Annotated in this window: 36 protein-coding genes and 1 pseudogene (2 of these 37 only partly in view); 18 read left to right on the top strand and 19 right to left on the bottom strand. The window is 67.3% G+C overall.

What is annotated here, in order from left to right:
* From ACFJI2_RS14680 to ACFJI2_RS14670, 3 genes are all read left to right on the top strand, one after another.
* Window positions 1-249, top strand: the final stretch of a protein-coding gene (locus ACFJI2_RS14680; RefSeq protein ID WP_132375434.1) for a hypothetical protein. 249 nt of this gene lie to the left of the window's left edge; 249 of the gene's 498 nt are visible here — the last part of the coding sequence; its start codon lies off the left edge, out of view; its stop codon occupies window positions 247-249.
* Window positions 250-319: 70 nt separating this feature from the next.
* Entirely contained in the window at window positions 320-1,705 is a 1,386-nt protein-coding gene (locus tag ACFJI2_RS14675) for an acetate kinase (protein ID WP_377705683.1), read from the top strand.
* A 78-nt stretch (window positions 1,706-1,783) separates the two neighbouring features.
* Entirely contained in the window at window positions 1,784-2,749 is a 966-nt protein-coding gene (locus ACFJI2_RS14670) for an MBL fold metallo-hydrolase (protein WP_377705682.1), read from the top strand.
* 4 nt (window positions 2,750-2,753) lie between these two features.
* Here ACFJI2_RS14670 and ACFJI2_RS14665 read toward each other — a convergent pair whose 3' ends face one another.
* The gene (locus ACFJI2_RS14665; RefSeq protein WP_377705681.1) at window positions 2,754-3,338 is read right to left on the bottom strand and encodes a chromate transporter; all 585 of its coding nucleotides are present in this window, start codon (window positions 3,336-3,338) and stop codon (window positions 2,754-2,756) included.
* Window positions 3,335-3,928 carry a chromate transporter gene (locus tag ACFJI2_RS14660; RefSeq protein WP_377705679.1) on the bottom strand — a complete coding sequence of 198 codons (594 nt, stop codon included), beginning with the start codon at window positions 3,926-3,928 and terminating at the stop codon, window positions 3,335-3,337. The genes ACFJI2_RS14665 and ACFJI2_RS14660 overlap by 4 nt, the downstream gene beginning before the upstream one ends.
* An 88-nt stretch (window positions 3,929-4,016) precedes the next feature.
* Here ACFJI2_RS14660 and ACFJI2_RS14655 point away from each other — a divergent pair, with 88 nt between their 5' ends.
* Window positions 4,017-4,235 carry a hypothetical protein gene (locus tag ACFJI2_RS14655; RefSeq protein ID WP_377705678.1) on the top strand — a complete coding sequence of 73 codons (219 nt, stop codon included), beginning with the start codon at window positions 4,017-4,019 and terminating at the stop codon, window positions 4,233-4,235.
* Between the two features lie 378 nt (window positions 4,236-4,613).
* On the opposite strand, the gene ACFJI2_RS14650 is transcribed toward ACFJI2_RS14655, so the two are convergent.
* Together ACFJI2_RS14650 and ACFJI2_RS14645 are read right to left on the bottom strand one after the other, a co-directional pair.
* On the bottom strand, window positions 4,614-5,285 hold the full coding sequence (locus ACFJI2_RS14650; protein ID WP_377705677.1) for a PAS domain-containing protein: 672 nt from the start codon (window positions 5,283-5,285) through the stop codon (window positions 4,614-4,616).
* Between the two features lie 322 nt (window positions 5,286-5,607).
* A complete protein-coding gene (locus tag ACFJI2_RS14645; protein ID WP_377705675.1) occupies window positions 5,608-6,204 on the bottom strand; it encodes a phosphohydrolase in 597 nt (198 codons plus the stop codon).
* A gap of 149 nt (window positions 6,205-6,353) precedes the next feature.
* On the opposite strand from ACFJI2_RS14645, the gene ACFJI2_RS14640 reads away from it, so the two are divergent.
* On the top strand, window positions 6,354-9,464 hold the full coding sequence (locus ACFJI2_RS14640; protein ID WP_377705673.1) for an NAD(P)-binding protein: 3,111 nt from the start codon (window positions 6,354-6,356) through the stop codon (window positions 9,462-9,464).
* A gap of 108 nt (window positions 9,465-9,572) precedes the next feature.
* On the opposite strand, the gene ACFJI2_RS14635 is transcribed toward ACFJI2_RS14640, so the two are convergent.
* Together ACFJI2_RS14635 and ACFJI2_RS14630 are read right to left on the bottom strand one after the other, a co-directional pair.
* Entirely contained in the window at window positions 9,573-10,658 is a 1,086-nt protein-coding gene (locus tag ACFJI2_RS14635) for a DNA topoisomerase IB (RefSeq protein ID WP_377705672.1), read from the bottom strand.
* 81 nt (window positions 10,659-10,739) lie between these two features.
* A complete protein-coding gene (locus tag ACFJI2_RS14630; RefSeq protein WP_377705671.1) occupies window positions 10,740-13,763 on the bottom strand; it encodes a 7TM diverse intracellular signaling domain-containing protein in 3,024 nt (1,007 codons plus the stop codon).
* Between the two features lie 85 nt (window positions 13,764-13,848).
* Here ACFJI2_RS14630 and ACFJI2_RS14625 point away from each other — a divergent pair, with 85 nt between their 5' ends.
* Window positions 13,849-14,478, top strand: a complete 630-nt coding sequence (locus ACFJI2_RS14625; RefSeq protein WP_377705670.1) for a LysE family translocator — start codon at window positions 13,849-13,851, stop codon at window positions 14,476-14,478.
* Here ACFJI2_RS14625 and ACFJI2_RS14620 read toward each other — a convergent pair whose 3' ends face one another.
* Window positions 14,479-15,192, bottom strand: a complete 714-nt coding sequence (locus tag ACFJI2_RS14620) for a YceI family protein (protein WP_377705669.1) — start codon at window positions 15,190-15,192, stop codon at window positions 14,479-14,481.
* A 470-nt stretch (window positions 15,193-15,662) separates the two neighbouring features.
* On the opposite strand from ACFJI2_RS14620, the gene ACFJI2_RS14615 reads away from it, so the two are divergent.
* The 3 genes from ACFJI2_RS14615 to ACFJI2_RS14605 are packed head-to-tail and all read left to right on the top strand — an operon-like array spanning window position 15,663 to window position 17,829.
* Window positions 15,663-16,370: a glutathione S-transferase family protein gene (locus ACFJI2_RS14615; RefSeq protein WP_377705668.1), complete on the top strand. Its 708-nt coding sequence runs from the start codon at window positions 15,663-15,665 to the stop codon at window positions 16,368-16,370.
* Between the two features lie 3 nt (window positions 16,371-16,373).
* Window positions 16,374-16,994 (top strand): glutathione S-transferase family protein, encoded by a 621-nt coding sequence (locus tag ACFJI2_RS14610; RefSeq protein ID WP_377705667.1) that lies wholly within the window; start codon window positions 16,374-16,376, stop codon window positions 16,992-16,994.
* 10 nt (window positions 16,995-17,004) lie between these two features.
* On the top strand, window positions 17,005-17,829 hold the full coding sequence (locus ACFJI2_RS14605; protein ID WP_377705666.1) for a substrate-binding periplasmic protein: 825 nt from the start codon (window positions 17,005-17,007) through the stop codon (window positions 17,827-17,829).
* A 29-nt stretch (window positions 17,830-17,858) separates the two neighbouring features.
* Here the strand turns inward: ACFJI2_RS14605 and ACFJI2_RS14600 are convergent, their stop codons facing one another.
* On the bottom strand, window positions 17,859-20,555 hold the full coding sequence (locus ACFJI2_RS14600; protein ID WP_377705665.1) for a M1 family aminopeptidase: 2,697 nt from the start codon (window positions 20,553-20,555) through the stop codon (window positions 17,859-17,861).
* Between the two features lie 72 nt (window positions 20,556-20,627).
* A complete protein-coding gene (locus tag ACFJI2_RS14595; RefSeq protein ID WP_377705664.1) occupies window positions 20,628-21,428 on the bottom strand; it encodes a helix-turn-helix transcriptional regulator in 801 nt (266 codons plus the stop codon).
* Between the two features lie 102 nt (window positions 21,429-21,530).
* Between ACFJI2_RS14595 and ACFJI2_RS14590 the strand changes: the two genes are divergently transcribed.
* Complete coding sequence (locus ACFJI2_RS14590) at window positions 21,531-22,304, top strand: class I SAM-dependent methyltransferase (protein WP_377705663.1); 774 nt, start codon at window positions 21,531-21,533, stop codon at window positions 22,302-22,304.
* A gap of 46 nt (window positions 22,305-22,350) precedes the next feature.
* Here ACFJI2_RS14590 and ACFJI2_RS14585 read toward each other — a convergent pair whose 3' ends face one another.
* From ACFJI2_RS14585 to ACFJI2_RS14570, 4 genes are all read right to left on the bottom strand, one after another.
* Window positions 22,351-23,295 carry a chemotaxis protein gene (locus ACFJI2_RS14585; RefSeq protein WP_377705662.1) on the bottom strand — a complete coding sequence of 315 codons (945 nt, stop codon included), beginning with the start codon at window positions 23,293-23,295 and terminating at the stop codon, window positions 22,351-22,353.
* An 11-nt stretch (window positions 23,296-23,306) separates the two neighbouring features.
* Window positions 23,307-28,187, bottom strand: a complete 4,881-nt coding sequence (locus tag ACFJI2_RS14580) for a HAMP domain-containing protein (RefSeq protein ID WP_377705661.1) — start codon at window positions 28,185-28,187, stop codon at window positions 23,307-23,309.
* Between the two features lie 188 nt (window positions 28,188-28,375).
* A complete protein-coding gene (locus ACFJI2_RS14575) occupies window positions 28,376-30,421 on the bottom strand; it encodes a prolyl oligopeptidase family protein (RefSeq protein WP_377705660.1) in 2,046 nt (681 codons plus the stop codon).
* Between the two features lie 65 nt (window positions 30,422-30,486).
* On the bottom strand, window positions 30,487-32,121 hold the full coding sequence (locus ACFJI2_RS14570; protein ID WP_377705659.1) for a CehA/McbA family metallohydrolase: 1,635 nt from the start codon (window positions 32,119-32,121) through the stop codon (window positions 30,487-30,489).
* 182 nt (window positions 32,122-32,303) lie between these two features.
* On the opposite strand from ACFJI2_RS14570, the gene ACFJI2_RS14565 reads away from it, so the two are divergent.
* Window positions 32,304-35,465, top strand: coding sequence for a CHASE domain-containing protein (locus tag ACFJI2_RS14565; RefSeq protein WP_377705658.1), 3,162 nt, complete (start codon window positions 32,304-32,306; stop codon window positions 35,463-35,465).
* On the opposite strand, the gene ACFJI2_RS14560 is transcribed toward ACFJI2_RS14565, so the two are convergent.
* The 3 genes from ACFJI2_RS14560 to ACFJI2_RS14550 all read right to left on the bottom strand — a co-directional run bounded on the left by ACFJI2_RS14560 (window position 35,462) and on the right by ACFJI2_RS14550 (window position 40,408).
* Window positions 35,462-38,596: an efflux RND transporter permease subunit gene (locus ACFJI2_RS14560; RefSeq protein ID WP_377705657.1), complete on the bottom strand. Its 3,135-nt coding sequence runs from the start codon at window positions 38,594-38,596 to the stop codon at window positions 35,462-35,464. The genes ACFJI2_RS14565 and ACFJI2_RS14560 overlap by 4 nt on opposite strands.
* Complete coding sequence (locus ACFJI2_RS14555) at window positions 38,593-39,693, bottom strand: efflux RND transporter periplasmic adaptor subunit (protein ID WP_377705656.1); 1,101 nt, start codon at window positions 39,691-39,693, stop codon at window positions 38,593-38,595. The genes ACFJI2_RS14560 and ACFJI2_RS14555 overlap by 4 nt, the downstream gene beginning before the upstream one ends.
* Window positions 39,694-39,790: 97 nt before the next feature.
* Window positions 39,791-40,408, bottom strand: coding sequence for a TetR/AcrR family transcriptional regulator (locus ACFJI2_RS14550; protein WP_377705655.1), 618 nt, complete (start codon window positions 40,406-40,408; stop codon window positions 39,791-39,793).
* A 359-nt stretch (window positions 40,409-40,767) separates the two neighbouring features.
* Here ACFJI2_RS14550 and ACFJI2_RS14545 point away from each other — a divergent pair, with 359 nt between their 5' ends.
* From ACFJI2_RS14545 to paoC, 4 genes and pseudogenes are all read left to right on the top strand, one after another.
* Complete coding sequence (locus tag ACFJI2_RS14545; RefSeq protein WP_132375436.1) at window positions 40,768-41,346, top strand: hypothetical protein; 579 nt, start codon at window positions 40,768-40,770, stop codon at window positions 41,344-41,346.
* A 105-nt stretch (window positions 41,347-41,451) separates the two neighbouring features.
* A complete protein-coding gene (gene paoA, locus ACFJI2_RS14540) occupies window positions 41,452-42,111 on the top strand; it encodes an aldehyde dehydrogenase iron-sulfur subunit PaoA (RefSeq protein ID WP_377705654.1) in 660 nt (219 codons plus the stop codon).
* Entirely contained in the window at window positions 42,108-43,061 is a 954-nt protein-coding gene (locus ACFJI2_RS14535) for an FAD binding domain-containing protein (RefSeq protein WP_377705653.1), read from the top strand. Before paoA ends, ACFJI2_RS14535 begins: the two co-directional genes overlap by 4 nt.
* Before the next feature lie 3 nt (window positions 43,062-43,064).
* Window positions 43,065-45,276: pseudogene (gene paoC, locus ACFJI2_RS14530) on the top strand (aldehyde oxidoreductase molybdenum-binding subunit PaoC).
* 19 nt (window positions 45,277-45,295) lie between these two features.
* Here the strand turns inward: paoC and ACFJI2_RS14525 are convergent.
* Window positions 45,296-46,681, bottom strand: coding sequence for an MFS transporter (locus tag ACFJI2_RS14525; protein ID WP_377705652.1), 1,386 nt, complete (start codon window positions 46,679-46,681; stop codon window positions 45,296-45,298).
* Window positions 46,682-46,825: 144 nt separating this feature from the next.
* Between ACFJI2_RS14525 and recC the strand changes: the two genes are divergently transcribed.
* Genes recC through recD form a run of 3 tightly spaced genes read left to right on the top strand, consistent with a single transcriptional unit; the run spans window position 46,826 to window position 56,129 of the window.
* On the top strand, window positions 46,826-50,338 hold the full coding sequence (recC, locus tag ACFJI2_RS14520; protein ID WP_377705651.1) for an exodeoxyribonuclease V subunit gamma: 3,513 nt from the start codon (window positions 46,826-46,828) through the stop codon (window positions 50,336-50,338).
* The gene (gene recB, locus ACFJI2_RS14515; RefSeq protein ID WP_377705650.1) at window positions 50,335-54,093 is read left to right on the top strand and encodes an exodeoxyribonuclease V subunit beta; all 3,759 of its coding nucleotides are present in this window, start codon (window positions 50,335-50,337) and stop codon (window positions 54,091-54,093) included. Before recC ends, recB begins: the two co-directional genes overlap by 4 nt.
* Complete coding sequence (gene recD, locus ACFJI2_RS14510) at window positions 54,090-56,129, top strand: exodeoxyribonuclease V subunit alpha (RefSeq protein ID WP_377705649.1); 2,040 nt, start codon at window positions 54,090-54,092, stop codon at window positions 56,127-56,129. Before recB ends, recD begins: the two co-directional genes overlap by 4 nt.
* 17 nt (window positions 56,130-56,146) lie before the next feature.
* On the opposite strand, the gene ACFJI2_RS14505 is transcribed toward recD, so the two are convergent.
* Both ACFJI2_RS14505 and ACFJI2_RS14500 read right to left on the bottom strand, forming a co-directional pair.
* A complete protein-coding gene (locus ACFJI2_RS14505; protein WP_107868500.1) occupies window positions 56,147-57,022 on the bottom strand; it encodes a serine hydrolase in 876 nt (291 codons plus the stop codon).
* 206 nt (window positions 57,023-57,228) lie between these two features.
* Window positions 57,229-57,671 carry the 3' portion of a sulfate ABC transporter substrate-binding protein gene (locus ACFJI2_RS14500; protein WP_377705648.1) on the bottom strand. 592 nt of this gene lie beyond the right edge of the window, so only the last 443 of its 1,035 coding nucleotides appear in the window; its start codon lies beyond the right edge, outside the window — the gene reads right to left on this strand; it ends in the stop codon at window positions 57,229-57,231.

The following is a 57,671-nucleotide window of genomic DNA, read 5'->3' as shown; positions in this document are numbered from 1 at the left end:
CAGCTGGCGCGCGAGGCCGTGCCGCAGTTCGCCGTGGTGCAGAACGGCGCCGGCAACAGCGCCTTGCTGCCTGCCGGCGGCGCTTCGCCCGCCATGTCGGCCCTGCTGATCCAGAACACCATCAACGACCAGCTGATACGCAGCCAGACCACCATCAATGCGTCGGTCAGCAGCCAGGCGCTGCTGACGGCGATGAATTTTGAAGGCAGCATGCGCGCCGCACTCGCAGGCGCGCTGGCTCCCCGCTGAGCGCACCCGCAGCGCGGGGCGCCGGCCGCAAGCATTCTTGTCTTTCATTGTCTTTGATAAAGGGGGATGTATGCACCTAGCACGAGTGTTGCGCGCCGGCTCGGCCGGCATGTCCATGGTGGTGTGCAGTGCGCTGGCGCAGAGCCAGCCGGAGACGCAAGGCATGGCGGAGCTGGCCGCCGAACTGGCGGCCGTCAAGCGGCAACTGGCGGAACAGCGCGTACTACTCGAAACGCTCAAGCAGCAGATGGCCGAACAGCAGCGCGGCCTGGCGGCCCTGCCCGCGCCGGGCGCCGCGCCGGCCCTGCCGGCGGCGGTGCCGGCGGAGCGCCTGGCCAGCCAGCGCGGCGCGGGGCAGGGCGGCGCAGGGCAGGGCGGCCAGGCGCCGGCCGCGCCGCCGGCCCAGCAGCCGGTCCAGCAGCCGGCCCAGCCAGGACCGCAGCGCCCGGCCGAGAACAACCAGGCTGCGGTCGGCCAGGCGCCGCAGCGCGACGGCCGGCCGCCCGAAGTGGCGCCGCTGTTCGAACAGCCCGGCGTGCTCACGCCCAAGGGCCGCTACGTGTTCGAGCCGTCCTACCAGTTCGGCTATTCGTCCAGCAACCGCGTGGCGCTGGTCGGCTACACCATCATCCCCGCGCTGCTGATCGGCCTGATCGACGTGCGCGAACTCAAGCGCAACACCATGACCGCCACCGCCGCCGGCCGCTACGGCCTGACCTCGCGCACCGAGCTCGAAGTGCGCGTGCCCTATGTCTACCGCAGCGACTCCACCGTCAGCCGCGAGATCTTCACCGGCACGGCGGTCGAGAACGTGTTTTCCACCAGCGGGCGCGGCATCGGCGACGTCGAACTGGCGCTGCGCCACCAGCTCAACGACGGCGGCGTGGACAAGCCGTATTACGTGGCCGGCCTGAAAGTGAAAACCCGCACCGGCAAGGACCCGTTCGAAGTGGTGACCGATTGCGCCAGCCGCTGCGTGGGGCCGAACGCCAGCGGCACCGGCCTGCCGCTGGACTTGCCCACCGGCTCGGGCTTCTACGCCATCCAGCCCAGCGTGACCTGGCTGTTCCCGTCCGACCCGGCCATCTTCTTCGGCAGCTTCAGCTACCTGCGCAACATCAAGCGCAACAACGTGCGCCGCATGATACTGAACGGGGAGTGGGAAGACCTGGGCGCCATCAAGCCGGGCGACGTGATCGGCTTTAACTTCGGCATGGGCCTGGCGCTCAACGAGAAGGCCTCGCTGAGCCTGGGCTACAACCACGACACGGTGGCGCGCACCAAGCAGAACGGCGTGGCGGTGCCGGGTTCGGTGCGTACCCAGCTGGGCACCTTGCTGATGGGCTTCTCCTACCGCTTCAACGACAAGCGCTCGCTCAACGTGTCGGTGGGCGCCGGCCTGACGCGCGACACCCCGGACGTGACCTTGTCGGTGCGCATGCCGTTCAACTTCTGAGGGACGCCGCACGCACATCGTATTTTTACGATATGCTCCGTATTCCTATCCTTTTCGACAACCACAATAAAGGGAAACATGACCTCACGCCGCATTCCAGCCGCCAGCGCGGCCCTCGCCATCGCCATTTCCGCCATGCTGGCGCCCGCCCACGCCCACGCCGCCGCGCCGCTGGTCAAGACCCAGGCGCCCGGCTACTTCCGCATCATGCTGGGCGACTTTGAAGTGACCGCGCTGAACGACGGCACGGTGGACCTGCCGGTCGACAAGCTGCTGCACGACAAGCCCGCCAAGACCAACCAGGCCCTGGGCAAGGCCTTCCTGAAAGCACCGCTGGAAACGTCGGTGAACGGCTACCTGGTCAACACCGGCAGCAAGCTGGTGCTGATCGACACCGGCGCCGCCGGCCTGTTCGGCCCGACGCTGGGCAAGCTGGTGGCCAACCTGAAAGCGTCCGGCTACCAGCCGGAGCAGGTCGATGAAATCTACATCACGCACTTGCACCCGGACCACGTGGGCGGCGCCGCCGCGGCAGGCAAGGCGGCCTTCCCGAACGCCGTGCTGCGCGCCGACAAGCACGACACCGACTTCTGGCTGAGCAAGGTGAACCTGGAGAAGGCGCCGGCCGACAAGAAGGGCTTCTTCCAGGGCGCGATCGCCTCCGTGTCGCCGTACAGCGACGCCGGCAAGCTCAATCCGTTCGAAGGCAACACCGAACTGGTGCCGGGCATCAAGGCCGTCACCAGCTACGGCCATACGCCGGGCCACACCACCTATGTTATTGAAAGCAAAGGCCAGAAGCTGGTGCTGCTGGGCGACCTGCTGCACGTGCAGGCGGTGCAGTTCGACGACCCGTCCGTGACCATCGACTTCGACAGCGACAGCAAAGCCGCGTTGGCGCAGCGCAAGGCCGCTTTCGCGGACGCCGCCAAGCAGGGCTACCTGATCGGCGCGGCCCACCTGCAGTTCCCCGGCCTGGGCCACATCCGCAGCCAGGGCAAGGGCTACCAGTTCGTGCCGGTGAATTACACCATCCCGCGCTGATCGGCTAGACCAGGCCGTACCAGCCCAGCACCGCACCCGCAGCCAGCAGCCACAGCAAATGGATGCGGGTGCGCCAGATGACCACGCCGGCCGCCGCCGACAAGGCCCACAGCGGCCAGTCCTGCGCGGTCTGGGCGTTGGCGGTGGCCAGGATGATGCCGGTTGACACCAGCAATCCCACCACCACCGGCGCCATGCCCTGCTTGAACGCACGCACGCCGCGCCGTTCGCGGTTGCGGTGCAGCCATTGCGACGCCATGTAGGTCAGGGTGGTGCTGGGCACCATGATCCCCACCATCGTCACCAGCACCCCCATCACGGCGGCCAGCCAGCTGCCCGCGTTCAGGCCCACGTTCCAGCCCATCAGCGCCACGAACAGCACGTTCGGCCCGGGCGCCGCCTGCGCGATGGCGATGGCGTCATTGAACTGCGCCGGCGTCAGCCAGTGGTGCTGCTCGACCAGGTAGCGGTGCATCTCGGCGGTGGTGGAAATGGCGCCGCCGACCGACATCAGCGACAACAGCATATAGTGGCCGAACAGGCTGACCCAGTCGCCCACGCTCAGCACGATGTGGATGGGCGGGTTCATGCCTTGATCCTGCGGTAGGTGAGCACGCAGCACAGGCCGCCCAGGCCCAGCAGCACGTAGGCCAGCGGCACGCGCAGCCAGGCCACCAGCACCACCCCCAGCACGGCGGCCGACACGCTCCACGCCAGCGGCAGCGGATGCTTGCGCAGCGCGCTGAGCAGCTTGAGGCCGGTGGCGGCGATCATGCCCGCCGACACCGCCGCCATGCCGCGCAGCGCGCCCTGCACGCCGGGATGGTCCGCATAGTGCGCGTGCAGCAGGGCCAGCATCAGCACCACCAGCATGGGCAGGGTCAGCATGCCGGCCAGCGCCGCCATGGCCCCGCGCAGGCCGAAATAGCGCGCGCCGATCACCAGCGACAGGTTGACCACGTTAGGCCCGGGCATGATTTGCGCGACCGCCCATTCCTCGAGAAATTCCTCCTGCGTCAGCCAGCGCTTGCGCTCGACCATCTCGCGCTGCACCACCGCCAGCACGCCGCCGAAGCCCTGCAGGGCGAGAATAGTGAAAGATAGAAACAGGTCGCCGAGCGACTTCGGACGCGGCCGCTGGCCGTCCAATTCTTGGGGGAACTCGTTGCTGGATATCATGTTGGTATTATCCTTGACTTTGGGATTTATTGTTCGATACTCCTTTCACCGGGCTTTACCGGCCCGCCCGACCTGTGAAGGATGATTGATGGATGCCATGACACTTCCTGCCCAGCCGACACAGCTGGCGCCACCTCAACAGCGCTCGGATGAGCGCTGCAGCGAGATCGTCAACAAGGGCATTGCAGTGCAAAACTGCTTCAGCACCTTGTGCGCGATAGAGTATCTCAAGTCCAACAATGTCCGGCCCGACGTCATCGAACGCGTGCTGCTGCACCCCGATCTGCGCCGAAAAATCTCCCATTAAGCCCTAACTTCCGCAATTTTTGCCCGGTGCCGCAACCCTGCCGCACCGGGCGCAGTTATGCACAAAGATTGGTAATAAGAAAATGCGCAAAAATATTTTTGCCCAGCCGCGCATCTGATGCTAAGTCATTGATTTATCAGGCGATAAAATCTGCCTTTTGAACGGGCAGTTTGTAGAAAAGCCCATAGATACGGGCCGTATGGGCTGTCAAGTAGCCCTTATCCACAAAGATATCCACATTCGCTGTGGATATCGGAAAAAGCGCTTCAGAATCCGCCACTTAGCGTGCGGCGACGGTGGAATGCAGGCGTTTACGCGGCAGGATGCAGGGAGTACAGGGGGAGATAACCACTGTACGGGTGAACAGTGGTTGGGCCGTCAATCCTCGGCCGCGCTCACCACCAGCTTGCGGCCCAGCAGCGCCGCTTCCGGCTCGCCCAGCAGCTCGGCGGCCTTGCCGTTCACTTCCAGGATGCGGTGCTGCTCGTCCAGGACGAAGCTGACGCTGTCGTCGAGCCGGGCTTGCACGTCCGCCAGATGGCGCTCGGCCTCCACCAGGTTGGCGTAGCTGCGCAGCGAGGAAATCACCGTGGTAAACAGCTTGCGCGTGGTCAGGTCGCTCTTGCACCAGAAATCGTTGATGTCGTAATCGAGGATGATGCTGTGCTCCAGCGCCTGGCCGGGCTGGCCGGTGCGCAGCACGATGCGCACCAGTTTGTTGTGCAGCTCGTCGCGGATCTGGCGCGCCACCTTCAGGCCGGCTTCGCTGGTCTCCATGATGACATCGAGCAGCACCAGCGCCACGTCCGGCGTGGTGCGCAGGATGTGCAGGGCCTCGTCGCCACTGTACGCGTGCAGAAAGCTCAGGCGGCGGCCCTGGAAGCAGGCGTTGCTGAGGGAAAACTTGGTGACCACATGAACGTCCACGTCGTCGTCGACGATCAGGACGCGCCAGGGCGCCAGGACGGGTGCCGGGGCGGACTGGTCGCCATTGGCAGGCACATCTTCTTCTATCATCCAGTCGGCGCTGGTATCTTCTTTCACGTCCATGCACAATCCCGTGGGCTATTAAAACTTGTCAGTGCATCTGCTTCCGTCAACACTATTCCTCGCCTGCATTTTTGTCAAAGGATTCTATCGGGCGCTGCGCGCGCCCGAAAATATTTTTTCAACTGGCAAAAAGCCGCCGTTGTCGGCCCTCATATGCCTCTGTAAGTACTTGATTTAATTACCTAAAAAAACTGCCTGCCAAATTGGCATTTTATTGAAACCCGCGCCAGTACTGGCTTTGCGGGCTGTCAAGTGGCACTTTTCCACATCGTTATCCACAGTTGGTGTGGATAAGCTGAAAAAGCGCTTTAAAAACGGCTCCTTACAGCCTGGACTTCAAGTGCGCCAGTTCGGCCATAAAGCGCTCGCACGCCAGCGCCGGCGGCCAGGGCTCCCAGGGTGCGCCGCCGTAGACGGCCTGCAGCGGATCGGTATCGAGTACCTCGGCGCGTATCTTCAACGTCCGCCGCACTTCCTCGCGCGACCAGCCCACCACGTGCACCGCCTCGCTGGCGGCCGCCAGGCGGTCGGCCTTCTTGTGGATGCGGTGCTCGGTGGGCGTCCAGCCCGGCACGCCGTAGCGCAGGAACACCGCATGCTCCAGGCGCGCGCTCAGGGCGCGGAAACTGTCGCCCAGGAAGGGCTTGAGCACCGAGATGCAATCGAAGCCCAGCAAGCCTTCCTCGGCGTCGTGCAGCAGCTCGCGCAGCTCCAGTACCGGGTCGAGCGCCTTGCCGTTGGCGGCCCAGGCGCGCCGCAGCTGCATCACCGTCAGCGAGTGCTGCGCCACCGACAGCGGCAGCGGCCACGCCGAATGTCCGCCCCAGCGGTAAGTGCGCGCCAGTCCCAGCGCCAGGTCGCCATCGTCCCAGTCGAAGGGCGTGGGATCGAGCAAGTCCAGTCTCTTTCCCGATGGCATACGCACCCAGGCGCGGCTGTGTTCATTAACGCGGCTCATCCCGCATTGTAATCTGACCACGCCCATTATGGAAATTCGTATGCTTTAGAGCAATACTGTGCATTTTTGCAATACACTGGCGGCTGTCCTTTTAACAATCCGGAGACACCATGGCGGCACGTCCTTCCTACCTTTATCCCGGCGGCTCGGTGATGATGCATTCCCCGCTGCAACTCAAGCAGTCCGAGATGTACGGCTTCTTCGTCAAGGGCGACCTGGCCAAGCTGCAGCGCACCCTGGACAGCAGCCTGAACGCGGTGGCCAACGGCCGCATGCGCTTCAAGGCGCTGTCGCCCTACGTGATGCTGACCTTCACGCGCGTCAATCATGCGGACTCGGCGGTGAAGGTGGACCAGGCCAAGGGCTGGATCACGGAAATCGACATCGTCACCTGGATCATGACGGGCGCCATGGACGCGAAAGGCAAGCTGGACCACATCTACTGGTACCCCTGCCACATCTTCGTCGACGATGCCATGGCGCTGATCAACGGCCGCGAGCTGTTCGGCTACCCGAAATACCTGTGCGAATACGAAATCCCGGAAGCGGGCACGCCGCCGCTGCGTTGCTCGGTGTCGGCCAAGGGCTTCCACCCGTTCTCGCCCGACACGCGCATCGCCATGCACCCGCTGCTGGAAGTGAATGCCACCGAAAAGACCGGGCTGGACCAGCCCATCGGCAGCATCGCCGACCTGCTGGAAGAAGCCATTGCGCTATTCCTGTCCATGCCCGACTTCTTCAATATGGACCGCGACGGCTGGGACGACGTGCTCTCGCTGCTGCGCAACCCGCGCATCGATCAGATCTTCCTCAAGCAGTTCCCCGACAGCGCCGGCATCAAGGCCGTGTACCAGGCCATCGTGGCCGCCCCGGCCGAGATCGAGAAACTGCACAGCGCGCGCCTGCTCGGCTACGAGTACGAATGCGTGCTGCACGCCTTCGACAGCTTCCCGCTGCACGAAACGCTGGGCCTGCAACTGGGGCCGCAGCAAGCCATCCTGCCGTTCAACGTCAATTTCGACTTCACCGCCATGCCGGGCGAAGAGCTGGTGGACAATTCATCCATCGCGCCGGAAAAGATCGCCATCCTGGGTGGCGGCGTCGGCGCCATGACGGCCGCCTACTACCTGACCGACCAGCCCGGCTGGCAGAACAACTACGACATCACGGTCTACCAGCAAGGCTGGCGCCTGGGCGGCAAGGGCGCCAGCGGGCGCAACCCGGCGCTGGGCGAGCGCATCGAAGAGCACGGCCTGCACATCTGGTTCGGCTTCTATGCCAACGCCTTCCGGATGATCAAGGACGCCTACGCCGACCCCGGCCGCACGCCGGGCCAGGCGCTCGCCACCTGGCAGGACGCCTTCAAGCAGCACGACTATGTGGCCCTGTCCGAGCGCGTGGGCGACGAGTGGCGCAACTGGTCCATCGTCTTCCCGACCTTGCCGGGCGAACCGGGCGAGGGCGGCGAAGACGTCACGCTGTGGCAGATGGCCGTGGCCATGGTGGGCTGGATAGAACAATGGCTGCGCCAGGTGCGCAGCATGACGGCCGGCATCGAACACGAACGCGCGCTGCCGCGCGCGGACGGCCTGCCGGACTGGCTGCACCACATGGCCGACGCCATGCGCACCGAAGCGCTGGAACTGGCCGACGACGTGGTGGCGTCGGCTGGCGCGCTGCTGGCGCTGGTAAGCAACCTGTCGCCGGACGCCGCGCAGCATGAACGGCAGCAGCACCGGCTGCTGTCCAATTCGCTGGGCGGCATCCGCGCCTGGCTGCATGCGCGCTACCGCAAGCTCATCGACGGCAACGACGACCTGCGCCGCCTCTTCATCTGCCTCGACCTGGGCATCACGGTCATGAAGGGCATGTTCGAAGACGACGTGTTCTCCGAAGGCTTCGACGTCATCAACGACATCGACTTCCGCGACTGGCTGCGCAAGCACGGCGGCGACGAAGCATACAGCGTCAACTCGGCCCCGGTGCGCGGCTTCTACGACCTGGTGTTCGCCTACGAAAACGGCGACTTCGACAAGCCCAACGTCGAAGCGGGCACGATCCTGCGCTCGATGGCGCGCATCGGCCTGGCCTACAAGGGCGGCATCATGTTCAAGATGCAGGCCGGCATGGGCGACACCATCTTCACCCCGCTGTACGAAGTGCTCAAGTCGCGCGGCGTGAAATTCGAATTCTTCCACAAGGTCGAAGAGCTGGTGCCGGACGGCGACACGATCGTCAGCATCCGCATGACGCAGCAGGTGAAGCTGGCCGGCGCCGCCTACGACCCGCTGGTGACGGTGAAAAACCTCGGCTGCTGGCCCTCCATGCCCAACTACAAGCAGCTCGACCCCGAGCAGGCCGAACTGCTGCAAGTGAAGGACATCAACCTCGAATCGCACTGGAGCGACTGGCCCGCCGTGTACCGCGAAGCCTTCGGCCGCGAGCTGCCGCAGCGCGTGCTCCGGCGCGGCGTGGACTTCGACAAGGTGGTGTTCGGCATCTCGATCGGCTCGCTGCCGGTAGTGTGCGCCCAGCTGCTCGAACGCAGCCCCAAGCTGCGCCTGGCGCACGAAAAAGTGCAGACCGTGGCCACCCAGGCCTACCAGGTCTGGCTCGACAAAGACCTCGCGCAGATGGGCTGGACCCACCAGCCCGGCGGCCAGCAGCCCGTGCTGAGCGGCTTTACCGAACCGTACGACACCTGGGCGCCGATGGACCAGCTGCTGTGCCGCGAACAATGGCCGGCCGGCAGCGAGCCGAAAAACGTCTCCTACTTCTGCAGCGCGCTGCCGGTGGCCGAGTGCCCGCCGGCCAGCGACCACGGCTTCCCCGCGCGCATGGCCGCCGTGGCCAGGGAAGGCGCGCTGAACCAGGTCGGCAGGAAAATCTGCGCGCTCTGGTCCGCTGCCGGCCCCTCCGGCGCGTTCCCCTGGCAATGGCTGATCGACCCGGCCGGCGGCAGCGGCCCGGCGCGCTTCGACAGCCAATACTGGCGCGCCAACGTCGACCCCTCCGAGCGCTACGTCATGTCCGTCGTCAACAGCACCCGCTACCGCCTCGCCACCGACGAATCCGGCTTCAGCAACCTCTACCTGACCGGCGACTGGATCAAGACCGGCCTCAACGCCGGCTGTGTCGAAGCGGCCGTCATGGCCGGCATGCAAACCTCCCGCGCCATGACCGGCCACCCCGCCACCATCCACGGCGAAACCGATTTCTAACCCGAAAATGGAGCCAGGGTTAATTTTCGAAAATGGAGCCAGGGTTAATTTTCCGGGAAATATTTCCGGATTAATTAACCCTGGCTCCATTTTGGGGGCATTTGGGGGTCAGGGGTGGAGGCGGCGCTGGAGGAGGGCGAGGACGGCGGCTTCTTCGGGGCTGAGGGCGTGCAGGTCGGCGCTGAATTCGCGCTCGGTGCTGGCGCGCAAGGCGTCGAGCTGGCTGCCGTCGAGGTAGGCTTCGATGACGGCGGGGTGGACGTAGCATTTGCGGCAGATCGTCGGCGTGTTGCCGAGCTTTTGCGCCACCGCTTCGATCGCGCGCACGATGTTTTTCTTGGCTTGCGCTTCGCTGTCGAAGCGCTCGAACTCTTGCAGCGCGAGCGCGGCCAGCACCGTGCCGTACCAGGTGCGGAAGTCCTTGGCCGTGTAGTCTTCGCCGCTGATGCTGCGCAGGTAGTCGTTGACGTCGGCGGAGCCTATGCTGTGCGTGCCGCCGTCGTCGTCCACGTACTGGAACAGGTCCTGGCCCGGCAAGTCGCGCGTGCGCTGGATGATGCGCGCCAGGCGCCGGTCGCTCACCGTCACGCGGTGTTCCACGCCGCTCTTGCCGCGGAAATGGAATTCGACCGCGCTGCCGTCTATCCGCACGTGCCGGTTGCGCAAGGTCGTCAGGCCGAAGGACTTGTTTTCGCGCGCGTATTCTTCGTTCCCGACCCGCATCATGGTCGCCTGCAGCAGGTGCACCACGGTGGCCAGCACTTTTTCGCGCGGCAGGCCGGGCAGGCCCAAGGCGGCATCCACCGCCGCGCGGATGCCGGGCAGGGCGCGGCCGAAGGCGAGCATGCGTTCGTATTTGACTTCGTCGCGCACGCTGCGCCAGCGCGCGTGGTAACGGTATTGCTTGCGGCCGCGCGCGTCGCGGCCCGTCGCTTGAAGGTGGCCGTTGGCGTGCGCGCAGATCCAGACGTTCTCCCAGGCCGGCGGGATGGCCAGCTTGCGGATGCGGGCCAGCGTGTCCTCGTCGCGCACCGGCTGGCCGCTGCTATCGACGTAGCGGAAGCCTTTGCTGGCGCGCTTGCGCGCGATGCCGGGCTGGTGGTCGCCCACGTAGCGCAGCCCGGCCGCCTTGGCGGCTGCGGGGGCGTCGGTCGGCGGCACTGGGCTGTTGGCGGAGGGCGTGTCGCGTTTCATCGCTGTCCTTGAGGGTGGATGGCGCGATGGTAGGGCTTTTCCGGCGTACGCTCCGTTCTCTGCCGCACATAGCCGGCCCGCTTATTCTGCGGTGACGCGCGCTTCTTTGGCCTTGCAGCCGTTGGCGCGCAAGTCGCTGCATGCTTGCTCGAGGGCGGCCGCCACTTCGGGCAGGGAGTCGATCACCAGCTGCAGCTCGCCGGCGGCGGAGAGTTTTTCCAGGTCGTGGCACAGGCCGTGCAGGCCGGTGTCGCTGAGGTAGCCGGCACTGCCTTTGAGCGCGTGGAAGGCGGCGGAGGCGGCGTGGCTCTTGCCGCTCAGGGCAGCGCTGCGCGCCACTTCCAGCCTGCGCGGGGCTTCTTCGAGGAAGGCTTGCGTGATGCGTTGCATATGCTTGGGCGACAGGCCGGCCAGCGGCATGATGCTGATCTTGTCTTGCGCCGCAGCGTGGGCCGTGCCGGCGTCGGCGCGGCACGGCGGCTCGACGCCGAATTGCGCGGCCAGCTCGGCTTCGCTGGGCGGCGCCGGCGCCGGCGCCGGGCCGGGCGCGGCGAGCGTGTAGCCGGAGTTCCGGGGGCAGTCTTCCGGCGCGGCGTGCACCGCTTCGGCTGCGGCGGGCAGCGGCGGCAGCGTGCGTCCCCGGCTGAGCAGCTGGGCGATGGTCTTCTCGATCTGGTCGTACAGCAGCCGTTCGTCCACCGGCTTGCTGAGGAAGCCGTCCATGCCGACTGCCAGGTAGCGCGCGCGGTCATGGTCGCTGGCATTGGCGGTCAGCGCGATGATGGGGACGCAGGTGTCGCGCACCCGGTAGTCTTCGCTGCCGCCGCGCCGCACCAGGCGCGCCGCCTGTTCGCCGTCCATGACCGGCATGCGGCCGTCCATCAGCACCAGGTCGTAGTCGGCGCTGCTGAGCGCTTCCAGCGCCTCGATGCCGTTTTCCACCAGCACCACGTCGTGCCCCATGGTTTCCAGCAGCGTGCTGATGATGATCTGGTTGGTGCGCACGTCTTCGGCGCACAGGATGCGCAGCTGGTAGGCGTGGCGCTGCTCGCGCGGCGCCGCCTGCACGTCGGTGTCGGGCGGCACGCCCAGCGTCAGCGGCAGGGTGAAGAAGAAGCTGGAGCCGACGCCGGGCTGGCTGGCCGCGCCGATCTCGCCGCCCATCAGTTCCACCAGCTCCTTGCAGATGGCCAGGCCCAGCCCGGTGCCGCCGTAGCGGCGCGTGGTGGACATGTCGGCCTGTTCGAATTTCTGGAACAGGCGCTCCATCGTGGTCTCGCTGATGCCGGGTCCGGTGTCGCTGATGCTGAAGTGCAGCATGGTGACGCCGCGCTTGTCCTTGCCGGCCGCCGCTTCCAGCCGCACTTCGCCGCGGTCGGTGAACTTGATGGCGTTGCCCAGCAGGTTGAGCAGGATCTGGCGAATGCGGGTCGGGTCGCCCAGCACGTAGCGCGGCAGGTCCAGCGCCAGTTCGCGCCGCAGCAGCAGGCTCTTGGCGTCGGCCTGCGCCTGCAGGATGCCGATGGCTTCGTCGATCAGCGTGCGCAAGTCGACGTTGATGGTTTCGATCGACAGCTTGCCGGCGTCGATCTTGGAAAAGTCCAGGATGTCGTTCAGGATGGCCAGCAGCGCTTCGCTGTTTTGCAGGCCGATGCGCAGGTATTCCTCGGTGCGGCCTTGCACGGTCTGGTCGCGCAGCGCGAACTTGAGCATGCCGATCACGCCGGCCAGCGGGGTGCGGATGTCGTGGCTCATGGCGGACAGGAAGTCGATGCGGTGGCGGCTGACGATCTCCGCATGCTCCTTGGCCTCGGTCAGCTCGGCGGTGCGCTCGTTGACGCGCTGTTCCAGGTGGTTGCGCAGCAGGCGGATCTGGTCGGCCAGCGCGAAGGCCAGCAGCACGCCGTCCAGCGTGCCGCCCAGCAGCGTGAACAGCTGCGCGTTTTCGACGGCGGCCGGGATCAGGCCCACGTTGGCCGGCAGAATCAGCAGGCCGGGCAGCATCAGCGCGACAAAGCCGAGCACGAAGAAGCGCGCCGGCTGGTAGCCCTTGCGCCACACCATGATGCCGGTCACCAGCGCCATCGTCATCCAGATCATGATGACGATGGTGGCCAGCGTGTGCGCCCAGCTCAGCGCCACGAAGCAGCTCGGCAGCAGCACCAGCGGCAGCACGATGTTGACGGTGCTGAGCTTGTACAGCGCGGGCGAGGTGTCGCGCAGCTGCAGGAAGGTGCGGTAGAACAGCGTGCTCAGCACCGGCAGCAGGAAGAAGGGGATGTAGTGCACATGCAGGTTGTGCCAGGCGAACAGGTCGGCCGGCAGGTGGAAGGTCAGGCCCCAGCCGGCCGCGTAGCACAGCACGTACAGCGAGTAGTACAGCGGCGCGCGTTCGCGCGTGTAGCTGTAGATAAAGAAGTTGAACACGGCCAGCGCGAGCAGGGCGCCGATGGAGCCGATGATGAGGAAGTTCTCGCGCGCCACCAGCTCGCGGTAGGCGTCGCGCTGGGTGATGGCGAACACCGGCTTGCGGGCGTAGAAAGGGCTGCTGAAGTGGATCAGCACTTCGTAGCTTTCGCCGGGCTGCAGCTCGACGTCTTTGCCGTAGTGCAGCAAGTACTCGTGCGGCGCGCGGTAGCCGGACACCCGTTGCTGCACGGCGCCGTCAGGTCCGTAGATCCGGGTCTCGACGGCGTCGATCAGCGTGTCGTTGGGATCGACCACCCACGCGGTGTGGCGGGTGTCGTTGCGCAGGCGGGCGTGCAGCCAGTAGCCGCCGCCCAGCAGGTCGACTTCCCTGGCCGGGGACAGCGTGGCGAGGAAGGCGGGCAGGGCGCCGGCGCTGGCCGGAAAGGGGGCGCTGCCGGGGGAGGCCGGCGCGGCGCGGTACAGGCGGGCGCTGCGCATCAGGTCCAGCGAGGCAGTGCCGGTCAGTACGGCCTGGCCCAGGCGGCTGTCGGCGGGCACGGACGGAGAGGCCGTGACAGCGGTGGCAGACGGCGCTTGCGCGCGCGACGGGACGGGCGCGGCCATCAGCGTCATCATCAGCAGGAAGCAGGCGAACAGTGCAGTGTAGCGGACGATAATCTTGCTGGCTGTACTCATGTTGTTTGCCAAAGGCATCGCGCGGAGATAGTAAAATGGCGGAAATCTTGCCTTATTCTAATCGACTATTCAGGGAAACCCTACTTTGCTGATCTCTCCGGAACAAATAGTTGCCTTTCTGGCTGCCGCCGTCGTGATAACCGTTTCTCCCGGTCCCGACAACCTGATGGTGCTCGGCATGGGCATGTCGCGCGGACGCGTCAAGGGCATTGTTTTCGGCCTGGGCTGCGCGCTTGGCTGCCTGAGCCATACGCTGCTGGCCACGCTGGGCGTGAGCGCGCTGATTGCCGCCTCGCCGGTGGCTTTCACGGCCCTGAAGGTGCTGGGCGGCGTGTACCTGATCTGGCTGGGCTGGGGCGCGCTGCGCAGCCCGGGCGGGGCGCGCGTGGACGGCGGCGGCTTGCCGGACGAATCGCTGCTGCGCCTGTTCGGCAAGGGGCTTTTTGCCAACAGTATCAATCCGAAAGTCGTGCTGTTCTTCCTGTCCTTCCTGCCGCAGTTCGTGGTGGCGGGCAACGGCGCGGTGAGCTGGCAGACTGCGCAGCTGGGCTTGCTGTTCACCCTGCAGGCTTGCGTGCTGTTCGGTTTGCTGGGCTATTTCTCGGGCGCCATCGGCAAATGGCTGAACCGCAGCCCGCGCGCCGGACTGTGGATGGACCGGGTTGCCGGCACGATTTTCGTCGCGTTGGGTATCCGCCTTATCGTGGCGCGTTGATCACCTGGTCACGTTCACCGCGTTGATATTGAAGCGCAGCTCCAGTTCATCCTGTACGGCCAGCGCGCCGCCGAACACGGCGAAGGGCGTGATGCCGAAGTCGGTTTGCCTGAGCGTCAGCGTGCCGCTGGCGTTGACGCCGTCCGCGCGCGCCGTCAGCACGGCCGGCACGGCGTAGCGCCGGGTGACGCCGTGCAGCGTGATGGCCGCCTGCATGGGGCCGTCCCGGGTGGTCACGGCCGTTACCTCCACGTAGGGATATTTTTCCGCGTCGAGCACCTTGGTCAGCATATTGTTGCGGGTGCCCGCGATGGCGTCGGCGGCCGGCACGCTGCTCAGTCCCGCTTCGGCGCGCAGCGCGCTTTCATCCACCGTCAATTCATCCAGCCGGAAGCGGAAGCTGGTGCTGCCGGGCTGGCCGTTGGCCGGCGCCACGGCCTGCCCTTCGATATGGCGGCTGGCCACCACGTGGTCGTGCCCCAGTTTGGCCAGCAAGCCGGCGCGCCGCACGGTGACGGCAATCAGCGAGCTGGCGCCGTCGATGCGCAGCGGGCGGGCCGTGGCCGGCGAGGCTGGCTCGGTTACCGGTGCGGCAGGGGCGGCAGGGATGGCAGGCTTGGCTTCGGGCGGCGCAACAGGCGCTGTTGCGCAGGCGCCCAGCGCTGCGGCAAAAATGACGGGCAGTGTGCGAATTATGAGGGGCTTTTTCGTCATTGTGACTTTTCGAGAGTTTTTCCGGCATTTCCTTGGACTAATCTATGCCTGTGAGACTGAGCAACCATAGCACCGATGCCTGCGCGCTGTCATGCTTCTGTCACACGGCTGTGCGATGATGGTTTCGCTCTCAAATCTCTCCCGATTTGAATCCCTTGGCCCGCAATGCAAAACATTGCGGGTTTTTTTTGCCTGTGCCGGGTGCGCTGATTGTCATATTTTCACAGATGTTGATTTAATGAAGTTCTAAGCCTTGCGCGTCCGATTACTGGCAAAGTAACACCTGTAGCGCGCGGCCTCCTCCGCGCGCCAGGTTGCCGTATCCCTCAGACGCGGCACGATATCCCCGCGCTCTAAAAAGCGTTTTGACCGGCTCCCTCCAAAGATCGCCGGTCTTTTTTTGCCTGTCGTACGGGACTGGGCAGTTTCGCCTACACTGGCGTGCACTGCAACCAGAAAAGGGTATCCCGATGATAGACCTGTACACCGCCGCCACACCGAACGGCCACAAGATTTCCATCGCCCTCGAAGAGCTCGCGCTGCCTTATGAAATGCACGTGCTGGACCTGGCCGCCAATGTGCAAAAGGAGCCGTGGTACCTGGCCATCAATCCGAACGGCCGCATCCCCGCCATCGTCGACCGCGCGGTGGACAATTTCGCCGTGTTCGAATCCGGCGCCATCCTGATCTACCTGGCCGAGAAGACCGGCAAGCTGATGCCGTCCGACCCCAAAGGCCGCTCGCAGGTGTTGCAATGGCTGATGTTCCAGATGGGCGGCGTCGGCCCCATGATGGGCCAGGCCAATGTGTTCTACCGCTATTTCCCGGAAAAGCTCCAGCCCGCCATCGACCGCTACCAGGGCGAGAGCAAGCGCCTGTTCCGCGTGCTGGACGGCCATCTGGCGCAGCATGAATACCTGGCCGGCGATTACTCGATTGCCGACATCGCGAACTGGGCCTGGGTGCGCACCCACAGCTGGTCCGGCGTGGACGTGGACGGCTTGCCGCATCTGCAGCGCTGGCTGGCGCTGGTGGGCGGGCGGCCTGCCGTGCAGCGCGGTATCCAGTTGCCGCCGTCCAGGCTGGACCGTGCGGCCAGCGCGGAAAAAGCCGAGCAATTTGCGGCCGAAGCGCGCAAAATGCTGGAGACCGGACAATCACGCGAGAAAGGCGTCTAAAGCATGAAACTGTACACGAGCGCGCGCGCGCCCAATCCCCGCCGGGTGGCGATGTTCATGGCCGAGAAGGGCATCAGCATCGACACGCAGCTGATCGACCTGGCCAAGCTGGAGAACCGCGACCCCGGCTTCCTCGCCAAGAACCCTTTTGGCCGCGTGCCCGCGCTGGAACTGGACGACGGCCGCATCCTGTGCGAAACGCGCGCCATCTGTTCCTACCTGGAGGGCGCCTATCCCGAGCCTAACCTGATGGGCCAGGGCTTCGAGGAGCATGCCTTCATCGAGATGGCGGACCGCCGCGTGGAGTTGCATGTCTTCGCGGGCATCGCCAACTGCGTGCGCCACACGCATCCCGGCCTGGCGGCGCTGGAGCAGCCGCAGTTCCCGGAGTTTGGCGCGGCGCAAGGCGAGAAGATGCGCGAGTCGGCGCGCTGGCTGGACAAGACGCTGGCCAGCCAGCCTTACGTGGCGGGGCAGCGCTTCACTATCGCCGACATCACGGCGTTTTGCGCGATGGAGTTCGCGCGCGGGCTGATGAAGTTCAAGCCGGGCGCGGAGGGCATGCCGCACCTGCAGGCCTGGCGCGACCGCATTGCCGAGCGCCCCAGCGCGGCGGCGGGCTGACCTGCCAGCCATGACTGCCGCGCGCCAGCAGCGCCGGTTCGCTTCGCGGCGGGGCGCGCTGCGCGCCGTGCTGGCCGCCGCCGTGCTCGGACAGCGCGCGGCAGCGGCGCCGGCACTGCCTGCGTCCCCGCCCGGCGCCATGCCGCCACTGATCGCCAAACCGCTCAAGGTGGTCATTTTTGCGCTGGTCCCGTACGGCATGCCGGACGCGGCGGGCCAGCCGTCGGGCGTGCTGGTCGAGCTGCAGAAGCAGCTGGCGCAGGAGAGCGGCTTGCCGATGGAGATGCAACTGGTGCCGTACCCGCGCGCCATGGCCATGGTGGCGGCGGGCGACGCCGACCTGGTGTTCAGCTTCCCGAACCAGCAATTGCAGCAGCATGCCCGCGCGCTGGGCGCTATCGCCAGCGGCGACGTGGTCGTGATAGGCCGCGCCGGCAGCCGCTACGCAACGGCGGCGGACTTGCGCGGCAAGAAGCTGGCCCATATACGCGGCGCGCTTTACGACGCGCAGCTGCAGTCCGACCCCGGCATCGGGCGCTACGAGGCGATTTCCTATGAACAGATGGTGAAGATGCTGCTGGAAGGGCGCTTCGACGCGGTGTTGGGTGCGCGGCTGTCCATCCTGCACACGCTGCGGCTGCTGGGCGTGCCGCGCGAGAAGCTGGGGCCGGAGCTGGCGGTGGGCAAGCGCGACATACTGGTCCACTACGCCGATCAGCGCTACGACCCGCAAGTGGCGGCGCGGCTGGAACGCGCCCTGGCCGCCATGCGCGCGCGCGGCGCTGCGGCCGCGCTGCTCAAGCCTTACGGCGACGGCAGGCTGCCGCCGCCGTAGCACCGCCTTGGGGGCAGCGCCTGTGCCGTTTACAGCGCCTGGCGGTCCAGCCAGGCGTCGATTTCCGGCATGCGGTCGCGGATCACCGCTGCGCGGTACTGCATGCGCGAGACCGCCGTATTGGTCTGGCTGCGCGCGCTGGCCGGCAGGTTGGCTTCGGCGTAGGCCTTCAGCTTGTCCACCATCGCGGGCGAGGACGAGCCGCTGGCCAGGGCCGGGAAGTAGCCGGCGCGCGAGCTGCTTTCCACCAGGCCGTTCACCTTGGGCAGATTGGCGATGGCGAAGTCGAACGCGCGCTCGGCATGCTCGCTTGCGACCGACGCGATGATGCCGGAGCCGATGGTGGCGTCCGGCTCGCCGCTGACGGCCAGCTCAAGCGCGCGCTGCGCCAGCGCCGGGTCGGCGGCCTGGCCCAGCAGCGCGTACAGCTCGGCCTTGACGATGGACGACTGCTCGGCCTTGGCGGCTGCATGCAGTTGCTCCCACACGCGCGCGTCCGCGTTGCGCGCCACCACGCCCAGCACCACGCGGCGCAGTTCGGGCGGCAGCGCCGTCTTGTCGCCGGCCAGCGCAGCGTCGTAGCGGCGGCGCGCTTCCACCATCACTTCATCGTCGCCCAGCGCGCCCAGCGTGTAGATCAGCTGTTCGCGCAGGATGGCGGTCGGCGCGGCCTCGCCGCTGCGCGCTTCCCAGCCCACGCGCGCCATCACCGGCGCCAGGCGCGAGACGGCGAACGCGGACAGCTTGGCGCGCGTGGCCTCGTTGTCGCGCGCATACACGCGCACCTCGTCGAACATGCGGGCGATGCGGCCCCACACTTGCGGCGCCGCGTCCACCGGCGTGGCGCGCGCCAGGCCCAGTGCGTCCGAGGCGGACTGCTTGCCGGCCAGGCCCAGCGCCCAGCTTTCCGTCATCAGCCCGAGCTGGTCCACCGGGGCCAGCTTGCCGAAGCTGCCCGCCAGCGCGGCGTAGGCCTTGGGCGCGTACACCGTGCGGTAGTAGCCGGCCTGGCCGGCGTTCACCAGCACCGGGCCGCAGCCGGGCAGCGTCATGGTGGCCTTGCCGCCGCTGACCAGCGTGCGGCTGGCTTGCGCCGCGTCCACTGTCTTGGCCAGCACCGGCACGCGCCACGACAGCGCCTTCTTGTCCGGATTGTCCTTGCTGTATTCGCCTTGCGTGAGCGTGACGCTGGTCTTGCCGCCATGGCAGCTGTAGTCGGACACGCGTATCAGCGGCACGCCCGGCTGCAAGGTGAAGTCGTGCGCAATCGCCGTGACCGGCTTTTTGGCGGCCTGCTCGATGTGCAGCCACAGCTGGTCGGACACCGCGTTGCCGTAGGCATGGGCCTTGATGTAGCTGCGCACGCCGGTGCGCCAGGCTTCCTCGCCCACGTAGTTTTCCAGCATGTTGATGACGGCGCTGCCCTTGGCGTAGGTGATCTCGTCGAACGCGGCATGGGCTTCTTCCACGGTGGCCACGCGCTGCACGACCGGGTGGGTGGTGGCCAGCGCATCGCGCTCGATGGCCGAATTGCGGCCGGCCACGCGGTTCAGCGAGGTTTGCCATTCCGGGTGCTGGCGCTCGGTGGTGCGGCCCGCCATCCAGGTGGCGAAGCCTTCGTTGAGCCACAGGTCGTCCCACCAGCGCATGGTGACCAGGTCGCCGAACCACTGGTGCGCGGTTTCGTGCGCGGCGATGCTGTAGGCGGCCTGCTTGTCGGCCTGGGTGGACATGGCCGGGTCGAGCAGCATCACGGATTCGAAGCTCATGATGGCGCCCCAGTTTTCCATGGCGCCGAAGAACTGGCTGCGGCCCGGCGCGGCAATGTTGTCCAGCTTGGGCAATGGGTAGGGATGGGCGAAGTAGTCGTTGTACTCGCGCAGCACGGCCTTGGACGAATCGAGCACGAACTGCGCCTGAGGCAGGCGGCCCTTGACGGTGACCACGCCCAGCTCAGTGCCGCCCTCCGTGGCGGTGGCGCGCTCGAAGTCGCCCTGGCCGAAGAACAGCAGGTAGGTGGACATGCGCGGCGTGGTGGCGAAGCGCACCAGCTTGCGGCCGCCTTCAACGGCGGTGCTGCTGGCCACCGGCATATTGGAGACGGCCATCTGGTCGGCCGGCACGGTGGCTTCCAGCGCGAAGGTGGCGCGGAACGCCGGCTCGTCCCACGACGGGAACATGCGCCGCGCGTCGGCCGCTTCGAACTGCGTGTACAGCGCGCGTTTCTTGCCGGCCGGGGTGTCGTAGTCGAGCGAGAACAGGCCGGCGGCCTGGTTGCCGATCTTGCCGCTGTAGTCGATGGCCAGCTGGTAGCTGCCTTTGGCCAGCGGCTGGGCGAAGGTCAGGGTGGCGGTCTGCTTGTCCGCGTTCAGCGCGATGTTGCTCGCTTGCTGCACCGTCTGGCCCGGGCCGGCCGCGATGCTGGCGCTGGCCAGGGCCAGGTCCAGCGCGTGCAGGGTGATGGCGTTGCTTGGCTCCAGCACGTCGATGGCGATGACCACGCGCGCGCTGAAGGTGGACGCTTGCGCGTCCGGCTTGAGCGAGATGGCGTAGTGGCTGGGGCGGACATTGCGCGGCAGCTGGGTGGTGGCCAGGCTCTCGGCAGCGGCACTCGCGGCCGGCTTGGACGGCTTGGCTTTTGCGGCGGCTGGCGCTGCCTGCACCAGCGGGACGGCGGCGAGGGCGGTCAGGGACAGGATGGCTGCGGAAATCAGGCTGCGCTGCATGCAATGCTCCATGGAATTTTTTGTTAAGGGAGCAATGTAGCTGCTATGGCTAGCGCGGTCAATGCGGCTGTGTCAGTCCGGCATGGGCAGCAGCATGGTCAGCTTCAGGTCGGGGCGCCGCGCCAGATGCAGCGTCACTTGCCGGAAGCCCAGCGCGCCCCGGGCAGGATGCTGGAAGCGGCGCACGCCACCTTCGCGTTCCAGCACGTCCTGCAGGGTCCACAGCTGGCGGAACTCGGCGCTTGCGCCGGCCAGTTCCGCGATCAGGCCGGCCAGCGGCTCGTCGCTGGCGTGCTTGCCGGCGTCGGCGCGGAATTCCGCCACCAGGCGCCGCGCGCGGTGCGCCCAGTCCACGATCAGGTTGCGCGCGGCGGGATGGCCGAACATGAAGCGCAGCAGGTTGGGCGCATGGCCAGCCTCGGCCGCGCCAGCGTCGAGCCAGCCGGTGAACAGGGCGGCGGCGTCGGGATTCCAGGCGACGGCGTCCCATTGGCGGTCCAGTACGTAGGCGGGCGCCTGCACCGCGCGCACGACGGCGTCCAGCTCCTGGGCCAGCGCGCTTTCCGTTTCGCCTTGTTCGCCCGGTGCGGCGCGCTGCGGGTCCAGCCGCTCCGCCAGGCTGAACAGATATGCCCGTTCGGCGCCGCTCAAGTGCAGCACCTCCGCCAGCCGCGCCAGCATGGCGGCGGATGCGGACACTTGCCGGCCCTGTTCCAGCCAGGTCAGCCAAGTGGGGCTGACCTGGCACAGCTGGGCCAGCTCTTCGCGCCGCAAGCCGGGCGTGCGGCGCCGTCCGCCGCCGGGCAGGCCGGCGCTTTGTGGGGTGACGCGCTCGCGGTGGCTGCGGATGAATTCCCCGAGTTTGTTGTTCATCGTCGCTTGCATGGAATTTTTTATACCAGGATAAGTTGTGGTCTTGTTACAGGATAAAGTCCAGCCTATTCTGCAATAACTTATCCAATCCGGGAGAAATAAATGAAACAGCAAAGCTATGTGGCCCAGCAGTTCGGCAATACCGCCAGCATCTATCTGAGCAGCACTGTGCACGCGCAGGGGGCGGACCTGGCGGCGCTGCGCGCCGTCGCGCAGGGCATGCAGGCGCCGCGCGTGCTGGACCTGGGCTGCGGCGCCGGCCATGCCAGCTTTGCCGTGGCGCCGGCCGCGCAGTCGGTGGTGGCCTACGATTTGTCGGCGCAGATGCTGGAGGTAGTGGAGGGCGCCAGCCGGGAACGCGGCCTGCACAATATCAGTACGCTTCAGGGCGACGTCGGCAAGCTGCCGTTCGCCGACGGCAGTTTCGACCTGGTGGTGACGCGCTTCTCGGCCCACCATTGGCCGGACGTGCAAGCGGCGCTGCACGAGGTTCGGCGCGTGCTGCGTGCCGGCGGCCGTTTCGTCGCCATCGACATCGTCGCGCCCAAGGCGGCGCTGTACGACAGCACCCTGCAGGCGGTGGAGCTGCTGCGCGACGGTTCGCATGTGCGCGACTACCGGACCTGCGAGTGGGGCGCCAAGCTGAAAAATGCGGGCTTTGCGCACCAGGTGTCCAGCGAGTGGAAGCTGACCATGCGGTTCGGCGAATGGGTGGCGCGCATGCGCACGCCGGAGCTGCGCGTGCAGGCGATCCGCAGCCTGTTCGATTCGGCTCCGGACGAGGCTCGCGCCTACTTCAACGTGCAGGAAGACTATACGTTCGACATCGACGCGGCCATGTTCGACGCTGTGCGCATGGAGCAGGAGATTTACTGAGGCTGCGCGCGCAGACGCAGACGCAGCCTCAGCCTCGGACTCAGGCTCAGGCCACGCGCTTGTACCAGGGCTGCAGCGGCTGCAGGGGGCGGTAGAAGGCGGCCAGCGCGTCGCTTTCGTCGAGCTGGCGGTCCAGGGCCAGCACGCCGAAGGGCGCCAGGCTGGCGTGGAACAGCTGCAGCACGCGCTGGCGCAGCAGCGGGCCGAAGTCGGGCAGGGCGCGGCGGCAGACGATGAGGTTGAATTCGTTGAAGGAAGCGTCCGTCATCAGGTTGTATTGCGCCCAGGTGATGCGGCTGCGCAGCTGCGGCAGCAGCACGGCGCGCTTGCCGGTGATGTGGAAGTAGTCGGCCAGGCGCGTGCTGCGCGGAGCGGCGGCGCTGGCGTCAGCGCCTGCATCCGCGCCTGCACCTGCGCCCGCGCCCGCTGCACCTGCTGCTGCTGCTGCTGCTGCGTCGGTGCTGCGGGCGCGGTCGTAGCTGGCCTGGTACTCGGCCAGGCGTTCCAGCGGAATCGACGCGTCCTGCGCTTCGGCCAGCAGCTCGTCGCTGGCCACGGTGCAGTGCAGTTCCGTGCGCGCCAGCAGGCCTTGCTCGGCCAGCAGCACGGCCAGCGTCCAGGCTTGCTCGGCGCCGGCGCAGTCGGCCAGCCAGACCTTGGGCAGCGCCGCGCCGCGCAGGCAGGCGGCCGAGGCCAGGCGCAGCATGCGCGCCTCTTCCGCGTCGTCGAACATGGTCGCGGGCGGCACATGCAGCGCGCGCAGCACGGCGCTGGCGGCGCCGGCATCGTGCAGCAGCTGGCCCTGCAAGGCCGACAGCGTGCGCAAGCTGCGCTGCTGCATGACGCCGCGCAGCTTGCGCCGCAGCGTTGCCCGTTCGTGGCCGCGAAAGTCGAAGCCGTAGCGCTGGAACAAGGCCTCGGCCAGCAGGTCCAGTTCCAGCTCCTCGACTTCCGGCGGCGCGTCGCGCCGCATGGGCGATACGTTGTTCATCGATGCGCCCGTCAGTGCAGCCAGACCCGCATCAGCGACAGCAGCTGCGCCACGTCCACCGGCTTGGTGATGTAGTCGGACGCGCCGGCGGCGATGCACTTGTCGCGGTCGCCCTTCATGGCTTTCGCGGTCAGCGTGATGATGGGCAGCGACTTGAACTTCGGTATGCGGCGGATGGCGCGCATGGTGTCGTAGCCGTCCATCTCCGGCATCATGATGTCCATCAGGACGATCTCGATGCCCGGATCGCGTTCCAGCACTTCGATGCCGTCGCGTCCATTCTCGGCGAACGACACCTGCATCTGCTGCCGTTCCAGCAGCGAGGACAGCGCGAAGATGTTGCGCAAATCGTCATCGACGATCAGCACCTTGCGCCCGGCCAGGCCGCTGTCCGCCGCGTGGATTTCCTCCAGCATGCGGCGCTGCAGCTCCGGCAGGCTGGCCTGCGAGCGGTGCAGGAATAGCGCCGTTTCATCCAGCAGGCGCTCCGGCGAGCGCGCGTCCTTGATGACGATGGTCTTGGCGTAGCGCTTCAGCTTGGCCACTTCCTTGCGGTCCAGCTCCTTCGCCGTGTTGATGACGATGGGCAGGTCGCGCAGCGAGGAATCCTTGCCGATGATGTCGAGCAGGTCGAAGCCGCTGATATCGGGCAGCGTCAGGTCCAGCACCATGCAGTCGAAATGGTTGTCGCGCAGTGCCTGCAAGGCCTTCTCGCCCGTGTCCACGGCCACGATGCGCAGGTCAGAGTCGCCGATCAGGCTGACGATGGCGTCGCGCTGGTGCTGCTCGTCGTCCACCACCAGCAGGCTGCGTTTGCCGCCCAGCAGGAACTTCTGGATGCGGGTGAATTCCTCGTGCAGCGCGTCCTTGCTGACCGGTTTGTTCAGGTAGGAGATGGCGCCCTGGCGCAGCGCGCGTTCGCGCTCGCGCAGGCTGGACATCACGTGCACCGGGATATGGCGCGTGCTCGGGTCGCGCTTCAGACGGTCCAGCACCGTGAAGCCGTCGATGTCCGGCAGGTCGATATCGAGCAGGATGGCGGACGGCAGGTAGTCGCGCGCCAGCGACAGCGCGGAGTCGCCCTTATGGGTGACGATGCCCTTGAAGTTCTTTTCGCGCGCATAGTCCAGCACCACCTTGGCGAAGCGCTCGTCGTCCTCGATGATGAGCACCGAAGGGTCGCCAGGCGCTACCAGGCCGCGGTCGTCGATGGTGGAGCTGTAGATGGTGAGGTCGGGCTCCGGTTCCGCGATGGTTTCCACGTCCTGCGCCGGGGGCACATACACTACTTTCGGCGGCTGCGTCGGCGCGCGGGTGGGCGGCTGGCGCGACAGGTCGTAGTTGACGAAGCCGGCACGGTTGTAAGGCAGGAACAGCGTGAAGGTGGAGCCGCTGCCGACCACCGATTCCACGCGGATCTCGCCGCCCAGCAGGCGCGCCAGTTCGCGCGAGATCGACAGGCCCAGGCCGGTGCCGCCGTACTTGCGGGCGGTGGAGCCGTCGGCCTGCTGGAACGCTTCGAAGATCAGTTGCAGCTTGTCGGACGCGATGCCGACGCCGGTGTCGGTGACGGCGAAGGCCAGCACCGCGTCGGCGTGCAGCAGGTTGGGGTGGTCGCTGCTGAAGCCGCTGGTGACCAGGCCGATGGCCAGCGACACCTGGCCGTGGTTGGTGAACTTGAAGGCGTTCGACAGCAGGTTTTTCAGCACCTGCTGCAAGCGCGTGGTGTCGGTCATCACGGCGGTTGGCAGGTTGTCCGCCAGTTCCACCGTAAAGCCCAGGTGCTTGGCCTCGGCCATGTGGCGGAAGGTGCGGTCCACGTAGTTGCGCAGGTTGGCGAAGCGGTATTCGGACACGTCCAGCGTGACGGTGCCGGACTCGATCTTCGACAGGTCCAGAATGTCGTTAATCAGCGTCAGCAAGTCCGAGCCGGAGCCGTGGATGGTTTTCGCGAATTCCACCTGCTTGCCGGACAGGTTGCCTTCCGGGTTGTCGCCCAGCTGCTGCGCCAGGATCAGGAGCGAATTCAACGGCGTGCGCAGCTCGTGCGACATATTGGCCAGGAACTCGGACTTGTACTTGGACGACAGCGCCAGCTGGGTGGCCTTTTCTTCCAGCGCCAGCTTGGCCTGCTCCACCTCGCGGTTCTTGCGTTCCACCTCGATGTTCTGCTCGGACAGCAGGCGCGCTTTCTCGGCCAGTTCCTGGTTGGTCTGCTGCAGTTCCTGCGCCAGCGACTGCGACTGCGTCAGCAGCGACTCGGTGCGGCTGTTCGCCTCGATGGTGTTCAGCACCACGCCGATCGATTCCATCAGCTGGTCAAGGAAGGACAAGTGGGTTTCGGTGAAGCGGTCCAGCGAGGCGATCTCGATCACCGCCTTCACCTGCTGCTCGAACAGGATGGGCAGCACCACGATATTGGTCGGCGGCGCCGCGCCCAGGCCGGAGCTGACCACGATGTAGTCGCGCGGCACGTCGGTCAGCCAAATCCTGACCTTCTCAAGTGCGCACTGGCCCACCAGGCCTTCGCCCGGCAGGAAGGAAGTGGGCAGCTTGCGGCTGGAGCGGTAGCCGTAGCTGGCGATCATGCGCAGGCGGGCGTCGCTCTCCTGCGAATCCATCATGTAGAACACGCCGTGGTGGGCCGACACCAGCGGCGCCAGTTCGGACAGGATCAGTTTCGTCACGGCCTGCAAGTCGCGCTGGCCTTGCAGCAGGCGCGTGAAGCGCGCCAGGTTGGTCTTCAGCCAGTCCTGCTGCGCGTTCTTCTGCGTGGTTTCCTTCAGGTTGCGGATCATCTCGTTGATGTTGTCCTTCAGGTAGGACACCTCGCCGCGCGCCTCCACCTGGATGGAACGGGACAAGTCGCCGCGCGTCACGGCGGTCGCCACCTCGGCAATGGCGCGCACCTGGTTGGTCAGGTTCGCCGCCAGCTGGTTCACGTTCTCGGTCAAGTCCTTCCACGTGCCGGCCACGCCGGACACGTTGGCCTGGCCGCCCAGCTTGCCTTCGGTACCCACTTCGCGCGCCACCCGCGTCACCTCGGATGCGAAGGAGGACAGTTGGTCCACCATCACGTTGATGGTGTCTTTCAGCTCCAGGATCTCGCCCTTCACGTCCACCGTAATCTTCTTGGACAGGTCGCCGCGCGCCACGGCGGTGGTCACCGCCGCGATGTTGCGCACCTGGCCGGTCAGGTTGGACGCCATGAAGTTCACGTTGTCGGTCAAGTCCTTCCAGGTGCCGCCAACGCCGGGCACGTAGGCCTGGCCGCCCAGCTTGCCCTCGGTGCCCACCTCGCGCGCCACGCGCGTCACTTCCGATGCGAAGGAGGACAACTGGTCCACCATCACGTTGATGGTGTTCTTCAGTTCGAGGATCTCGCCCTTCACGTCCACCGTGATTTTCTTGGACAGGTCGCCGTTCGCCACGGCGGTGGTCACCTCCGCGATGTTCCTCACCTGGCCGGTCAGGTTACCCGCCATGGAGTTCACGCCGTCGGTCAAGTCCTTCCAGGTGCCGGCCACGCCGGGCACGTTGGCCTGGCCGCCCAGCTTGCCCTCGGTACCCACTTCGCGCGCCACACGGGTCACTTCGGACGCGAAGGAGTTCAATTGGTCCACCATCACGTTGATGGTGTTTTTCAGTTCGAGAATTTCGCCTTTCACGTCCACCGTGATCTTCTTGGACAAGTCGCCGTTCGCCACGGCGGTGGTCACGTCGGCGATGTTCCTCACCTGGCCGGTCAGGTTACCCGCCATGGAGTTCACCGAGTCGGTCAAGTCCTTCCATGTGCCGGCTACGCCCTTCACCTGCGCCTGGCCGCCCAGCTTGCCCTCGGTACCCACTTCGCGCGCCACCCGCGTCACCTCGGATGCGAAGGAGGACAGTTGGTCCACCATCACGTTGATGGTGTTTTTCAGTTCAAGAATTTCGCCCTTTACGTCCACCGTAATCTTCTTGGACAAGTCGCCGTTCGCCACGGCGGTGGTCACCGCCGCGATGTTGCGCACCTGGCCCGTAAGGTTGGACGCCATGAAGTTCACATTGTCGGTCAAGTCCTTCCAGGTGCCGCCCACGCCGGGCACGTAGGCCTGTCCGCCCAGCTTGCCCTCGGTGCCCACCTCGCGCGCCACGCGCGTCACTTCCGATGCGAAGGAGCGCAGCTGGTCCACCATCACGTTGATGGTGTCCTTCAGCTGCAGGATCTCGCCGCGCACGTCCACCGTGATCTTTTTCGACAAGTCGCCATTGGCCACGGCGGTGGTCACTTCGGCGATGTTGCGCACCTGGGAGGTCAGGTTACCCGCCATGGAGTTCACCGAGTCGGTCAAGTCCTTCCACGTGCCCGCCACGCCTTTCACCTGCGCCTGGCCGCCCAGCTTGCCCTCGGTACCCACCTCGCGCGCCACGCGCGTGACTTCGGACGAGAAGGAGGACAGCTGCTCCACCATGGTGTTGGCGGTGGTCGCTGCACGCAGGTACTGGCCTTTCAGCGGATGGCCGTCCACCTCCAGCGCCATGGTCTGCGACAGATCGCCCTTGGCCACGGCGCCGATCACGCGCGCCATTTCAGTGGTGGGGCGCACCAGGTCGTCGATCAGCGTGTTGACGGAACTGATGATGGTTTGCCAGCCGCCGGCCACGTTGGGTACCGACGCGCGCTGCGTCAAGCGGCCTTCGCGGCCGACCACGCGGCTCACTTCCGTGATCACCTTGACCATTTTCTCCTTGGTCTCGATGATCTCATTCAAGGTATCGGCGATCTTGCCCGGCATGCCGGTCCAGTCGGAAGGCATGCGCACCGAAAAATCGCCTTTTTTCAGCGCCATCAAGGTCTGCAGCAGCAGCTTGATGTCCAGTTCCTCGGCAAATTCAGTCATATCGTTCATCGGCGAAAATCCTCGGCAGCAGTGGCGTAATATGGACGTAAAAGATACTCCGCTGAATAGCGGAGTCAAGCACATGTTGCCTGAAGCAACACGCTGCAATAATAGCTAGTTTAACAATAAGGCAATATCAGTGGAAACTATTTTCCACGATAAAACTTTTTGAATTCCCGGCGCGCACGATTGCCCGGCTAGCCCAGCTGTTTCAGCAGGAAGGCGTAGGTCAGCGCCCACATCATGGCTTGCTGGTCGTTGTTGGCGGCGCCGGCGTGGCCGCCTTCGGTGTTTTCCCAGTACAGCACGTCGTGGCCCTGGTCCTGCATCCGGGCCGCCATCTTGCGCGCGTGGCCGGGGTGGACGCGGTCGTCGCGGGTGGAGGTGGTGAACAGGACGCGCGGGTAGCGCTTGCCGGCGTGCACGTTCTGGTAGGGCGAGTAGCGGGCGATGGCGGCCCACTGCGCCGGATCGTCCGGGTCGCCGTATTCGCCCATCCAGGAGGCGCCCGCCAGCAGCTGATGGTAGCGCTTCATGTCCAGCAGCGGTACCTGGCACACCACGGCGTTGAACAGTTCGGGACGCTGCGCCATGACGGCGCCCACCAGCAGCCCGCCGTTGCTGCCGCCCATGATGCCGAGCCGGCGCGGGCTGCTCAGGCCGCGCGCGATCAGGTCTTCGGCCACGGCGATGAAGTCGTCGAAGGCGCGCTGGCGGTGCTCTTTCAGCGCTGCCTGGTGCCAGCGCGGGCCGAACTCGCCGCCGCCGCGGATATTGGCCAGCACGTAGACGCCGCCCTGTTCCAGCCACGCCGAGCCGGTCACCGCGCTGTAGAAGGGCTTGAGCGACACTTCGAAGCCGCCGTAGCCGTACAGCAGGGCGGGCCGTTCGGCGCCGGGCGCCGCGTCCTTGCCGCTGACGACGAAATAGGGCACGGCCGTGCCGTCGGCCGAGCTGGCCTGGAATTGCTGCACGCGGCAAGGGCCGGCGTCGAAGAAGGCCGGCAGGGATTTGAGGCGGACGCGCTCGTCGCTGCCGGCTTGCGCCAGGTAGAGCGTGGTGGGCGTGAGGAAGTCGGTGACGGAAAGGAAGTACTGGTCGCTATCGATGCTGTCGAGCGCGCTCACGTCCAGGGTGCCGAAGGCGGGCGCTGCCACGCTGCGGCGCTGCCAGGCGCCGTCCACGTGGCGCAACTCGGTGATACGGTTCTTCACGTTATCCAGCTCGTTGAGCAGCAGCGCCGAGCGCGTCGCGCTGACGCCGTCCAGCGAGCTGGTGGGCGAGGGCGTGAACAGCACCGCCAGCTCCCGCTCGCCTTGCATATAGCGGCGGAAGTCGGCCGCCAGCAGCGCGCCTTGCGGGTAGGCAGTGCCGTTGACGGTCCATTCCGAGCGCAGTTCGATGATGAGCTGGTCGCGCACGGTGTAGGCGGTGGCGTCGTCCGGCTTGTCCACCTTGGTCAGCGCGGCGCCGTCGCGCAGGTAGAGTTCGTTGGTGTAGAAGCTGATGGAACGCCAGATCAGCTGGAATTCGTAGCCGGGCGTGAAATCCTTGGCCGCGCCCACGGCCAGGTCGTCCGGCGCCCCTTCGAACACGGTGAGGGCTTGTTCCAGCGGCGTGCCGCGCCGCCATTCCTTGATGATGCGCGGATAGCCGGAGCTGGTCATGGAACCGGGGCCGAAGTCGGTCGCAACGAACAAGGTGTCGCGGTCTATCCAGGCGGAGCGGGTTTTGGCTTCGGGCAGGGCGAAGCCGTCCGCCACGAAGGCGCGGCTGGCCACGTCGAACTCGCGTAGCACGGCGGCGTCGCCACCGCCGCGCGACAGCTCCAGCAGGCAGCGTGTGTCGTGGTGCAGGAAATTCGCGCCGGCCCAGACCCAGTTCTCGCCCTCGACGTCGGCCAGCTGGTCGAGGTCGAGCACGGTATCCCAGGCCGGCTCGGCCAGCAGGAACTGTTCCGGCGTGGTGCGGCGCCAGATGCCGCGCACATGGGCGGCGTCGCGCCAGAAATTGTAATAGTAGCCACCGTGCAGGCTGACGTAGGGGATGCGGTCCTGCGAATTGAGGATGGTCTTGATGCGCGCGTGCAAGGCCGCGAATGGCGGTGTGCCTTCCAGTTCGCTGGCGGCCACGGCGTTCTGGCGCTGCACCCACGCCAGTGGCGCCTCGCCCGCCACCTCTTCCAGCCACAGGTGGGGATCGGCGTCGGTGTCCGGCGTGGCGGTGTTCTGTTCTACGTGCATGCAAGTCTCCGTGGCGGCAAATGGGCTCATCCGCCTATTGTGACATGCCTGCGACGGCGCAGGCGTCAGGGAGGCGGGGCTTGCTGGCTGACCCAGACCGGGGCGGACCAGAGCAGCGTGCCGTCGTCCTGGGTGATGCGGGCGTAGAGCAAGTGTTCGCCGGGCGTGGGCGTGATGGTGGTGCTGGCGGCGGCGCCCGGCAGCGGGCTTGCGGAGTTGGGACGGCCGGGCACGCCTTCAATGATGGCCAGCGCGGCCACCTGCTTGCCGCCGGCGCTGGCGTGGCGCACGTCCAGGGTCAGCGGGCCGCTGTTGCTGAAGCGCTCGCCCATCAGGCGGCCGTTGGCGGTGAGGATGATCTGGGCCTGCTTGTCCATGGTGGCGAACACGCGCCGGGCGCGCACCGCGTCCAGGAAGGTGGTGGCGGTCAAGGCGCTCGCTTCCGGTATCAGCACCGCTGTGCGGTTGGTGTAGGACATGCCCCAGTTGGCGCAGTGGTTGTCCTGGTTGCTGGCGAAAGCCACGTGGTAGCCCGCTTCCAGCAGGCGCTGGCAGGCGTCCTCGAAATTGCTGCGGCGGCTTTCCGTTTCGCTGGTGTTGACCGAGAAGGCGTTGCTGTTCATGACCTCGCACAGCGCCATGGCGGCGTCGCCGTCTTCCGTATAGCCCAGGTTGCTGCCGCCGGCGCGGAACTGGTTGTCCTTCGGGTGGTTGAACTGGCCCAGCCAGCCGCGTTCGCGCATCAGCGTGTACAGCGCGCCGTAATCGCCCTTGGCGGTGGCGGTGTCGGCCAGCAGGGCGCTGCTGCCGTTGCGCTCCCAGCCCAGCAGTTCGGGACTGTTGAGAATGTTCAGGTGGCCGCCGCCGCTGATCACGCCCCATTCCATGCCGTAGATGGCCAGGAAGTCCGGATGCGCGGCGGTGTAGGCGGCGGCCGCCGAGATGCCGCTGTGGTACAGGCCGGTGGCGCGGGCGGGGTCGGCGGATGGGTTGCTGCCTTCGGAGCCGTCGTACATATGGTTGTGTTCGGACGTCATCAGGAAGTCCAGGCCGTGGCGGCGCGCATAGTCGTAGGCGTCCTCCGGGCCGAAGGGGGCGCTCTGCGGCTCCTGCGCGCCGCTGCAGTGGTCGAGCGCACCGCCGCCGTCGCTGTGGCTGGTCTGGCTGTGCAGGTTGCCGTAGTAGACGGTGTAGGGCAAGTCGCCGGCCGCCGGCGGCGAGGCGCTGGCGCGGCGCGGCGCGCGCAGGGTGGGCAGGGGGCTGAAGGCTGGCATGGCCAGCGCGGCGGGGCCCCCCAGCGCGACGTCCCAGCGTTGCCGTATGACTTCCCGCCCCCGTCCGCTGCCGGCCTCGGCACGCAGCCGCCATTGGTAGACCCCGGCCGGCAGGGGCGAGCAGCAAGCGATGCCGACGGTGGCGGCGCCGCCGCGCGTGGTAGCCGCGCCACGCCACAGGCGCACGGTTTTCCCGGCCGGGTCCACCAGTTCCAGGCGCCAGCCGACCTTGCGGCCGAGTGCCGCGGGCAGCGTGAAATGCATACGCACCGGCAGTTCCGAGGCCGTGCCGCCCGCTGCCAGCCGTCCCGGCGCCTCCAGCACTACCTCGAACTCGCTGTGTTCCCGCTGTGCGGCGACGCAATTGCCGCCCCATGCGAGGCCCGCAACGATTACCATGGCGGATAGTCGTGGAATGGCGGCCATGCTTCCTCCTGCTGGTCTGTTAGACCAGAATAGTCGGAGTTGGTTCCGCCCTTGCCATAAAAGTTACATGGGTGTTACTAGTGCGTTGCAATGCGCGGTAGCGACAGTTAATTCTGGTTGGGAATTGGTGTTTAATAGTATGCTGCTTCAATGCAAAACAACTTGGCATGAAGTGAACGTGAATGCGTAAACTGGGTACGCTGCTCAAAGGGCTGATCAATATCAGGACTGTGCTCTGGGGCATAGGCTTGTCGCTGGCATTGTCGGTTGGCATGGTGCTGTATTCGAACGCGGCGCGCGCCGTGGAGGAAGACGACCGCCAGCGTTTCGACAACCTGGCGCGCAGCACGCAATACAGCATCTCGGCGCGCGTGAAATCGTACTCGGACGTGGTGCGCGGCCTGGTGGCCCTGTTCCAGACCAGCGACGCGCTCAGCCGCCAGCAGTTCCACCAGTACGTGGCCAGCCTGAACCTGCCGCAGCATTTCCCCGCCATCGAAGCGCTGAACTATGCCGTGCCGGTGACCGACGCCCAGCGCGACGCCTTCGTGGCCGGCGTGCGCAACGACCGCAGCCTGCACCCCGAAGGCTATCCGCAGTTCGACATCAAGCCGCCCGGCCGGCGCGACCAGTACACCGTGCTGCTCTACCTGGAGCCGATGGAAATGGTGATGGAGCGTTTCGGCGTGGACATCGGCGTCAACCCGGCCATTGCGCGAGCCATGGACCTGTCGCGCGACACCGGCCAGATCAGCGCCTCCGGCCAGCCCGTCATTGTCAAGAAGCCGGTGCCGCACATCGGCCTGGGCATGCGCCTGCCGGTGTACAAGCGCGGCATGCCCATCCACGACGTGGCCAGCCGCCGCGCCGCCTACGTCGGCTCGGTCGGCATCGGTTTCTCGGTTGCCAAGCTGGTGCAAGGCGCCATCGACGAAATGGCGATCCGCGAAGTGCACATGCTGCTGTACGCGGACAGTTCCACCGACGTGGAAAAACGCCGCCTGGCCATCGAGAAGACCGACCGCCTGTTGTACAACGATAACGGTTCCATCGAGGCGGTGCCGGTCACGCCCGCCAATCCCGAAGAGTATATGGAAACGGTGCTGCCGATCGACTTCAACGGCACCTTGTGGAAGGCGCTGTTCCGCGTCAAGCGCTCGGACATGCACACCGGGCTGGACGCCTACTTCCCGTGGATCGCGCTGGCCACCGGTTTTACCGTCACCATGCTGATCTACAGCTACCTGCTGACCTTGTATTTCTCGCGCCGCAGCGCCATCGAGCAGCGCCTGCTGCTGGACAGCGTGCTCAACAATGTGGACGCCCGCGTGTTCATGAAGGACCAGCAGCGCCGCTACATCTACGTCAACGCCAAGACCGCCGAGGCCATGGGCTTGCCGGTGGAGGACATCATCGGCAAGAGCGACCGCGAGCTGATGCCGCCCGCGCAGGCCGACGCTGCCTGGGCCGAGGAGCGCGAAGTGTTCCTGGACGGCGTCAAGCGCGCCGGCGAGGAGCGCTACGTGGGCCGCGACGGCGCGGTGCAGCACCTGTGGACCGTGAAGGCGCCGGTGCGCATCGACGGCGACGTGGCGGCCGTGATCGGCCTGGCCACCGACATCACCGAGCTGCACAACCTGAAGGAGCAGGCGCAGGCCGCCAACCAGGCCAAGAGCGATTTCCTGTCCAATATGAGCCACGAGATCCGCACGCCGATGAACAGCATCATCGGCATGGCGCACCTGGCGCTGAAGTCGGTCACCCATCCCAAGCAGCGCGACTACTTGCAAAAAATTTACCATTCCGGCCAGCACCTGCTGGGCATCATCAACGACATCCTCGATTTTTCCAAGATCGAGGCCGGCAAGCTGGAGCTGGAGGTGCTGGATTTCGCGCTGGAGACCTTGCTGGGCAACGTGGCCAGCCAGCTGGGCGAGAGCGCGGCGCGCAAGGAGCTGGAACTGATGTTCGAAATCTGGCCCGGCCTGGCGCACCAGTTGCGCGGCGACCCGCTGCGGCTGGAGCAGGTGCTGCTCAATTTCACCAGCAACGCCATCAAGTTCTCGGAAAACGGCAAGATCTACATCCGCGCCCGCCCGGTGGAAGACCGGGACACGCACACGGTGGTGCGCTTCGAGGTGCAGGACCAGGGCATAGGCATGAGCAAGGAGCAGGTGGACAAGCTGTTCCAGTCCTTCCACCAGGCCGACACCTCCACCACGCGGCGCTACGGCGGCACCGGGCTGGGGCTGGTCATCAGCAAGCAGCTGGCCGAGCTGATGGGCGGCACGGTGGGCGTGGACAGCGTGCGCGGCCACGGCAGCACCTTCTGGTTCACCGCGCGCCTGGCCAAGGGCACCAACTTCCTCGAGCAGAGCCACAGCGACACGCTGCAGGCCGAGGTGATGGACAATATCAAGGGCGCCAGCATCCTGCTGGTGGAAGACAATATCTTCAGCCAGCAGGTGGGGCAGGAATTGCTGGAGGACGCCGGCGCCACGGTCTGCATCGCCAACAATGGCAAGGAGGCGATCGACCTGCTGCTGAAGGAGCATTTCGACTGCGTGCTGATGGACGTGCAGATGCCCATCATGGACGGCTACGAAGCGACGCGCCTGATCCGTTCACATCCCAAGCTGACCGGTACGCTGGTGATCGCCATGACGGCCAACGCGGGCCGCGACGACCAGGCGCGCTGCATCGCCGCCGGCATGGACGAATTCATCACCAAGCCGATCGCGCCCAACCTGCTGTTCACGGTGCTGTCGCGCTGGATGATGCAGCGCGCCGACGCCGGCGCCGGCACGCGGCCGCCGCGCCTGGACAGCCGGCCCGCCGTCTCGGCCGCCGCCGGCATCGAGACGCCGCCGCCGGACGGCCCGGCGGCGCCGGAAGGCCTGGCTGCCGCCGCTGCGCCGCCGTCCGCCGCCCTGGCCAACGCCGATGCGGGCGCCGATGCCGGTATCGGCGCCGGCGCCGCTGCTGGTGCGGCAGCCGAGCTGTTCGACATCAGCGCGCTGGCGCAAACCTTCGGCAACAAGCACGACAAGATGCGCAAATACGCACTGATGTTCCTGGACGCGGCGCGCGACGGCATGGTGGAAGTGAACCAGGCCATGGCCGACAACGACATGGCGCGACTGGCCGAGCTGGGCCACCGCATCAAGTCCTCGGCGCGCGCCGTCGGCGCCATGAGTTTCGCCGAGCTGTGCCTGGCCCTGGAGCACCTGCACTCCGACGCCGCGCCCGCCGAGGCCCAGCACATCGTGGCGCAGATGCAAGCTCTGCTCGATGTGCTGAAAGACCATATCGCCCAGGAACTGACCGTCCACGCGGCCGGTTAGGGCAGCGACGTCTCCGCTTCCGGCCTGGCCTGCGCCGGCGCGGCCGGTACCGGTGCTGCCGGTGCCGGTGTGGCTTGTGCGGGCCTGATCCTGAACCAGATCGAATACATGGCCGGCAGGAACACCAGCGTCAGCACGGTGCCGGCGAAGGTGCCGCCGATCAGCGTGTAGGCCAGCGTACCCCAGAACACCGAATGCGTGAGCGGGATGAAGGCAAGGATGGCCGCCAGCGCGGTCAGCACCACCGGCCGCGCGCGCTGCACGGTCGCTTCCACCACCGCCTGGTAGGGCGCCATGCCGGCCTGTTCGTTGTGGCGGATCTGCCCGATCAGGATCAGGGTGTTGCGCATCAGGATGCCCGACAGCGCAATCAGCCCCACCAGCGCGTTGATGCCGAATGGCTGCTGGAACAGGATCAGCGTGGGCACCACGCCGATCAGGCCCAGCGGACTGGTCAGGAACACCATCACCATGGCCGAGATCGAGCGCACCTGGAAGATGATGATGAGCAGCGTCACCGCCAGCATGATGGGGAACAGCGGCAGCATGGCCGTGGTGGCCTTGCCCGATTCCTCGATGGAGCCGGCCTGTTCAATGCGGTAGCCGGCTGGCAGCTTGTCCATGATGGGCTGCAGCTGCGCGCTGATGGCGGCCGACACGTCCGGCGGCTGCAGGCTCTCGGCGGTGTCGGCGCGCACGGTGATGGTGGGCATGCGGTCGCGCCGGCGCAGCACCGGCTCCTCCGCGCGCACTTCCACCTGGCCGACCTGGGACAGCGGAATGCGCTGCCCGCCGGCGCCGGCCAGCGTGAAGTCCGCGATGCGGGCCGGATCGAGCCGGATGCCGCCGGCCGCGCGCGCCACCACCTGCACCGTGCGGATATCTTCGCGCACCGTGGTGAGCGGCACGCCGCTGAGCAGGAATTGCAGCTGCTGGGCCACCGAGCTGGAACTCAGTCCCACGGCCTGCAAGCGGTCCTGCTGCAGCGTGAAGTGCAGGGTGGGCGTGCGCACGCCCCAGTCGGTGTTGACGGTGCGCAGCAGCGGGCTGCCGTCCATGAGCTGCTGCACTTGCGCCGCGATGGCGCGCAGCTGGTCCGGCTCCGGTCCGGTCACGCGGTAGGCCACCGGGAACGGCGAATACGGCCCGAACACCAGTTGCGTGACGCGCACGCGCGCTTCCGGCGCCAGGCCTGCCGCGATGGCTTGCCGCAGCCGCAGTTTGAGCGCGTCGCGCTCGTCCTGGCTGTCGGTGCGGATCACGATCTTGGCAAACGACGGGTCCGGCAGTTCCGGTCCCATGGCCAGGTAGAAGCGCGGCGCGCCCTGGCCCACGTAGGCGGTGACGATCTTCGCTTCCTTCTGCTTGGCCAGCCAGGCTTCCACCCTGGCCGCCGCCGCGCTGGTCTGCGCGATGGCGGTGCCGTAAGGCATCTGCACCTCGACCAGCACTTCGGGCCGGTCCGAGATCGGGAAGAACTGCTTCTTGACCACCGCCATGCCCAGCACGGCCGCCGCGAACAGCCCGGCCACGGCGCCTGCCACCAGCCATTTGCGCGCGATGACGCGCCCCAGCACCTGGCGGAAACGGTTGTAGCGCGGCGTGTCGTACAGCGCGTCGTGGCCGCCCTCGACCTGCTTGAGTTCGGGCAACAGCTTCACGCCCAGGTAGGGCGTAAACACCACCGCCACCACCCAGGACGCGATCAGCGCGATGCCGACGATCCAGAACATATTGCTGGTGTATTCGCCCGCCGTGGAGCGCGCGAAGCCGTTCGGCATGAAGCCGACCGCCGTCACCAGCGTGCCCGACAGCATGGGCGCGGCGGTGTGGCTCCACGCATAAGCGGAGGCGGCGACGCGGCTGTAGCCTTCCTCCATCTTCACCACCATCATTTCGATGGCGATGATGGCGTCGTCCACCAGCAGGCCCAGCCCGAGGATCAGGGAGCCCAGCGTAATGCGGTCGAAGTTCTTGCCGGTGGCGGCCATGACGATGAACACGGCGGCCAGGGTCAGCGGCACGGCCGCGGCCACCACCACGCCCACGCGCCAGCCCATGCTCAGGAAGCACACCACCATGACCACCAGCAGCGCGGCGAAAAACTTGACCATGAACTCGTCGACCGACGAGCTGATGTTGACGGCCTGGTCGGTCACCTTGCTCAGGGCCATGCCCAGCGGCAGGGCGGTGTTGATGGCGCCCACTTCCTGGTCCAGCGCCTTGCCCAGGTCCAGCCCGTTCCAGCCGTCGCGCATCACGATGCCCAGCAGCAGCGCCGGTTCGCCGCCGTTGCGTATCATGAAGGTGGCCGGGTCTTCATAACCGCGCCGCACCGTGGCGATGTCCGACAGCTTCACGCTGCGGCCCTGCGCCGCCACCGGCGTGTCGCGGATCTTCTGCAATTCGTCGAAGGCGCCATCCAGGCGGATGAAGACCTGCGGCCCCCGGGTTTCCACCGCGCCGGCGGCCGTCAGCGCGTTCTGACTGTTGAGCGCGGCGAACACGTCCTGCGGGGCGATGCCCAGCGTGGCCAGGCGCTCATGCGCGAACTCCACGTAGATGCGCTCGGCCTGCTCGCCGATGATGTTGACCTTCTTCACGCCCGGCACGTGCAGCAGCCGCTGGCGCAAGCGTTCCGCGTCGCGCGCCAGCAGGCGCTGCGCTTCGCCCTTGGCCTTGAGCGCGAACAGGGCGAAGGTGACGTCCGCATATTCATCGTTGACCATGGGGCCGATCACGCCGGACGGCAGATTGGCGGCCTCGTCGCCAACCTTCTTGCGCGCCTGGTAGAACTGTTCCTGCACTTCGGCAGGCGGGGTGCTGTCGCGCAGCGTCAGCGTCGTGAAGGCCAGGCCGGGCCGCGTGTAGGTCTCGCTGCGGTCGTACCAGCGCAGTTCCTGCAGGCGCTTTTCCAGCTTTTCCGCCACCTGGTCCTGCATTTCCTGCGCGGTGGCGCCGGGCCAGGCGGTAATCACGGTCATCACCTTGACGGTGAAAGCGGGGTCTTCCGCCCGGCCCAGCTTGAAGAAGGCGATCACGCCGGCCAGCGAAATCAGGCAAATCAGGAACAGGGTGACGGAGCGCTCGCGCACGGCCAGCGCCGACAGGTTGAACCGGCCTGCGCTCATGGCTGCCCCCCGGCGGCCGCCTGGCCGGCCAGGCGCACCGGCTCGCCTTCGCGCAGCAGGTGCGCGCCCAGCGCCACGATGCGGTCGCCTTGCTTGAGCTGGCCGTCGACGCGGGCGGCGTCCTCGCCCAGCTGCCGCACCGTGACCGGCCGCCACGACACCTGGGCCGGCTCGCCGTGGATGAGCCAGACGCCCGGCCCCTTGCCCGCGTCGTGCAGGGCGCCGAGCGGCACCGACAGCGCGCCCGGCGCGGCAGCGGGCGCACCGGGAATGCGGATCGTCACCGTGGCGCCCAGGGGCGCCGTGGCCAGCTGGCCTTCGAGCACATAGCGCGCCTCGTAGGTGCGGGTCTGCTTATCCGCCGTGTCCGACAGCTGCCTGAGTCTGGCCGGCAGGGGCTGGTCTTCCTTGCCGAACAGCGTCGCTTGCGCGGCCGAGCCGGCCGCCGGGCGCAGGGTTTCCGGCAGCTGGATCACCGCTTCGCGCTGGCCCGCGTGGGCGACGCGCGCCACGGGCTGGCCGGCGCTGACCACCTGGCCGGGCTCGGCCAGCATGTCCATCACCACGCCGTCCGCGTCCGCCACCAGTTCCGTGTAGCGGCTGGCGTTGCGGGCCACCTCGGCCTGGGCTTCGGCCGCACTGAGCTGGGCGCGGGCCGCGTCGGCGGCGGCCTTGGCCTGCTCGTAGGCCGACATCGAGACGGCGCCAGTGCCGCGCAGCTCGCGGTAGCGGGCTTCTTCCTGCGCCGTTTGCAGCGCCCGCGCGCGGGCGGCGGCGGCCGCTTCCTGCAGGGCGAGGGCGGCCAGTTTCAGGTCGGCGGGGTCAAGGCGCATCAGTACCTGCCCGCGCTTGACGGCCTGGCCGGTGTCGGCCAGCCGCTGCAGCACCTTGCCGGCGACACGGAAGCCGAGGTCGCTTTGCACGCGCGCGGCGACGGTGCCGCTAAAGCTGCGCGCCGCAGCGGCGGCGCCCTGGACGGTGGCGGCCCGCACCAGCGGCGCGTCCGTGCGCGGGTCGGCTGGCGCCTTGCTGCCGCAGGCGGCCAGCGCCAGCGGCAGGGCGGGGATGACGGTGGAGAGTAAGAATCGGCGCGACATGGCAATCCCATAAGAAACGGTACAGGATGCCATTTTGGGACTAGTGACCAATTAAGTCAATAGTCACTATGCGTTGAAAAAACCGGAGCTCAGGCTGTCATGGCGACAGGCTGCGCAGTACCAGGCTCGACAGTTGAGAGGGCGCCTCGCTGCTGAAATCCAGGCTGCATTGCAGCAGCAGCGGATTCAGATAGGGGCGCATCACCAGGTAGATGGCGCTGGCGGTTTCGTCCTCCGGCGTCTTGCGCTCGAATTCCCCGTCCTCGCGGCCCTGGCGCAGAATTTCCAGCAGCAGGGCCTTGATGTTTTGCTCAAAGGACCGCACCGCCTGCCAGTTTTCAGTGGCGGCGGAGGCGGCGATGTCGTGCAGTTTGCGGTCCTCGAAGAACAGCCGCAGGCTGGCGTCGACCGCCGCCTGGAACATGCGCCGCAGCTTGTCGGGGGCGCGGTCGGCGCCGGCCACGGCGCTGCGCACATCGGTTTCTATCCGGTGCAGGCAGTTGGCGCAAATCAGCTCGCCTATCGCTTGCTTGGATTCGAAAAACTTGTAGATGTAAGCCTTGGAAAAGCCGATGGCCTTGGCGAGGTCCGACACGGTGGTCTTTTCATAGCCGTACAGGCGGAAGTGCTCCGTCGCGGCGGTGACGATTTGCGCCCGTACCTCGTGATCGGCAGGGCCGCGGGACGAACCCGGTTGTGTGCTTGCTTTATTCATGAGCGGCAGCTTACCTCCAGTCCCGGCTTTGCACAACGAGCATTGCAGTTGTTCCGGTACCGGCGTGCCGGCTGCCGTTTTGCCTTTCACCGCAGCGCCTTGGCACGTGAACCATTGCTGGCGGCGGGCCGGGTTAACTTGGCTTATATGTCAAGCCAAAATATTATATCGGCCCGTTACATTGTGCGTATTTATCCCCATGCACGCTGAATATACTCATTTTCACCGCCGGGCTGGCAGCCAGGAATAACTGGCGAATTAATATTATCTGCTGCAGGCACAAGCTCTGCGTCCGGCAATGGACGGGGGTCGTCACTGCCGGGCCTTTTCATGTGACCCCATAATAATGGAGATTCATCATGCAAGAATCTGCACGCCGCACCACGTCCCTGCTCACGATTAAAGGAAAATCGCGCAGCGCGCTCCATGAGTTAAAAGGCCAATCGCTGCGGGAGCTAAAAGGCATTGCTCTCGACGCGAAATTGCTTCAATTATTGCAGCCTCTGCTGAAAGAGCGGATTTCGCTCACTAATCCAAATCGAAGAATTACCGTGTCGGCCGATATGTACGTCGAAGATGACGAAACTTTCGGTTCCAACGAAACAGTGCGCCGGCAGAAAACCAACTCCGCAATACTGAGCGTCCTGGGCCTGGCGCAGTCCGTCATGGACTTCGAGGTCAGGATGGGCGGCGAGATCCGGGTGGAATTCACCGTCACGGCATCCCTGTTCGACAATGCCGGGAACGCAATTGTCGATGGCGAAGTCAAGCTGTACGAGGGCACGTCCGAAAGTACCGGCGACCTGGACGGCGTGCGCCAGTTCCAGCTGTATATACCCGCCGGCGCCACGCTCAACCATTTCGTGCGCGTGAATAACGACGACGAGGGCGGCGACTACGCGACAATCAGGCTGAACGTCACCAACGTGACGGCCTGACGCGCGGCAGGGCCGCCGGTCTTGAATCCAGCGGGCAACAGTGCAAGTCGTGTTCGTCAGTTGTCCTAGAATGGTTCGCGTCACCAGCCCCGGAGGATGCGAACCATGGATGAACTGCCTGGCACTAAAATCTCCCGCCGCGACCTGCTGATCGCAGGCGCGCTGTCGGCCACGGCGGCGGCCATGCCGCCCGTGGCGCTGGCGCAGGCGCCGGACGGCGCGGCACCGCCGCCCAGCCTGCCGCCGGTGCGCTGCGCCTTCACCGTGAACGGCACGCGGCACGAGCTCAACGTGGACGTGCGCACCTCGCTGCTGGACGCCTTGCGCGAACATCTGCACCTGACCGGCACCAAGAAGGGCTGCGACCACGGCCAGTGCGGCGCCTGCACGGTGCTGCTCGACGGCCGCCGCATCAACTCCTGCCTGACGCTGGCCGTGATGCACGAGGGCGCGCGGATCACCACCATCGAAGGCCTGGGCACGCCGGACAAGCTGCATCCCATGCAAGCCGCCTTCATCAAGCACGACGGCTACCAGTGCGGCTACTGTACCCCCGGCCAGATCTGTTCGGCCGTGGCGGTGCTGGAAGAAATCAGCCAGGGCAAGCCCAGCCACGTGACGGCCGAGCTGACCGTGCGGCCGCTGCTCAGCGGGGAAGAAATCCGCGAACGCATGAGCGGCAACATCTGCCGCTGCGGCGCCTATTCCAACATCGTGGACGCCATCACCGAGGTGGCCAACGGCGCGGCGGGGAGGACGGCATGAAAGCCTTCACCTATCAGCGCGTGCAATCGCCCGCCGAGGCGGCCGCTGCGGCCCAGCGCGCTCCAGGCAGCCGCTTCATCGCCGGCGGCACCAATCTGCTGGACCTGATGAAGCTGGAAATCGAAACGCCGGCCCATTTGATCGACGTGAACGGCCTGGCGCTGGACAAGATCGAAGCGCTGCCGGACGGCGGCCTGCGGGTGGGGGCGCTGGTGCGCAACACCGACCTGGCCTCCGACGACCGCGTGCGGCGCGACTACGGCGTGCTGTCGCGCGCCTTGCTGGCCGGCGCTTCGCAGCAGCTGCGCAACCGCGCCACCACGGCCGGCAACCTGTTGCAGCGCACGCGCTGCCCCTATTTCTACGACACCAACCAGCCCTGCAACAAGCGCCACCCGGGCAGCGGCTGCTCGGCCATCGGCGGCTACAGCCGCCACCACGCGGTGGTGGGCGCCAGCGACGCCTGCATCGCCACCCATCCCAGCGATATGGCGGTCGCCATGCGCCTGCTGGACGCAGAGGTGGAGACCGTGAAGCCGGACGGTTCGGCGCGCGTGATCCCCATCGTGTCGCTGCACCGGCTACCGGGCAACACGCCGCACATCGAAACGGTGCTGGAGCCGGGCGAGCTGATTACGGGCGTGAAGCTGCCCCGGCCGCTGGGCGGCAAGCATCTGTACCGCAAGGTGCGCGACCGCTCCTCGTATGCCTTTGCGCTGGTGTCGGTGGCCGCCGTGGTCCAGCCGGACGGCAGCGGCCGCGTGGCGCTGGGCGGCGTGGCGCACAAGCCGTGGCGCATCGAGGCCGCCGAGCAGAACCTGGCGCGCGGCGCCGGGCCGGTGGCAGAGCAATTGCTGGCCGGCGCCCGCACCACGCCGGACAACGCCTTCAAGATCCAGCTGGCGCAGCGCACCCTGGCATCCGTGCTGGCCGAAGCGAAGAAAGGGTAAGCGATGAAATTCACCACACCCGCAGGCAGCAACCCCATCGACCAGCTCAAGGTGGTGGGCCGCGCCACCGACCGCATCGACGGTCCGCTCAAGACCACCGGCACCGCGCCCTACGCCTACGAGCAGCACGGCGCGGCGCCCAACGCGGCGTACGGCTATGTGCTGGGCGCCGCCATCGCCAAGGGCCGCATCGCGGCCATGGACACCGGCGCCGCGCAGCGCGCCCCCGGCGTGCTGGCCGTGGTCACCGCCGCCAACGCGGGCAAGCTGGGCAAGGGCAAGTTCAACACCGCCAAGCTGCTGGGCGGCCCCGAGATCCAGCACTACCACCAGGCCGTGGCGCTGGTGGTGGCCGAGACCTTCGAGCAGGCGCGCGCCGCAGCCCAGCTGATCAAGGTGAAATACACGCGCGAGAAGGGCGCCTACGACCTGGCCAAGGCCAAGGACGCGGCCCGGACGCCCAAGCCGGACCAGCCGGATTCGCCGCCGGACTCCAAGGCCGGCAATTTCGAGGCCGGTTACGCGGCGGCGCCCGTCAAGCTGGACCTGCACTACACCACGCCCGACCAGTCGCACGCCATGATGGAGCCGCACGCCTCGGTGGCGGTCTGGCATGGCGACCACCTCACCGTGTGGACCTCGAACCAGATGGTGGACTGGGGCCGCGGCGACATGGCGAAAACTCTGGGCATCCCCAGGGACAAGGTGCGGCTGGTGTCGCCCTATGTGGGCGGCGGCTTCGGCGGCAAGCTGTTCCTGCGCGCCGAGGCGCTGCTGGCGGCGCTGGGCGCGCGCGCGGCGAAACGGCCGGTGAAGGTGGCCCTGGCGCGCCCGCTCATGATGAACAACACCACCCACCGTCCCGCCACCATCCAGCGCATCCGCATCGGCGCCACGCGCGACGGCAAGATCACTGCCATCGGCCACGAGTCCTGGTCCGGCGATCTGCCCGGCGGCAAGCCGGAAATGGCGATGCAGCAGACCCGCTTGCTGTACGCGGGCGCCGACCGCATGACGAAAACGAAGCTGGCCGTGCTGGACCTGCCGGAAGGGAACGCCATGCGCGCGCCCGGCGAGGCGCCCGGCCTGATGGCGCTGGAAATCGCCATGGACGAGATGGCGGAAAAGCTGCAGATGGACCCGGTGCGTTTCCGCATCCTGAACGACACCAAGGTCGATCCCGAAAAGCCCGGCCGCCCGTTCTCGCAGCGGCGCCTGATCGACTGCCTGCGCAGCGGCGCCGAGCGCTTCGGCTGGAACGCGCGCAACCCGCAGCCGGCCAGCGTGCGCGACGGCCGCTGGCTGGTGGGCATGGGCATGGCGGCGGCCTTCCGCAACAACCTGGTGATGAAGTCGGCCGCGCGCGTGCGGCTGGAGCGCGACGGCAGCGTCACCGTGGAAACCGACATGACCGACATCGGCACCGGCAGCTACACCATCATCGCGCAGACCGCCGCCGAAATGCTGGGCGTGCCGCTGGCCAGCGTGGCGGTGCGGCTGGGCGACTCGAACTATCCGGTGTCGGCCGGTTCCGGCGGGCAGTGGGGCGGCAACAGTGCCACGTCGGGCGTGTACGCCGCCTGCGTCAAGCTGCGCGAGGAGATCGCGCGCCGCCTGGGCTATCCGCCGGCCGACGCCGTGTTTTCAGATGGCCAGGTCAGCGCCGGCGGCAGTTCGGCCTCGCTGGCCAAGCTGGCCGAGGGCGGTGAAATCGCGGCCGAGGACGGCATCGAATTCGGCAAGCTGGACAAGGAATTCCAGCAATCGACGTTCGGTGCCCATTTCGTGGAAGTGGGCGTGGACGCGGCCACCGGTGAAACCCGGGTGCGGCGCATGCTGGCCGTGTGCGCGGCCGGGCGCATCCTCAACCCCAAGTCGGCGCGCAGCCAGGTGATCGGCGCCATGACCATGGGCGTGGGCGCGGCGCTGATGGAGCACCTGGTGCTGGACAAGCGCCACGGCTTCTTCGTCAACCACGACCTGGCCGGCTACGAAGTGCCGGTGCACGCCGACATTCCGCACCAGGAGGTGATCTTCCTGGATGAAACCGATCCCGGTTTCCTCGCCCATGAAGGCCAAGGGCGTGGGCGAGCTGGGCATCTGCGGGGTGGGCGCGGCGGTGGCCAACGCCAGCTACAACGCCACCGGCGTGCGGGTGCGCGACTATCCGGTGACGCTGGACAAGCTGCTGGCGCGGATGCCGCCGTACGCCTGAGCGGCGGGCGGCGGCCCGCTTACGCGGCCGACCGGCTCGGCGTGGCGGGCGCGTCCGGGCCGATGTCGCGCAGTACCGGCGTGCCGAACTCGAAGCGCTTGATCTCGCCCACCATCAGCAGGTAGCACAGGATGGCCACCGCCGCATTGGCGCCGACGAACACCAGCGCGCCGGCAAACGAGCCGGTGGCCTGCAGGATGTAGCCGATCACGATGGGCGTGGTGATGCCGGCCGTATTGCCGAAGGTGTTGAACAGCGCGCCGCTCATGCCGCCCGCTTCCCGGGGCGAGGTGTCGGCCACCACCGCCCAGCCCAGCGCGCCGATGCCCTTGCCGAAGAAGGCCAGCGACATCACCATCACCACCACCCAGTCGGCCTGCACGTAGTTGCAGACGATCATGGACATGGCCAGCAGCATGCCGCACACGATGGGCGTCTTGCGCGCGGCCGACAGCGAACGGCCGGACTTGATCATGCGGTCCGATATCACGCCGCCCAGCACGCCGCCCAGGAAGCCGGCCACCGCCGGCAAGGCCGCCACGAAACCGGCCTTGAGGATGGTCATGTGGCGCTCGGTGACGAGGTAGACCGGGAACCAGGTCAGGAAGAAATAGGTCAGCGTGTTGATGCAATACTGGCCGATGTACACGCCCAGCAGCATGCGGCTGGCCAGCAGCTGGCGGATGCAGGACCAGGTGTCCAGTTCCTGCGTGGCGGCCGCCTTGTCCTTGCTTTCCAGGTCCACCAGCGCGCCGCCGGCGGCGATATAGTCCAGTTCGGCGGCATTGATGCGCGGGTGGTCCCTGGGGCCGTACACGGTTTTCAGCCAGACCAGCGAGACCAGGATGCCCAGGCCGCCCATCACGTAGAACACGCTCTGCCAGCCCAGCGAGTGCACCAGCCAGCCCATCAGCGGGGCGAACAGCACGGTGGCGAAATACTGGGCCGAGTTGAAGATGGCGGCGGCGGTGCCGCGTTCGCTGGTCGGGAACCAGGCCGACGCCAGCCGGCTATTGCCGGGGAAGGAGGGCGCTTCCGCCACGCCGATCAGCAGCCGCAGCGCAAACAGCACGGTGACGGCGGCCGCGCCGGTGAAAAAGCCCACGCCGCCCATCATCATGGTGAAGGCCGACCACAGGAAAATGCTGAAGAAATACGTGACCTTGGAGCCGAAACGGTCCAGCAGCCAGCCGCCCGGCAGCTGCGCCAGCACGTAGGACCAGGCAAAGGCCGAGAACACGAAGCCCATTTGCACCGGCGTCAGGCCCAGCAGCTTTTTCAGTTCCGGGCCGGCAATCGCGATGGTGGCGCGGTCGGCGTAGTTGATGGTGGTAACGATGAACAGGATGGCCAGTATCATCCAGCGGACCCTGGTGGCCTTGGCGGCTGCGGCGTGCGGTGTCATGCGTGTCTCCGATCGAATGCGTGTTGCTATCATAGCCTAGAGATCAGACATCGTACAACTGAATTGTTAAACCGTGCGCCGGTGCTGGCGCCTGCAGCAGGCAGGAGCGATAATGGCATCCCTGGCGCGCCTACTGCTGACGATATGGATTCACGCATCACCCCCGGCCTCTTAATTCTGCACGGCAACCAAATGGAGTTGCTGCGCGCGGCCGTGTTCCAATGGCTGCGCAACCATCCGCTGGCGCCGCTGGAGTCGGACATCTTCCTGGTGCAGTCGAACGGGGTGGCCGAGTGGCTGAAAATCGCGCTGGCCGAGGAAATGGGGGTGTGCGCCGCCAACCGCGTGGCGCTGCCGGCACGCTTCCTGTGGGAGACATACCGGGGCATGCTGGGCCGCGACCGCGTGCCGCGCATTTCCGCGTTCGACAAGGGGCCGCTCACCTGGCGCCTGATGCGGCTGCTGCCCACGCTGCTGGCCGACGAGGTGTTCGCGCCGCTGCGCCACTTCCTCGGCGACGGCGACCCGGAGCGCCGCCTGCAGCTGGCCGAGCGCCTGGCCGACTTGTTCGACCAGTACCAGGTCTACCGCGCCGACTGGCTCGCTGACTGGGCCGAAGGGCGCGACGCGCTGCGCACCGCGCGCGGCGAGAGCATCGCGCTGGCGCCGGACCAGAAGTGGCAGGGCGCGCTGTGGCGCGCGGTGATCGCCAGCGTGCCGGAACAGGAGCGCGGCCTGGGCCGCGCCACCGTGCACACCGAGTTCGTGCAAGCGGCCGCGCGCGGCGAACAGCCGCAGGGCCGGCTGCCGCGCCGCATCGTGCTGTTCGGCGTGTCCGCGCTGCCGTACCAGACCCTGCAGGCGCTGGCCTCGCTGGCGCGCTACACCCAGGTGGTGCTGGCCGTGCCCAATCCCTGCCAGTTCTACTGGGGCGACATCATCGAAGGGCGCGACCTGCTGCGCTCCGCGCACCGCCGCCAGCAGCTGCGCAACGGCGTGGACCTGGGCCTGATCCCGCTGGAAGAACTGCACGCGCACAGCCATCCGCTGCTGGCGAGCTGGGGCCGCCAGGGGCGCGACTTCGTGCGCATGCTGGACGAATTCGACGTTGCCGCCAACGAGGCCGCCCAGCTGGCGCAGGAGCGCGGCGATGATGGGGCGGTGGCGCCGCTGCGCGTGGACCTGTTCAGCGACGGTGACGGCGACACCATGCTGGCACAGATGCAGGCCGCCGTGCGCGACCTGCTGCCCTTGTCCGACCACCACTATCCGCAGCCGCCCGACAGCGACCGTTCCATCGAACTGCACGTGGCGCACAGCGTGCAGCGCGAAGTGGAGGTGCTGCACGACCAGCTGCTGGCCATGTTCGCCGCCGCGCAGCACACGGACCGCCCGCTGCGTCCGCGCGACGTGGTGGTGATGGTGCCCGATATCGACGTCTTCAGCGCCGCCATCCACGCCGTCTTCGCGCAGCACAAGCGCAGCGACCCGCGCTACATCCCGTTCGAGATCGGCGACGTGAACGACCGCAGCGTCAACCCGCTGCTGGTGGCGCTGGAGTGGCTGCTGCGCCTGCCGCAGCAGCGCTGCCGCCAGAGCGAGGTGCGCGACCTGCTGGACGTGCCGGCGCTGGCGGCGCGCTTCGGCCTGTCGGAGGACGACCTGCCCACGCTGGGCCTGTGGATCGAAGGCGCCGGCGTGCGCTGGGGACTGGACCAGCAGCACCGCTCCGGCCTGGGCCTGGCCCCGGCCGGCGAGCAGAATGCCTGGATTTTCGGCGTGCGCCGCATGCTGCTGGGCTATGCCAGCGGCAGGGACACGGCCTTCAGCGGCATCGAGTCGTACGGCGAAGTGGGCGGGCTGGACGCCGCGCTGGCCGGTTCGCTGGCACAGCTGGTGGAAGCGCTGCTGCACTGGCGCGCCCTGCTGGCGCAGCCGCGCAGCCCGGCCGAGTGGGGCGTGCAGGCGCGCGCGCTGCTGGCCGCCTTCTTCGACGCGCGCGAGGAGGGCGACCGCCTGACCCTGGCGTTGCTGGACGATACCCTGAACCGCTGGCTGGAAACCTGCGAAGGCGCAGGCTTCGACGAGGCGGTGCCGCTGGCGGTGCTGCGCGAGTCCTGGCTGGGCGCGCTGGACGAGCCGACGCTGGACCACCAGTTCGTGTCCGGCGGCGTGACCTTCTGCACCCTGATGCCGATGCGCGCGGTGCCGTTCCGCGTGGTGTGCCTGCTCGGCATGAACGACGGCGACTTCCCGCGCCGCGCCCGCAAGGCCGACTTCGACCTGCTGGCGCTGCCCGGCATGGCCCGCCCCGGCGACCGCTCGCGCCGCGACGACGACCGCTACCTGATGCTGGAGGCGGTGCTGGCCGCGCGCGACAAGCTGTATATCAGCTGGGTGGGCCGCCACGTGCGCGACAACAGCGAACAGCCGCCGTCCGTGCTGGTGGCGCAGCTGTGCGACTACCTGAAAGCCGGCTGGAAGGTGGACCTGGCCGCGCGCACCACCGAACACGCGCTGCAGCCGTTCAGCCGCCGCTACTTCGAAGCCGGCGGCCTGCTGACCTACGCCGGCGAATGGCGCACCGCGCACAGCGCCGATCCCGCGCCCGGCGCCTCCGCCAGCGCCGCCGATGCCGATGGGGCCGCGCGCGCGGGCTCCGGCGAGGGGCCGCACGCCAGCGGCGACGCCGGCATCCCGCCCTACGAGCTGGACCCCAGCTTCCGCCTGCGCCTGAACAACTTGGCCAGCTTCATGCGCCAGCCGGTGCGCTACTTCTTCCGCCAGCGCCTGGGTGTCATGTTCGCGGAGGCCGCCGTGGTGGGCGAGGACGAAGAACCGTTCGCGCTGAACGCCCTGCAGCGCTACCAGCTGGAAGACATGATGCTGGACGACAGCGGCGAACCCGAACCCATGGCCGACGTGCGCGCCAACCTCACCGAGCGCGCCGAGCAGCTGGGCCGCGAAGGCCGCCTGCCGATAGGCCTGATCGGCAAGCAGGAGCAGGCCAAACTGGTCGACGCGCTGGTGCCGGTGCGCACCGCCTGGCTGGAATTGTGCGCGCGCTATCCACTGCCGGCGCCCAAGCTGCCGGTCAGCCTCGAATTCGGCGGCGTGGTGCTGGAAGACTGGGTGGACCAGCTGCGCAGCAACGGCACCGACAAGGTCTGGCTGGCGCAAATCTCGTCCAAGGCCGCCAGCAAGTCCAGGGAAGAATACAAAGGCCGTGGCGACAAGCTGATCCTCATGTGGCTGCGCCAGCTGGCCGCCGCCGCGCAGGGCGAATCCGTCACCGGCTACCTGGTGGCGCGCGATGTGATCGTGAAAATGGCGCCGCTCGAGCTGCATGCGGCGCGCGAAGCGCTCGCGCGCGTGGTCGCCATCTGGCGCGACGGCATGAACCGGCCGCTGCCCACCGCCTGCAAGACCGGCCTCGCGCTGGTGCAGGGCGGCGACCCGCGCGCCACCTACGACGGCGGCTTTGAAGTCGACGGCGAAAACGAGGACCTGTGCCTGGCGCGCCTGTGGCCGGACTTCGCGGCCCTGGCCGCCGAAGCCGAATGGGCCGACGTGGCGCAAGAGCTGTACGGTCCGCTGGCCGAATGGATGGCGCAGCAAATCACCATCACGCCCATCGCGGCCGAGGACGAACAATGAGCTTGCTCGCACCACTGACCTTTCCGCTGCACGGCTCGCGCCTGATCGAAGCCAGCGCCGGCACAGGCAAAACCTGGACCATCGCCGCGCTCTACGTGCGCCTGGTGCTGGGCCACGGCGGCGGGGATGCCTACCGCCGCCCGCTGCTGCCGGCCGACATCCTGGTGATGACCTTTACCCGCGCCGCCACGCGCGAACTGTCCAACCGCGTGCGCGAGCGGCTGATCGAGGCGGCGGCCTATTTTCGCGGCCAGTCCGACAAGGAAGACGGCTACCTGGATGCGCTGCTGGAATCCTATCCCTCGCACGAGGAACGCCAGCGGGCCGCGCACCGCCTGATTCTGGCCGCCGAGACCATGGACGAGGCGGCCATCTTCACCATCGACGCGTGGTGCCAGCGCATGCTGCGCGAGCACGCCTTCGACAGCGGCAGCCTGTTCGACGAAGAGCTGGTGAGCGACGAGGGCGCGCTGTTCGAGGACGCGGCGCACGACTACTGGCGCCAGCACGTCTACCCGCTGAAGGAAGCCGCGCTGGAACAGCTGCTGCGCTGCTGGCCGGACGTGGAGGCGCTCAAGCGCAGCGTGCGCGAGCTGTCGCGCCGCAGCGAATTCATCGCGCAGGCGGAGGGCGAAGCCGCACAGGCCGCTCAGCCCGGGCTTGAAGCGCTGGACGCGCTGATCGCCCGCGTGCTGCGCGTCCAGCGCTCGCAGCTGCTGGAGCTGAAGCAGGGCTGGAGCGAACGCGCCAACCGCATGGAGCAGTGGATTGCGCAGCAGCGCGAAGCGGCGCCCAAGTGCTTCAACGGCGTGAAGATGAAGCCGGAAAATCTGGCGAAATGGTTCGACGGCCTGCGCGCCTGGGCGCAGGACGACTACCAGGTGTTCCCCGAGATCTCGGACAAAGCTTGGGAGCGCCTCACCCCCGACGGTATCGCCGACGCGTGCTCCAAGGGCTACAGCCCCGCCATCCCGGACGACTTCGAGGCGACCGCGCTGCTGGCCGCAGGCTTGAAGGGCATCGAACCGCTGCAGCATCCGCTGTACCGGCACGCCGCGGCGGCCATCGCACGCCGCATGGCGGAGCTGAAGCGCCGCACCCGCCAGTTCGGCTTTGCCGACATGCTGGAACGTCTGCGCGCCGCGCTGCTGGGCGAGAACGGCGCGGCGCTGCGCAAGCGCATCACCGAGCAGTACCCGGTGGCGATGGTGGACGAATTCCAGGATACCGCGCCCATCCAGTACCAGATTTTCGACCTGCTGTACCGCGTGGCCGCTAACGATCCGGAAACGGGCCTGTTCCTGATCGGCGACCCCAAGCAGTCCATCTACGGCTTCCGTGGCGCGGACATCCACAGCTACCTGTCGGCGCGGCTGGCCACCGCAGGGCGGCACTACCAGCTCGGCACCAACTTCCGCTCCACGCAGGCGCTGGTGGCGGCGGTGAACCAGGTATTCATGCACGCCGAAGGGGCGGGGCCGGGCGAAGGCCTGGCGCGCGGCGCCTTCCGCTTCCGCAAGGCCGACGGCAGCAACCCGCTGCCGTTCGACGCGGTGGGCGCGAACGGGCGCAAGGAGCGCCTGGTGGGCGCGCCCGGCCAGCTGGCAGCACTGACGGTGTCCTGCAGCGTGGCCGACGACATGAAGGCGGACGCCTATCGCGAATTCTTCGCCTGGCACTGCGCCGAGCACATCACCGCCATGCTGAACGACCCGCATGCGGGCTTCGAGGGGCCGGACGGTTTCAAGCGCCTGCAGCCGGCGGACATCGCCGTGCTGGTGCGGGACGGGAAGGAGGCGGCCGCCATCCGGCGCGCGCTGCAGCGGCGCAAGGTGATCAGCGTCTACCTGTCCGACAAGGACTCGGTGCTGGAGAGCGAGGAAGCGGGCGACGTGCTGCGCTGGCTGTCGGCGCTGGCCAATCCGTTGGACGGCGCCCTGGCGCGCGCCGCCTTCGCCACCCGCACGGCGGGCTTGCCGCTGGCCGAGCTGGCGCGGCTGTCGGCCGACGAGCTGGCGTGGGAAGGGCGGGTGGAGCAGCTCAAGGCACTGCACGTGGTGTGGCAGCGGCAGGGCGTGCTGGCCATGCTGCGCCGCTTCATCCATGAACTGAACCTGCCCGCCACCTTGCTGGCGCAAGCGGGCGGCGAGCGCAGGCTGACCAATCTGCTGCACCTGGCCGAGCTGCTGCAGTCGGCCAGCCGCCAGCTGGACGGCGAGCAGGCGCTGATACGCTGGCTGGCCGAGCAGGTGGAGGGCGGCGGCGAAGGCGGCGACGAGCGGGTGCTGCGGCTGGAAAGCGACGCGGAACTGGTGCAGGTGGTCACGGTGCACAAGTCCAAGGGCCTGGAGTATCCGCTGGTGTACCTGCCGTTCGCCACCACGGCGCGCAAGGTGGACCGGCGCAACCGCAGCTTCTTCGAGTATACGGGCGAGGACGGCAAGCGCAGGATAGACATGTCGCTGTCGGACGAGGCGCTGGCGGCGGCCGAGGCGGCGCGGCTGGAGGAAGACTTGCGGCTGCTGTACGTGGCGCTCACCCGTCCGCGCCACTTCCTGTGGCTGGGCGTGGCCGCGCGCGGCGCCAGTGCGCTGCACGACTCGGCGCTGGGCTATCTGCTGACCGGCGGCGAACCGCTGCCGGGCGCCGAACTGCTGGCGCGCTGGGAGCAGGTGAAGGGCGGCTGCGACGCGATCTCGGTGCGCGCGCTGGAGCAGGCGGGCGCGATCACGGTGCTGAACCGCGTCGAGCAGCGCCCGGATCTGGTCGACGCGCAGCGCTTCGAGGGCGACTTCGAGCGCGACTGGTCGGTCGGCAGCTTCACCTCGCTGGCGCGGCGCGGCAACGCGCCCGGCGCCGGCGCAGCGCAGGTCGCCGCGCGCGATGCCGCACCGGCGGCGCCGTTCGACGCGCCGGCGGGCGACACGCCCGGCCCCGGCGGCTTGGCGGGCAGCCGCCACGTGCCGCGCAGCTCGGGCGAGGAAAAGCTGCTGGAAGGCCTGGACGCGCCGCCCATCCTGCGCCCGGAAGACGCCCCGTGGCACCGCTTCCCGCGCGGCTCCGTGCCCGGCAATTTCCTGCACGAGCAGCTGGAGTGGATGGGCCAGGAAGGCTTCGGCGACGTGCACGATCCGCACTTCGACCAGCGCCTGCTGCGCCGCATCGAGCGCGCAGGCTGGTCCAACCGGCAGGACGACACGCTGGCCTGGCTGCGCGCCATCGCCACCACGCCGCTGCCGCAGCTGGGCGCCTCGCTGTCCGAGCTGGACGCCGTGCTGCCCGAAATGGAATTCTGGTTCCCCAGCGAGCGCCTGGGCACCGGCGCGCTGGACCGCCTGTGCCGCCGCCACCTGATGCGCGGCGTGCCGCGTCCCGCGCTGCCGGAACGCCAGCTGCACGGCATGCTGAAAGGCTTTACCGACCTGGTGTTCGAGCACCAAGGCCGCTACTGGGTGCTGGACTATAAATCGAACGCGCTGGGCGCGGGCGATGCGTCCTACCACACGGGCGCGCTGGCGGCCGGCATGGCCGAGCACCGCTACGATATCCAGGGCGCCATCTACATGCAGGCGCTGCACCGCCTGCTGCGCAACCGCATGGGCGCTGCCTACGACCCGGCACAGCACCTCGGCGGCGCCATCTTCTTCTTCCTGCGCGGCGTGGGCAATGCGCAAACGCGCGGCTGCTACCTGCTGGAGCCCGAAGCAGGGCTGCTGGACGGCCTGGACGCACTATTGAACGAGGTACCGGCTTGAACACCAAAGTGAAACCCGACGACGCGCAGGCCGCAGCCTTGCAGGCGGCCACGCTGCTGGCCCAGATCGACGCGCTGACCGAAGCGGGCCAGCTGCGCCGCCTGAGCGGCGCGTTCGCGCGCTTCGTCGGCTCGCTCGGCCACAGTTCGCCGCCGCTGTTGCTGGCCTGCGTGCTGTTGTCCGAACTGGAGGGGCGCGGCCACAGCTGCCTGCTGCTGTCCGAATTGGCGGGCGACCCGCGCGCGCTGCTGGGCTGGAACGACGAAGACTGGAGCGCCTTGCGCACGGCAGCCGGCCCGCTGCCCAAGTCCGCCGCCGCCTGGCGCGCCATGCTGTACCAGTGCGACCAGGTATGGCCGGTGCAGGACCTGGACTTCCAGCAGCCACTGGTGCTGGACGGCGAACGGCTCTACCTGCGGCGCTACTGGCGCGACGAAACCAGCGTGGCGCGCGCCGTGCGCGAACGCGCCGCCACGCCGCGCCTGGTGGACGTGGGCCGCGTGCGGCACTGGCTCGATATCCTGTTCGACCACGCCCCGCGCGAGGGCGGGCCGGACTGGCAGAAGATCGCCTGCGCCTCGGCCTTGCGCAGCAACCTGGGCATCATCACCGGCGGTCCCGGCACCGGCAAGACCTACACCGTGGCGCGCCTGCTGGCGCTGCTGTTCGCCACGGCGGGCGCCGATTCCGCCGCCTGGGCGGTGGGCCTGCGCATTGCGCTGGCCGCGCCCACCGGCAAGGCCGCCGCGCGCCTCAAGCAGTCCATCGACCACGCGCTGGAAGACCTGGCCAAGCGCGTGCCCGAGCTGCACCTGCCCGAATTGGCGGCGCGCATGGGCGCCGCGCGCACCCTGCATAGCCTGCTCGGCGCGCGGCCCGACACGCGCAGCTTCGTCCACCACCGGGGCAATCCGCTGGACGTGGACGTGCTGATCGTCGATGAAGCATCCATGGTGCACCTGGAAATGATGGCCGTGTTGCTGGACGCGCTGCCGCCCAACGCGCGCCTGATCCTGCTGGGCGACAAGGACCAGCTGGCGTCGGTGGAGGCCGGCGCCGTGCTGGGCGACTTGTGCCACGACGCCCAGGCCGGCGGCTACAACGCCGCCACGGTCGATTACATCCACGCCGCCACCGGCCAGGAGATTCCCGCTTCCTTCCAGGGCGATGCCGGCCCGCTGGCGCAGCAGACCGTGATGCTGCGCGAGAGCCGCCGCTTCGGCGGCCCGATCGGGCAGCTGGCGCTGGCCGTCAACGCGGGCGACGCGGCCGCCGCGCGCGCCGTGCTGGGCGCCGACAGCGGCGGCAAGCTGGCCTGGATCGATCCGGCGCAGCAGCAGGACGTGCTGCAGCTGGCGCTCTCGGGCCGGCCCGGCGTGGGCGGCGGCTACCAGGATTATCTGCGCAGGATACGCGCTGGGGAGACTGGTTCCGGCGGCCCGGCAGGCAGCGGGGCGGTCGCCAACGTGCCGGGCGAGGCGCACGACGCGTGGGTATTGGACGTGCTGCGCAGCTTCGAATCGTTCCGCATCCTGTGCGCGGTGCGCGAAGGGGAGTGGGGCGTAACGGGCCTGAACGAGGCCATCGAACACAGGCTGGAGGCGGCGGGACTGCTGCGCAAGCGCGGCGAATGGTATGTGGGCCGTCCGGTCATGGTCACCCGCAACGACTACGGCACGGGCGTCTTCAACGGCGACATCGGACTGACCTTGCCGGACCCGGCCCGCCCCGGATCGCTGCGCGTGTACTTCAGCGAAGGCGCCAGCATCCGCAGCGTGCTCGCCACGCGGCTGCGCCAGGTCGAAACGGCGTTCGCCATGACGGTGCACAAATCGCAGGGTTCGGAATTCGCCCACACGGTGGTGGTGCTGCCGCGCGAGGGCGGCGCGGTGCTGGCGCGCGAGCTGGTCTACACCGGCATCACGCGCGCCAAGGAGTACTTCACGCTGTGCACGCCGTCGGCGGCGGTGCTGGACACGGCCATTGCGCAACGCACGCAGCGCGCCAGCGGCTTGCGCGCGCTGGTCGGTGCGTAGGAGGGTTTAGCAGGAGGTCAGGAAGCGCGGCGGCGGCGCGGATTCTTGGCTGCCGGTGCCTTCTTGCGGCTGGAGGCGCGCATCACGCGCGGCTTGTTGTCTTCTTCCCCGCCGGAGATAAAGCGGCGGATGTTGAAGGCGTCCATCAGGCGCGCCGAGTTGGCCTTGGCGTTCAGCAGCACCACGGTGGCGTTCTTGCCGGCCGATTTGATGCGCATGATCAGGCAGCGGCCCGCTTCCTCGGTGTAGCCGGTCTTGGACATGCCGATGTCCCAGCCCTTGGCACCCACCAGGCGGTTGGTGTTGTGATACTCCACCTTGCGGCCCTTGATGTTGATGATGTCCTTGGTATCCGTCGTGATACGGCGGATGTCGTCGTACTTGGCGGCGGCGGCAGCCATCTTCACCAGGTCGGCGGCGGTGGACTTGTTGTTCGGCGACAGGCCGGTCGGTTCCTCGATCACGGTCTGGGTCATGCCCAGCGCGCGGATCTTGGCATTGACGGCGGCCTTGAAGGCCGGCGTGCCGCCCGGGTAGGTGCGGCCCAGCGAGGCGGCGGCGCGGTTATCGGACGACATCAGCGCCAGCTGCAGCACGTCGCCGCGCGGAATGCTGGCGCCCACAGGCACGCGCGAGGTGCTGTGCTTGAGGGTGTCCACGTCCACCTGGTCGATCTGGATTTCCTCGTTCATGTCCTGCTTGGCGTCGAGCACCACCATGGCGGTCATCAGCTTGGTCAGCGAGGCGATCGGCACCACGGCGTTGGCGTTCTTTTCCACCAGGATCTTGCCGGTGTCGTCCTCGACGACCAGCACCGACTGCGAGCCGAGCGGCAACGCCATAGCGGCGGCGCTCAAGGACATCAGCAGGGCTGCTACTGTTTTCTTGATCATTTTTTTGTCTTTGGAAAGAGGGTGTTTGGGCGGGTACGGCGGGACAGAATTTTACTATCTGTGCGGCAACGTTTCCCCACAATCGACAATACAGGAAATCGAGTAACTCGTCTATTGAATGTGAGGCGGACGCCTCTGTAGAACGAAAAAAAAGCCCCGCAGCGCAACTGCGGGGCCTGGAGCCGGCAAAAATGCCGGCCGGAGCGTTATTTGGTGGCGTAGATCTTGTCGAATTCGCCACCGTCGTCGAAGTGCTTCTTCTGCGCGGCGCGCCAGCCGCCGAACACCGTGTCCACGCTCAGCAGCGTGATCGGCTTGAAGGTGGACGCGTATTTCTGGGCCACCGCCGCCGAGGTCGGGCGCAGGTAGTGCTTGGCCAGGATTTCCTGGCCGGCGTCCGAGTACAGGAAGTTCAGGTAGGCGGTCGCTTCCTTGCGCAGGCCACGCTTGTCGACCACCTTGTCCACCACCGCGACCGGCGATTCGGCCAGGATGGAGACGGCCGGGTAGACCACCTCGAAGTTGTCGCCGAATTCCGAACGCACCAGCTGCACTTCGTTTTCAAACGTCACCAGCACGTCGCCGATCTGGCGCTGGGTGAAGGTGGTGGTGGCGGCGCGGCCGCCGGTGTCCATCACCGGCACGTTCT

The sequence above is a fragment of the Pseudoduganella sp. UC29_71 genome, assembly GCF_042693265.1.
Classification (GTDB): domain Bacteria; phylum Pseudomonadota; class Gammaproteobacteria; order Burkholderiales; family Burkholderiaceae_D; genus Rugamonas.
Note: the sequence above shows the minus strand (reverse complement) of the source record. Positions and strands in the feature narration are given on the sequence as shown.

Excerpts from the sequence above, each read along its gene's own strand:
- ACFJI2_RS14675 (WP_377705683.1), top strand. The coding sequence starts at position 320 with ATGCACCTAGCACGAGTGTTGCGCGCCGGCTCGGCCGGCATGTCCATG.
- ACFJI2_RS14670 (WP_377705682.1), top strand. The coding sequence starts at position 1,784 with ATGACCTCACGCCGCATTCCAGCCGCCAGCGCGGCCCTCGCCATCGCC.
- ACFJI2_RS14665 (WP_377705681.1), bottom strand. The coding sequence starts at position 3,338 with ATGAACCCGCCCATCCACATCGTGCTGAGCGTGGGCGACTGGGTCAGC.
- ACFJI2_RS14660 (WP_377705679.1), bottom strand. The coding sequence starts at position 3,928 with ATGATATCCAGCAACGAGTTCCCCCAAGAATTGGACGGCCAGCGGCCG.
- ACFJI2_RS14655 (WP_377705678.1), top strand. The coding sequence starts at position 4,017 with ATGGATGCCATGACACTTCCTGCCCAGCCGACACAGCTGGCGCCACCT.
- ACFJI2_RS14650 (WP_377705677.1), bottom strand. The coding sequence starts at position 5,285 with ATGGACGTGAAAGAAGATACCAGCGCCGACTGGATGATAGAAGAAGAT.
- ACFJI2_RS14645 (WP_377705675.1), bottom strand. The coding sequence starts at position 6,204 with ATGCCATCGGGAAAGAGACTGGACTTGCTCGATCCCACGCCCTTCGAC.
- ACFJI2_RS14640 (WP_377705673.1), top strand. The coding sequence starts at position 6,354 with ATGGCGGCACGTCCTTCCTACCTTTATCCCGGCGGCTCGGTGATGATG.
- ACFJI2_RS14635 (WP_377705672.1), bottom strand. The coding sequence starts at position 10,658 with ATGAAACGCGACACGCCCTCCGCCAACAGCCCAGTGCCGCCGACCGAC.
- ACFJI2_RS14630 (WP_377705671.1), bottom strand. The coding sequence starts at position 13,763 with ATGAGTACAGCCAGCAAGATTATCGTCCGCTACACTGCACTGTTCGCC.
- ACFJI2_RS14620 (WP_377705669.1), bottom strand. The coding sequence starts at position 15,192 with ATGACGAAAAAGCCCCTCATAATTCGCACACTGCCCGTCATTTTTGCC.
- ACFJI2_RS14615 (WP_377705668.1), top strand. The coding sequence starts at position 15,663 with ATGATAGACCTGTACACCGCCGCCACACCGAACGGCCACAAGATTTCC.
- ACFJI2_RS14610 (WP_377705667.1), top strand. The coding sequence starts at position 16,374 with ATGAAACTGTACACGAGCGCGCGCGCGCCCAATCCCCGCCGGGTGGCG.
- ACFJI2_RS14605 (WP_377705666.1), top strand. The coding sequence starts at position 17,005 with ATGACTGCCGCGCGCCAGCAGCGCCGGTTCGCTTCGCGGCGGGGCGCG.
- ACFJI2_RS14600 (WP_377705665.1), bottom strand. The coding sequence starts at position 20,555 with ATGCAGCGCAGCCTGATTTCCGCAGCCATCCTGTCCCTGACCGCCCTC.
- ACFJI2_RS14595 (WP_377705664.1), bottom strand. The coding sequence starts at position 21,428 with ATGAACAACAAACTCGGGGAATTCATCCGCAGCCACCGCGAGCGCGTC.
- ACFJI2_RS14590 (WP_377705663.1), top strand. The coding sequence starts at position 21,531 with ATGAAACAGCAAAGCTATGTGGCCCAGCAGTTCGGCAATACCGCCAGC.
- ACFJI2_RS14585 (WP_377705662.1), bottom strand. The coding sequence starts at position 23,295 with ATGAACAACGTATCGCCCATGCGGCGCGACGCGCCGCCGGAAGTCGAG.
- ACFJI2_RS14580 (WP_377705661.1), bottom strand. The coding sequence starts at position 28,187 with ATGAACGATATGACTGAATTTGCCGAGGAACTGGACATCAAGCTGCTG.
- ACFJI2_RS14575 (WP_377705660.1), bottom strand. The coding sequence starts at position 30,421 with ATGCACGTAGAACAGAACACCGCCACGCCGGACACCGACGCCGATCCC.
- ACFJI2_RS14570 (WP_377705659.1), bottom strand. The coding sequence starts at position 32,121 with ATGGCCGCCATTCCACGACTATCCGCCATGGTAATCGTTGCGGGCCTC.
- ACFJI2_RS14565 (WP_377705658.1), top strand. The coding sequence starts at position 32,304 with ATGCGTAAACTGGGTACGCTGCTCAAAGGGCTGATCAATATCAGGACT.
- ACFJI2_RS14560 (WP_377705657.1), bottom strand. The coding sequence starts at position 38,596 with ATGAGCGCAGGCCGGTTCAACCTGTCGGCGCTGGCCGTGCGCGAGCGC.
- ACFJI2_RS14555 (WP_377705656.1), bottom strand. The coding sequence starts at position 39,693 with ATGTCGCGCCGATTCTTACTCTCCACCGTCATCCCCGCCCTGCCGCTG.
- ACFJI2_RS14550 (WP_377705655.1), bottom strand. The coding sequence starts at position 40,408 with ATGAATAAAGCAAGCACACAACCGGGTTCGTCCCGCGGCCCTGCCGAT.
- ACFJI2_RS14545 (WP_132375436.1), top strand. The coding sequence starts at position 40,768 with ATGCAAGAATCTGCACGCCGCACCACGTCCCTGCTCACGATTAAAGGA.
- paoA (WP_377705654.1), top strand. The coding sequence starts at position 41,452 with ATGGATGAACTGCCTGGCACTAAAATCTCCCGCCGCGACCTGCTGATC.
- ACFJI2_RS14535 (WP_377705653.1), top strand. The coding sequence starts at position 42,108 with ATGAAAGCCTTCACCTATCAGCGCGTGCAATCGCCCGCCGAGGCGGCC.
- ACFJI2_RS14525 (WP_377705652.1), bottom strand. The coding sequence starts at position 46,681 with ATGACACCGCACGCCGCAGCCGCCAAGGCCACCAGGGTCCGCTGGATG.
- recC (WP_377705651.1), top strand. The coding sequence starts at position 46,826 with ATGGATTCACGCATCACCCCCGGCCTCTTAATTCTGCACGGCAACCAA.
- recB (WP_377705650.1), top strand. The coding sequence starts at position 50,335 with ATGAGCTTGCTCGCACCACTGACCTTTCCGCTGCACGGCTCGCGCCTG.
- ACFJI2_RS14505 (WP_107868500.1), bottom strand. The coding sequence starts at position 57,022 with ATGATCAAGAAAACAGTAGCAGCCCTGCTGATGTCCTTGAGCGCCGCC.